The sequence below is a fragment of the Streptomyces sp. NPDC059875 genome (assembly GCF_042731085.1).
GTDB lineage: Bacteria > Actinomycetota > Actinomycetes > Streptomycetales > Streptomycetaceae > Streptomyces.
In genome coordinates, this window is the sequence record NZ_JBHWJZ010000008.1 from 54,782 (window position 1) to 109,224 (window position 54,443).

General features: G+C 71.4%; 54 protein-coding genes, 1 tRNA gene and 2 pseudogenes (2 of these 57 running past the window's edge). 33 read left to right on the top strand and 24 right to left on the bottom strand.

Going from position 1 to position 54,443, the window contains the following annotated elements; all coding sequences use genetic code 11:
• The 3 genes in view from ACFV9D_RS12285 to ACFV9D_RS12295 are tightly spaced (at most 60 nt apart) and all read left to right on the top strand, a layout consistent with a single transcriptional unit that may run on beyond the window.
• Nucleotides 1-369, top strand: the 3' portion of a protein-coding gene (locus tag ACFV9D_RS12285; protein WP_385144456.1) for an FABP family protein. 204 nt of this gene lie to the left of the window's left edge; 369 of the gene's 573 nt are visible here — the last part of the coding sequence; the start codon falls outside the window, past its left edge; its stop codon occupies nt 367-369.
• 60 nt (nt 370-429) lie between these two features.
• A complete protein-coding gene (locus tag ACFV9D_RS12290; RefSeq protein ID WP_385144458.1) occupies nt 430-867 on the top strand; it encodes a Fur family transcriptional regulator in 438 nt (145 codons plus the stop codon).
• Nucleotides 868-876: 9 nt separating this feature from the next.
• Nucleotides 877-1,842, top strand: coding sequence for a YgfZ/GcvT domain-containing protein (locus ACFV9D_RS12295; RefSeq protein WP_385144460.1), 966 nt, complete (start codon nt 877-879; stop codon nt 1,840-1,842).
• Between the two features lie 13 nt (nt 1,843-1,855).
• On the opposite strand, the gene dtd is transcribed toward ACFV9D_RS12295, so the two are convergent.
• On the bottom strand, nt 1,856-2,281 hold the full coding sequence (gene dtd / locus ACFV9D_RS12300) for a D-aminoacyl-tRNA deacylase (protein ID WP_385144462.1): 426 nt from the start codon (nt 2,279-2,281) through the stop codon (nt 1,856-1,858).
• A 126-nt stretch (nt 2,282-2,407) separates the two neighbouring features.
• Between dtd and ACFV9D_RS12305 the strand changes: the two genes are divergently transcribed.
• Both ACFV9D_RS12305 and ACFV9D_RS12310 read left to right on the top strand, forming a co-directional pair.
• Nucleotides 2,408-3,001: an ABC transporter substrate-binding protein gene (locus ACFV9D_RS12305; protein ID WP_385144464.1), complete on the top strand. Its 594-nt coding sequence runs from the start codon at nt 2,408-2,410 to the stop codon at nt 2,999-3,001.
• 91 nt (nt 3,002-3,092) lie between these two features.
• Entirely contained in the window at nt 3,093-4,337 is a 1,245-nt protein-coding gene (locus tag ACFV9D_RS12310) for a GNAT family N-acetyltransferase (protein WP_385144466.1), read from the top strand.
• 36 nt (nt 4,338-4,373) lie between these two features.
• Here ACFV9D_RS12310 and ACFV9D_RS12315 read toward each other — a convergent pair whose 3' ends face one another.
• Both ACFV9D_RS12315 and ACFV9D_RS12320 read right to left on the bottom strand, forming a co-directional pair.
• Complete coding sequence (locus tag ACFV9D_RS12315; protein ID WP_385144468.1) at nt 4,374-5,129, bottom strand: ABC transporter permease; 756 nt, start codon at nt 5,127-5,129, stop codon at nt 4,374-4,376.
• Nucleotides 5,122-6,057, bottom strand: a complete 936-nt coding sequence (locus tag ACFV9D_RS12320) for an ATP-binding cassette domain-containing protein (protein ID WP_385144470.1) — start codon at nt 6,055-6,057, stop codon at nt 5,122-5,124. Before ACFV9D_RS12320 ends, ACFV9D_RS12315 begins: the two co-directional genes overlap by 8 nt.
• A 110-nt stretch (nt 6,058-6,167) precedes the next feature.
• On the opposite strand from ACFV9D_RS12320, the gene ACFV9D_RS12325 reads away from it, so the two are divergent.
• Both ACFV9D_RS12325 and ACFV9D_RS12330 read left to right on the top strand, forming a co-directional pair.
• A complete protein-coding gene (locus ACFV9D_RS12325; RefSeq protein WP_385144472.1) occupies nt 6,168-6,935 on the top strand; it encodes a TetR/AcrR family transcriptional regulator in 768 nt (255 codons plus the stop codon).
• The gene (locus tag ACFV9D_RS12330; protein WP_385144474.1) at nt 6,932-7,537 is read left to right on the top strand and encodes a TetR/AcrR family transcriptional regulator; all 606 of its coding nucleotides are present in this window, start codon (nt 6,932-6,934) and stop codon (nt 7,535-7,537) included. The genes ACFV9D_RS12325 and ACFV9D_RS12330 overlap by 4 nt, the downstream gene beginning before the upstream one ends.
• Here ACFV9D_RS12330 and ACFV9D_RS12335 read toward each other — a convergent pair.
• Together ACFV9D_RS12335 and ACFV9D_RS12340 are read right to left on the bottom strand one after the other, a co-directional pair.
• On the bottom strand, nt 7,534-8,370 hold the full coding sequence (locus tag ACFV9D_RS12335; RefSeq protein WP_385144476.1) for a hypothetical protein: 837 nt from the start codon (nt 8,368-8,370) through the stop codon (nt 7,534-7,536). The genes ACFV9D_RS12330 and ACFV9D_RS12335 overlap by 4 nt on opposite strands.
• 58 nt (nt 8,371-8,428) lie before the next feature.
• Nucleotides 8,429-9,118 (bottom strand): hypothetical protein, encoded by a 690-nt coding sequence (locus ACFV9D_RS12340; protein ID WP_385144478.1) that lies wholly within the window; start codon nt 9,116-9,118, stop codon nt 8,429-8,431.
• Nucleotides 9,119-9,315: 197 nt separating this feature from the next.
• Here ACFV9D_RS12340 and ACFV9D_RS12345 point away from each other — a divergent pair, with 197 nt between their 5' ends.
• Complete coding sequence (locus tag ACFV9D_RS12345) at nt 9,316-11,328, top strand: HelD family protein (protein WP_385144480.1); 2,013 nt, start codon at nt 9,316-9,318, stop codon at nt 11,326-11,328.
• Here ACFV9D_RS12345 and ACFV9D_RS12350 read toward each other — a convergent pair.
• On the bottom strand, nt 11,316-12,185 hold the full coding sequence (locus ACFV9D_RS12350; RefSeq protein ID WP_385144482.1) for a LysR family transcriptional regulator: 870 nt from the start codon (nt 12,183-12,185) through the stop codon (nt 11,316-11,318). The two genes, ACFV9D_RS12345 and ACFV9D_RS12350, sit on opposite strands and share 13 nt — an antisense overlap.
• 72 nt (nt 12,186-12,257) lie before the next feature.
• Between ACFV9D_RS12350 and ACFV9D_RS12355 the strand changes: the two genes are divergently transcribed.
• Nucleotides 12,258-13,211, top strand: a complete 954-nt coding sequence (locus ACFV9D_RS12355) for a DMT family transporter (protein ID WP_385144484.1) — start codon at nt 12,258-12,260, stop codon at nt 13,209-13,211.
• On the opposite strand, the gene ACFV9D_RS12360 is transcribed toward ACFV9D_RS12355, so the two are convergent.
• From ACFV9D_RS12360 to ACFV9D_RS12370, 3 genes are all read right to left on the bottom strand, one after another.
• Entirely contained in the window at nt 13,123-14,535 is a 1,413-nt protein-coding gene (locus ACFV9D_RS12360; RefSeq protein WP_385144915.1) for an MFS transporter, read from the bottom strand. The genes ACFV9D_RS12355 and ACFV9D_RS12360 overlap by 89 nt on opposite strands.
• Nucleotides 14,536-14,698: 163 nt before the next feature.
• Nucleotides 14,699-15,184, bottom strand: coding sequence for a MarR family winged helix-turn-helix transcriptional regulator (locus ACFV9D_RS12365; protein WP_385144486.1), 486 nt, complete (start codon nt 15,182-15,184; stop codon nt 14,699-14,701).
• 38 nt (nt 15,185-15,222) lie between these two features.
• Nucleotides 15,223-15,600: a MerR family transcriptional regulator gene (locus ACFV9D_RS12370; RefSeq protein ID WP_385144917.1), complete on the bottom strand. Its 378-nt coding sequence runs from the start codon at nt 15,598-15,600 to the stop codon at nt 15,223-15,225.
• A gap of 69 nt (nt 15,601-15,669) precedes the next feature.
• Here ACFV9D_RS12370 and ACFV9D_RS12375 point away from each other — a divergent pair, with 69 nt between their 5' ends.
• Complete coding sequence (locus ACFV9D_RS12375) at nt 15,670-16,761, top strand: alkene reductase (protein WP_385144488.1); 1,092 nt, start codon at nt 15,670-15,672, stop codon at nt 16,759-16,761.
• Nucleotides 16,762-16,763: 2 nt separating this feature from the next.
• On the opposite strand, the pseudogene ACFV9D_RS12380 reads toward ACFV9D_RS12375, so the two are convergent.
• Nucleotides 16,764-17,231 (bottom strand): annotated as a pseudogene (locus ACFV9D_RS12380) (isochorismatase family protein); the annotation flags it as partial.
• Nucleotides 17,232-17,498: 267 nt separating this feature from the next.
• Entirely contained in the window at nt 17,499-18,482 is a 984-nt protein-coding gene (locus ACFV9D_RS12385; protein WP_385144489.1) for a GlxA family transcriptional regulator, read from the bottom strand.
• Nucleotides 18,483-18,742: 260 nt separating this feature from the next.
• On the opposite strand from ACFV9D_RS12385, the gene rox reads away from it, so the two are divergent.
• The 8 genes from rox (at nt 18,743) to ACFV9D_RS12425 (ending at nt 24,419) form a co-directional block, all read left to right on the top strand.
• A complete protein-coding gene (gene rox / locus ACFV9D_RS12390; RefSeq protein ID WP_385144491.1) occupies nt 18,743-20,209 on the top strand; it encodes a rifampin monooxygenase in 1,467 nt (488 codons plus the stop codon).
• 116 nt (nt 20,210-20,325) lie between these two features.
• Complete coding sequence (locus tag ACFV9D_RS12395; RefSeq protein WP_385144493.1) at nt 20,326-20,931, top strand: TetR/AcrR family transcriptional regulator; 606 nt, start codon at nt 20,326-20,328, stop codon at nt 20,929-20,931.
• 29 nt (nt 20,932-20,960) lie between these two features.
• Nucleotides 20,961-21,941, top strand: coding sequence for a DMT family transporter (locus tag ACFV9D_RS12400; RefSeq protein WP_385144495.1), 981 nt, complete (start codon nt 20,961-20,963; stop codon nt 21,939-21,941).
• Nucleotides 21,942-22,022: 81 nt separating this feature from the next.
• Complete coding sequence (locus ACFV9D_RS12405; RefSeq protein WP_385144497.1) at nt 22,023-22,601, top strand: RNA polymerase sigma factor; 579 nt, start codon at nt 22,023-22,025, stop codon at nt 22,599-22,601.
• Complete coding sequence (locus ACFV9D_RS12410; RefSeq protein WP_385144499.1) at nt 22,573-22,857, top strand: hypothetical protein; 285 nt, start codon at nt 22,573-22,575, stop codon at nt 22,855-22,857. The genes ACFV9D_RS12405 and ACFV9D_RS12410 overlap by 29 nt, the downstream gene beginning before the upstream one ends.
• A gap of 61 nt (nt 22,858-22,918) precedes the next feature.
• The gene (locus tag ACFV9D_RS12415; protein ID WP_385144501.1) at nt 22,919-23,347 is read left to right on the top strand and encodes a helix-turn-helix domain-containing protein; all 429 of its coding nucleotides are present in this window, start codon (nt 22,919-22,921) and stop codon (nt 23,345-23,347) included.
• Nucleotides 23,348-23,375: 28 nt separating this feature from the next.
• A complete protein-coding gene (locus ACFV9D_RS12420) occupies nt 23,376-23,945 on the top strand; it encodes a hypothetical protein (RefSeq protein ID WP_385144503.1) in 570 nt (189 codons plus the stop codon).
• A 132-nt stretch (nt 23,946-24,077) separates the two neighbouring features.
• Nucleotides 24,078-24,419, top strand: coding sequence for a DUF2516 family protein (locus ACFV9D_RS12425; RefSeq protein ID WP_385144505.1), 342 nt, complete (start codon nt 24,078-24,080; stop codon nt 24,417-24,419).
• Between the two features lie 111 nt (nt 24,420-24,530).
• Here ACFV9D_RS12425 and ACFV9D_RS12430 read toward each other — a convergent pair whose 3' ends face one another.
• The 3 genes from ACFV9D_RS12430 to ACFV9D_RS12440 all read right to left on the bottom strand — a co-directional run bounded on the left by ACFV9D_RS12430 (nt 24,531) and on the right by ACFV9D_RS12440 (nt 28,313).
• On the bottom strand, nt 24,531-25,820 hold the full coding sequence (locus tag ACFV9D_RS12430; protein WP_385144507.1) for a PP2C family protein-serine/threonine phosphatase: 1,290 nt from the start codon (nt 25,818-25,820) through the stop codon (nt 24,531-24,533).
• A gap of 365 nt (nt 25,821-26,185) precedes the next feature.
• Nucleotides 26,186-27,298, bottom strand: coding sequence for an NlpC/P60 family protein (locus tag ACFV9D_RS12435; protein WP_385144509.1), 1,113 nt, complete (start codon nt 27,296-27,298; stop codon nt 26,186-26,188).
• Between the two features lie 208 nt (nt 27,299-27,506).
• Complete coding sequence (locus tag ACFV9D_RS12440) at nt 27,507-28,313, bottom strand: class I SAM-dependent methyltransferase (RefSeq protein ID WP_385144511.1); 807 nt, start codon at nt 28,311-28,313, stop codon at nt 27,507-27,509.
• A 202-nt stretch (nt 28,314-28,515) separates the two neighbouring features.
• Between ACFV9D_RS12440 and mshA the strand changes: the two genes are divergently transcribed.
• The 3 genes from mshA (at nt 28,516) to ACFV9D_RS12455 (ending at nt 32,151) form a co-directional block, all read left to right on the top strand.
• Complete coding sequence (gene mshA / locus ACFV9D_RS12445) at nt 28,516-29,859, top strand: D-inositol-3-phosphate glycosyltransferase (RefSeq protein WP_385144513.1); 1,344 nt, start codon at nt 28,516-28,518, stop codon at nt 29,857-29,859.
• On the top strand, nt 29,852-30,358 hold the full coding sequence (locus ACFV9D_RS12450) for a YbjN domain-containing protein (protein ID WP_385144515.1): 507 nt from the start codon (nt 29,852-29,854) through the stop codon (nt 30,356-30,358). Before mshA ends, ACFV9D_RS12450 begins: the two co-directional genes overlap by 8 nt.
• A gap of 122 nt (nt 30,359-30,480) precedes the next feature.
• On the top strand, nt 30,481-32,151 hold the full coding sequence (locus ACFV9D_RS12455) for a glycosyl hydrolase family 28-related protein (protein WP_385144517.1): 1,671 nt from the start codon (nt 30,481-30,483) through the stop codon (nt 32,149-32,151).
• Here the strand turns inward: ACFV9D_RS12455 and ACFV9D_RS12460 are convergent.
• Nucleotides 32,141-33,466 (bottom strand): MDR family MFS transporter, encoded by a 1,326-nt coding sequence (locus tag ACFV9D_RS12460; protein ID WP_385144519.1) that lies wholly within the window; start codon nt 33,464-33,466, stop codon nt 32,141-32,143. The two genes, ACFV9D_RS12455 and ACFV9D_RS12460, sit on opposite strands and share 11 nt — an antisense overlap.
• 125 nt (nt 33,467-33,591) lie before the next feature.
• On the opposite strand from ACFV9D_RS12460, the gene ACFV9D_RS12465 reads away from it, so the two are divergent.
• Entirely contained in the window at nt 33,592-34,350 is a 759-nt protein-coding gene (locus ACFV9D_RS12465; protein ID WP_385144521.1) for a phosphoglyceromutase, read from the top strand.
• 405 nt (nt 34,351-34,755) lie between these two features.
• Here the strand turns inward: ACFV9D_RS12465 and ACFV9D_RS12470 are convergent, their stop codons facing one another.
• Entirely contained in the window at nt 34,756-35,262 is a 507-nt protein-coding gene (locus tag ACFV9D_RS12470; RefSeq protein ID WP_385144919.1) for a hypothetical protein, read from the bottom strand.
• A gap of 93 nt (nt 35,263-35,355) precedes the next feature.
• Between ACFV9D_RS12470 and ACFV9D_RS12475 the strand changes: the two are divergent.
• Nucleotides 35,356-35,809, top strand: a pseudogene (locus ACFV9D_RS12475) (GNAT family N-acetyltransferase).
• Nucleotides 35,810-35,931: 122 nt separating this feature from the next.
• Here ACFV9D_RS12475 and ACFV9D_RS12480 read toward each other — a convergent pair.
• Both ACFV9D_RS12480 and phoU read right to left on the bottom strand, forming a co-directional pair.
• Entirely contained in the window at nt 35,932-36,087 is a 156-nt protein-coding gene (locus ACFV9D_RS12480) for a hypothetical protein (protein WP_385144523.1), read from the bottom strand.
• Between the two features lie 143 nt (nt 36,088-36,230).
• Nucleotides 36,231-36,911, bottom strand: coding sequence for a phosphate signaling complex protein PhoU (gene phoU / locus ACFV9D_RS12485; protein WP_385144525.1), 681 nt, complete (start codon nt 36,909-36,911; stop codon nt 36,231-36,233).
• 263 nt (nt 36,912-37,174) lie between these two features.
• On the opposite strand from phoU, the gene ACFV9D_RS12490 reads away from it, so the two are divergent.
• Nucleotides 37,175-38,404 (top strand): sensor histidine kinase, encoded by a 1,230-nt coding sequence (locus tag ACFV9D_RS12490; RefSeq protein WP_385144527.1) that lies wholly within the window; start codon nt 37,175-37,177, stop codon nt 38,402-38,404.
• On the top strand, nt 38,401-39,081 hold the full coding sequence (locus tag ACFV9D_RS12495) for a response regulator transcription factor (protein WP_017242433.1): 681 nt from the start codon (nt 38,401-38,403) through the stop codon (nt 39,079-39,081). Before ACFV9D_RS12490 ends, ACFV9D_RS12495 begins: the two co-directional genes overlap by 4 nt.
• A gap of 149 nt (nt 39,082-39,230) precedes the next feature.
• Here the strand turns inward: ACFV9D_RS12495 and ACFV9D_RS12500 are convergent, their stop codons facing one another.
• Nucleotides 39,231-39,887: a DUF461 domain-containing protein gene (locus tag ACFV9D_RS12500; RefSeq protein WP_385144529.1), complete on the bottom strand. Its 657-nt coding sequence runs from the start codon at nt 39,885-39,887 to the stop codon at nt 39,231-39,233.
• 728 nt (nt 39,888-40,615) lie between these two features.
• Between ACFV9D_RS12500 and ACFV9D_RS12505 the strand changes: the two genes are divergently transcribed.
• The 6 genes from ACFV9D_RS12505 (at nt 40,616) to ACFV9D_RS12530 (ending at nt 47,009) form a co-directional block, all read left to right on the top strand.
• Nucleotides 40,616-41,098, top strand: coding sequence for a CarD family transcriptional regulator (locus tag ACFV9D_RS12505; protein WP_003953493.1), 483 nt, complete (start codon nt 40,616-40,618; stop codon nt 41,096-41,098).
• A 388-nt stretch (nt 41,099-41,486) separates the two neighbouring features.
• Complete coding sequence (gene ispD / locus ACFV9D_RS12510; RefSeq protein WP_385144531.1) at nt 41,487-42,236, top strand: 2-C-methyl-D-erythritol 4-phosphate cytidylyltransferase; 750 nt, start codon at nt 41,487-41,489, stop codon at nt 42,234-42,236.
• Entirely contained in the window at nt 42,226-42,720 is a 495-nt protein-coding gene (gene ispF / locus ACFV9D_RS12515) for a 2-C-methyl-D-erythritol 2,4-cyclodiphosphate synthase (RefSeq protein ID WP_385144533.1), read from the top strand. Before ispD ends, ispF begins: the two co-directional genes overlap by 11 nt.
• A gap of 122 nt (nt 42,721-42,842) precedes the next feature.
• A complete protein-coding gene (gene cysS, locus ACFV9D_RS12520) occupies nt 42,843-44,243 on the top strand; it encodes a cysteine--tRNA ligase (protein WP_385144535.1) in 1,401 nt (466 codons plus the stop codon).
• A 99-nt stretch (nt 44,244-44,342) separates the two neighbouring features.
• Nucleotides 44,343-45,302, top strand: coding sequence for a 23S rRNA (guanosine(2251)-2'-O)-methyltransferase RlmB (gene rlmB / locus ACFV9D_RS12525; RefSeq protein WP_385144537.1), 960 nt, complete (start codon nt 44,343-44,345; stop codon nt 45,300-45,302).
• 144 nt (nt 45,303-45,446) lie between these two features.
• Nucleotides 45,447-47,009, top strand: coding sequence for a DoxX family membrane protein (locus ACFV9D_RS12530; RefSeq protein WP_385144539.1), 1,563 nt, complete (start codon nt 45,447-45,449; stop codon nt 47,007-47,009).
• Nucleotides 47,010-47,129: 120 nt separating this feature from the next.
• Here the strand turns inward: ACFV9D_RS12530 and ACFV9D_RS12535 are convergent, their stop codons facing one another.
• The 4 genes from ACFV9D_RS12535 to ACFV9D_RS12550 form a co-directional block, all read right to left on the bottom strand.
• Nucleotides 47,130-47,846 carry an NDP-sugar synthase gene (locus tag ACFV9D_RS12535; protein WP_385144541.1) on the bottom strand — a complete coding sequence of 239 codons (717 nt, stop codon included), beginning with the start codon at nt 47,844-47,846 and terminating at the stop codon, nt 47,130-47,132.
• 50 nt (nt 47,847-47,896) lie between these two features.
• The gene (locus ACFV9D_RS12540) at nt 47,897-48,310 is read right to left on the bottom strand and encodes a hypothetical protein (RefSeq protein WP_385144543.1); all 414 of its coding nucleotides are present in this window, start codon (nt 48,308-48,310) and stop codon (nt 47,897-47,899) included.
• Between the two features lie 200 nt (nt 48,311-48,510).
• Nucleotides 48,511-49,608 carry an ABC transporter ATP-binding protein gene (locus ACFV9D_RS12545; RefSeq protein WP_385144545.1) on the bottom strand — a complete coding sequence of 366 codons (1,098 nt, stop codon included), beginning with the start codon at nt 49,606-49,608 and terminating at the stop codon, nt 48,511-48,513.
• 359 nt (nt 49,609-49,967) lie between these two features.
• The gene (locus tag ACFV9D_RS12550; protein ID WP_385144547.1) at nt 49,968-51,371 is read right to left on the bottom strand and encodes an RNA-guided endonuclease InsQ/TnpB family protein; all 1,404 of its coding nucleotides are present in this window, start codon (nt 51,369-51,371) and stop codon (nt 49,968-49,970) included.
• A 158-nt stretch (nt 51,372-51,529) separates the two neighbouring features.
• On the opposite strand from ACFV9D_RS12550, the gene ACFV9D_RS12555 reads away from it, so the two are divergent.
• Both ACFV9D_RS12555 and ACFV9D_RS12560 read left to right on the top strand, forming a co-directional pair.
• Nucleotides 51,530-51,605 (top strand) — tRNA-Thr (locus ACFV9D_RS12555).
• Nucleotides 51,606-51,697: 92 nt separating this feature from the next.
• Nucleotides 51,698-53,785 carry a restriction endonuclease gene (locus ACFV9D_RS12560; RefSeq protein WP_385144549.1) on the top strand — a complete coding sequence of 696 codons (2,088 nt, stop codon included), beginning with the start codon at nt 51,698-51,700 and terminating at the stop codon, nt 53,783-53,785.
• A 46-nt stretch (nt 53,786-53,831) separates the two neighbouring features.
• Here the strand turns inward: ACFV9D_RS12560 and ACFV9D_RS12565 are convergent, their stop codons facing one another.
• Nucleotides 53,832-54,443: the final stretch of an NAD(P)/FAD-dependent oxidoreductase gene (locus ACFV9D_RS12565; protein WP_385144551.1), read on the bottom strand. Its footprint extends 780 nt past the window's final position; 612 of the gene's 1,392 nt are visible here — the last part of the coding sequence; its start codon lies off the right edge, out of view — the gene reads right to left on this strand; its stop codon occupies nt 53,832-53,834.

Genomic DNA, 54,443 nt, shown 5'->3' on the forward strand with positions numbered 1-54,443 from the left:
CGTCCGCTGGAGAGCGAGAGCGGCTACTGGCGGATCGACAAGGACCGCAAGGTCGAGATCGTCATGGTCCGCGACCAGGGCGTCGCGGAGATCTGGTACGGCGAGCTCGCCGACAAGAAGCCGCAGATCGACGTGGTGACGGACGCGGTCGCGCGCACCGCCACCTCGCGGCCGCACAGCGGCGGCAAGCGGCTCTACGGCTACGTCAAGGGCGACCTGATGTGGGTCGGCGAGAAGGCGACCCCCGAGGTCCCGCTCCGCCCGTACATGTCGGCGCACCTGAAGAAGGTCGTGACGCCGGAGGAGGTCGCGGAGATGGCCCGCGGCCTGGGCGACCTGCCGGACGACGGCATCGCCTTCTTCAAGTAGGACGAAGTAGCGGACGCGAGACACAGCCGTGTGCACCCACGCCCTCCTACACTGGGGGGCGTGGTGAGCACCGACTGGAAGAGCGACCTGCGGCAGCGCGGCTACCGGCTGACGCCCCAGCGCCAGCTTGTCCTGGAGGCCGTGGACACGCTCGAGCACGCGACCCCCGACGACATCCTCGGTGAGGTCCGCAAGACCGCGTCCGGTGTGAACATCTCCACCGTGTACCGGACCCTGGAGCTCCTGGAGGAGCTCGGGCTCGTCTCGCACGCCCATCTGGGGCACGGGGCGCCGACGTACCACCTCGCCGATCGGCACCACCACCTCCACCTGGTCTGCCGGGACTGTACGAACGTCATCGAGGCGGACGTGGACGTGGCCGCCGAGTTCACCGGGAAGCTCCGGGAGACTTTCGGCTTCGAGACGGACATGAAGCATTTCGCGATCTTCGGCCGATGTCAGGACTGCTCGAACAAGGACGCCGGTACGCAGTCGTAGGCTTGCCCCATGAAGAGCCCTCTGCTGTCCCTGCCCGGCGCCGTCCCCGCCGAAGGCCGTGACGAAGGCGTCGCCGCGCACTACGGCGATCTGTTCCGTGAGCAGCGCGCCCTCGCCGCGGGCGACGGTTTCGTCGATCTCTCGCACCGCGGTGTCGTCGCCGTCTCCGGGGACGACCGGTTGAGCTGGCTGCATCTGCTGCTCACCCAGCACGTCAGCGAGCTGCCGGTCGGCCAGGCCACCGAGGCGCTGATCCTCTCCGCCAACGGCCACATCGAGCACGCGCTCTACCTCGTCGACGACGGCGAGACGGTCTGGGCGCACGTCGAGCCCGGCACGCGCGAGGAGCTCATCGCCTATCTGGAGTCGATGAAGTTCTTCTACCGGGTCGAGGTTGCCGACCGTACGGACGACTTCGCCGTCGTCCACCTCCCGGCCGGCTCCATCGCCGAGGTCCCGGCGGGGCTGGTCGTACGGGAGACCCCGCACGGCCGTGATCTGTTCCTGCCCCGCGCCGACCTGGAGGCCTTCGCGGCCTCCCACGGTCCGGCCGCTGGGATCCTCGCGTACGAGGCGCTGCGGATCGAGGCGCACCGGCCGCGGCTCGGCTTCGAGACCGACCACCGGACCATCCCGCACGAGCTGGGCTGGATCGGCAGCGCGGTGCACCTGCAGAAGGGCTGCTACCGGGGGCAGGAGACCGTCGCCCGCGTCCACAACCTGGGGAAGCCGCCGCGGCGGCTCGTCTTCCTGCATCTGGACGGCAGCGAGGTCCATCTGCCGGGCCACGGCACCCCGCTCCGGCTGGCGGCCGACGGCGCCGAGGGCCGGCAGCTCGGCTTCGTCACCACCTCGGCGCGCCACCACGAGCTGGGGCCGATCGCGCTGGCGATGGTGAAGCGGAACGTGCCGGTGGACGCGGAGCTGCTCGCCGGCGACACGGCCGCCGCGCAGGAGACCGTCGTCGAGCCGTAGCCCGGCAGTTCCTTCAGACCTCGATCAGGACCGTGAACGGGCCGTGATTCGTGAGCGAGACGCGCATGTCCGCTCCGAACCGGCCCGTTTCCACGCGTGCGCCCAGGGCGCGCAGCTGCGCCACCACCTCGTCGACGAGGGGTTCGGCGACGGGGCCGGGCGCGGCGGCGTTCCAGGTGGGCCTGCGGCCCTTGCGGGCGTCCCCGTAGAGGGTGAACTGAGAAATCACCAGCAAGGGCGCATTAACGTCCGAACAGGATTTCTCTCCCTCCAGGATCCGGACGGACCACAGCTTTCTGGCGAGCTGGGCCGCCTTCTCGGGCGTGTCCTCGTGGGTGACTCCCACCAGCACACACAGTCCTTCGCCGACGATCTCGCCGACCGTCTCTCCTGCGACGACGACGCTCGCGCCGTCGACTCTCTGCACCACTGCTCGCATACGGACCAACCTACCGACCGACGCATCTGGGGCTGAACGGGTGCAGAGCGCCTGCACGTGCACGTGCGGAGTGGCACCATGCGTGTCAGGCGGTGCGGCTCCGCACCGGTCGAGGGGACGATTCACATGAGTGCACCTGGCGCCGGGCAGACGCCGTCCGGTCCCGTACCGCTGACCCGAGTCGGCGCGGCCGTACGACCACCGCTGCAGCGGACGGCCGCTCCCGCGCTGCCGGAACGGCCACAGCCGGACATCGGCACCCTGCGGCTGCCGGAGCTGCGCGCGCTGCGCCGGGACGCTCAGGGGGACGAGGCCGACCTGAGCTACGTACGGCGGATGCTGCAGGGCCGGATCGACATCCTGCGGGCCGAGCTGGCCCGGCGTACGGATCCGGAGGCGCCGGTCCTGGACCGGCTCTCGGAGATCCTGGCGGACGCGCCGTCGCGGCTGCGGACCTCGGCGCGGCACGTGACGCTGTCGACACCACGGAGCGAGGAGTACCGGCGGCTCGCGACGGAGATGCTCTCCGAGGTCGAGCTGTCGGATCTCGGCGCGCGGACGGACGACGAGCTGCACACGGCGATGGGGCGGCTCGCGGGGTACGAGCAGCAGGTCTCGCGGCAGCGGCAGCATTTGCAGCGGACGGCCGACGACTGCAGCGCGGAGATCGCCCGCCGCTACCGCGAGGGCGAGGCGCAGGTGGACGATCTGCTCCTGTGAGGCGGTGGGACGGCCGGCGGGTACGTCGGCATACGCCCACCGCTGCGAAACTCGGGTGCGGGGTGCGGCGGGCCGGGCATAGCCTCGAAGGATGAGTCTTGAGGTGCGCGCCGTCGTCGAGTCCGAGTACCCCGACTGGCTCCGGGCCTTCAACACCGGTTTCCTCCGGCCGCCCGTCGTGTCGGACGAGGAGGTCGCCGACCGGCTGCCGCACACCGATCTCTCCCGGGTGCTCGGCGTCTTCGACCGGGGCCGGGTCGTCGCCACCTTCCGCTCGTTCACGCAGGAGCTGAGCGCGGTCGGCGGCGGCTCGCTCGTCGCCGACGCCGTCAGCGCCGTCACCGTCTCCGCGAGCCATCGCCGGCAGGGGCTGCTCAGCCGGATGATGGCCCACGATCTCGCCGCCGCGAAGGAGCGGGGCGACGCCGTCGCCACGCTCATCGCCGCCGAGTACCCGATCTACGGCCGGTTCGGCTTCGGCCCCGCGACCTGGACGACCGAGTGGACCGTGGACGTCCGCCGCGCCGGGCTCGACCCGCGGCGGACCGGGCGGCCGGCGGACGGCGGGCGGATCGAGCTCACCGACGCCGAGGAGATCCGCAAGATCGGCCCCGAGCTGCACCGCCGGCTCGCCGCGGTCCGGGCCGGGATCGTCGAGCGGGACACCCGCAGCTGGGACGTCCGCACCGGCCGCGCCTTCACCAGCTCCCCGTGGACCGAGCCGTTCTACGTCGTCTACCGCGACGAGGCGGACCAGCCCCAGGGCTTCGCCGCGTACACCTGCGACGACAAGTGGGAGGACGGCAAGCAGCCGCTGAACACCGCCTCGGTCAGGGACCTGATCGCGGTCACCCCGGCCGCCGAGCGGGCGTTGTGGCTCTTCCTCTGCTCCATCGACTGGATCACCACGGTCAAGTCCGGGAACCGCGCGCCCGACGACCTCCTCCCGCTGTTGCTGCCCGACCCGCGCGCCGCCCGTGTCACCACGCAGGCCGACATGCTCTGGGTCCGGGTCCTGGACGTCGCCAAGGTCCTGGAGGGCCGTACGTACGGAGCCTCCGGCAGTCTCGTGCTCGACCTGCGGGATTCGGCCGGTCTGGCGGGCGGCCGCTACCGGCTCGACGCGTCTCCGGAAGGCGCCGGCTGCTCCCGCACCACCGAGTCCGCCGATCTCGCCTTCGACATTGCCGAGTTGGGCACCCTCTCGCTCGGTGACGAGTCGGTCGTACGGCTTGCCGCGCTCGGCCGGGTCGAGGAGGTCACGCCGGGGGCCGCCGCCCGCGCGGACGCCCTGCTGCGGACCTCCCGCCGGCCCTGGTGCCCGGACATGTTCTGACCGGCGGGACCGGGGGACCGGCGGGACCGGGGGCGCTCATGCGGTGCGGCGCCGGAAGAGCGCTCCGGACGCGGTCATCGCGAGCGCGAGCATGCCCGCGCACCAAGCCAGCGCGATCCACGGGGTGTTGCCGACCGGCTGGTCGAGGAGCAGTCCGCGCAGCGACTCGATGACCGGGGTCACCGGCTGGTGCTCGGCGAAGCCGTGCAGCCAGCCGGGCATGGTCTCGATCGGGACGAACGCGCTGCTCGGGTAGGGCAGGAACATCATGAAGAAGGTGACCCCGCCCGCCGCCTCGGGGGTGCGGGTGAGCAGTCCGACGGCCGCGGACAGCCAGGAGATCGCGGTGATGAACGCGACGAGCAGCCCGATCGCGGCGAGCCAGCCGAGCGGGGTGGCCGAGGGGCGGAAGCCGATGAGGAAGGCGGCGCCGAGGACGAGCGTGGTGGCGAGGAGGTTGCGGGCGATGCTCGCGCCGACATGGCCGGCGAGGATCGGCGTACCGCCGATGTCGAGCGAGCGGAACCGGTCGATGATGCCGCCCTTCATGTCCTCGCTGACGGCGACGGCGGTGCCGGCCGAGCCGAAGCCGGAGCAGAGGATGAGGACGCCGGGGACGACGTACGTGACGTACCGGGTTCCGGTGTCGATGGCTCCGCCGAAGAAGTAGACGAAGACCAGCATCAGCATGATCGGCAGCATCATCGAGGTGATGACGGCGTCGATGTTGCGGCGGCTGATGCGGATGCCGCGGCCGGTCAGGGTGCCGGTCACGGTGAGGGCGTCAGACATGGGCGGGCTCCTTGTCGGTCAGGGCGAGGAAGACGTCGTCGAGCGTCGCGCTGTGGAGGGCGAAGCGGACGATGTCCGTGCGGTCCGGGTCGAGTTCGTCGAGCAGCGCCCGGACGTGGGCGGCGCTGCCGTCGGTGGGGACGCCGAGGGTGAGCGACTCGGGGGAGTGGTGGCCCGCCCGGTCCGCGAGCCGGAGATAGCTCTCGCGGTCGCGCAGGACGAGGTCGAGGCGGTGGCCGGCGACGCGTGACTTGAGCGCGTCGGCGCTGCCCTCGGCGACGATCCGGCCGGCGTCCATGACGGCGATGCGGTCGGCGAGCCGGTCGGCCTCCTCCAGGTACTGGGTCGTGAGGAAGACGGTGGTGCCGCTGTCGGAGAGGTCCCTGACCACCTGCCAGAGCTCTTTGCGGCTGCGCGGGTCGAGGCCGGTGGTCGGTTCGTCGAGGAAGATCACCGCGGTGTCGTCGGCGTCGCGGACGAGACCGGCCGCGAGGTCGAGGCGGCGCCGCATGCCTCCCGAGTACGTCCGGGCGAGGCGCCCGGAGGCGGCGGTGAGGTCGAAGCGCTCCAGGAGTTCCGCGGCGCGCCGGTCGGCGGCCGCGCGGGAGAGGCCCGAGAGGCGGGCCATCATGCGCAGGTTCTCGACGCCGGTCTGGGTCTCGTCGACGGCGGCGAACTGGCCGGTGAGGCTGATGGCGCGGCGCACCCGGGAGCGCTCGGTGACGATGTCGTGCCCGGCCACGCGCGCGTGGCCGGCGTCCGGCGCCGTGAGGGTGGCGAGGATGCGGACGGTGGTGGTCTTGCCGGCGCCGTTGGGGCCGAGGAGGGCGAAGACGGTGCCCTGCTCGACGCGGAGGTCGAGGGAGTCGAGGACGGGGACGGGCCCGTAGGCCTTGCGCAGGCCGGTGGCTTCGATGGCCGGAGACATGGCTGTGCTCCTTGGGAGACTCGTGTCGCTCGTACTGCGTATGCATTACGCGTTACTGTGTAAGGGTTACGCATTACTAGGATGTCGTCAAGCGATGAAGGGCGGCCGAGGTGGCGGACGACAAGGGCGAGGGCGGCGGAGGGTTCCTGCCCGCGAGCATCGAGGCCGCCTGGGGGCTGCGCGAACGCCCCTCCAAGGGGCCCAAGCCCGGACTCACCCTCGACCGGATCGTCACGGCGGCGGTCGGCATCGCCTCGGCGGAGGGGCTCGACGCGGTCTCCATGGGGCGGATCGCCAAGGAACTCGGCGTCTCGACGATGTCCCTCTACCGCTATGTGAGCGCCAAGAGCGAGCTGTACGTCCTCATGCAGGACGAGGCGATGGGTCCGCCCCCCGCCGGACTCGCGTCCGGCACCGACTGGCGCACGGGCGTGGAGGAGTGGGCCTGGGCCGCCCGCGAGGTCTACCACCGCAACCTCTGGATGCTGCGCATCCCGCTCTCCGGCCCGCCCGCCACGCCGAACACGGTCGCCTGGTGGGAGCGGGCGATGGTGGCCCTGGAGGGCACCGGGCTCGACGAGGGCGCCAAGGTCTCGGTGATCATGCTGGTCGGCGGCTTCGTCCGTAACGAGGCGCTGATGATGGCCGACCTCGCCGCCGTCATCAGCGCGAGCGGGCAGGGCCCCGAGGAGGTGCTCGCCCGGTACGGCCACACCCTGCGGCGCCTCGCGGATCCGGACCGCTATCCGGCGGTGGCGCGGATGCTGGACTCGGGCGTGATGGAGGAGCCGGACGAGCCGGACCACGAGTTCCGCTTCGGTCTTGAGCGGGTCCTCGACGGGGTCGCGCTGCTGGTGGAGCGGGAGGGCCGGACGTGAGCGGGCTGCGGGAGCGGAAGAAGGAGCAGACCCGGCAGGCCATCTCGGAGGCCGCCATCGCCCTCTTCCTGGAGAAGGGCTTCGACGCCGTCTCGGTCGCCGAGATCGCGGACGCCGCGGACGTCTCCAAGCCGACGCTCTTCCGGTACTTCCCGGCCAAGGAGGACCTGGCGCTCCACCGCTTCGCGGACCACGAGGACGAGGCCGCGCGGGTGGTCTCCGGCCGCCCGGCCGACGTCTCGCCGCTCGACGCCCTGCGGGCGCACGTCCTCGACGGCCTGGAGCGGCGCGACCCCGTCACCGGGCTCTGCGACCACCCGGCCGTCCTCGCCTTCCAGCGCCTGCTGTACGGCACTCCGGCGCTGGTCGCGCGGATGTACACGTACCAGAGCCGATCGGAGGCGGCCCTCGCGGAGGCCCTGGGGGGTGGCGGCCTGGACGCGCGGCTCGCGGCGGGCCAGATCGTGGCCGTCCTGCGGATCCTGGCCGAGGAGAACGTCCGCCGGATCGCGGCGGGGGAGAGCGCGGACGCGGTGTACGGGGACGCGGTGGAGGCCGCGGAGCTCGCGTTCGAGGGGCTGCGGGACGGGCTGGCGTTCTAGGGGCGCTCGGAGAACTGCAGCACGCCGCCGACCGCGAAGCACAGCGCTCCCGTGAGGGTGCCCCAGTTGGCGATGTCGACGTTCACCAGGGATCCGGTCGCGGGCCGCGTGAAGGCGGCCAGCGCCGACACCATGAAGAGGAACGACCCGAGCTGGTTGATCGCGACGATCCACCACGCGAGGTCGTGCACGCGGAGGCGGGGCCGGCCGTGGCAGACCTCGACCAGCGCGAGGTGCCCCGAGATCAGGAACAGGATGCACCCGACCATGTCGGGGGCCCAGATGAGGCGGTTCACCTGCTGGACGGAGAGTCCCTGCAGCAGCGAGCTCAGCAGGTTGATGCCGAACACGAGCGTGCCGACGAAGAGCAGGAAGGTGCTGAGCCAGTCGATCCTGCCGGGCTCGTAGCTCCACCACCTCCAGCGCCGCGCGGCGAGCCTCCCGGTCTCGCTGTCCCTGTGGGGTGTGTTGACGGTCTGGAGCAGTGAGGCGTACCCGCCGGTGTTGAAGCACAGGCCGCCGGCGAAGTAGATCCAGGCGCTCGTCACGTCGCCCGGACCGAACTGGGCCAACCCGGCCCCGAGGGCGAAGAGTGCGCCGCCGATCGTGAACGCGGCCGCGGCAACGGCGTTCAGCCTGCGCATCCGGCCGACCGAGACGCTGTCCGCCCTTCGGGATCGAGGCTCCGCCTCGCCCTCGGCGCGTACGGTCAGCAGGCCACGCTTGCGCGCCAGGCGCGACTCCCAGACAGCCGTGCCCCCGTCCACGAGTCGCCAGGTGAGCCGGGTCGTGAACGGTCCCGCCCCTTCGGAGTGCTCCTTCGTCCCGACCACTCGCCGACTGTATCCCTCCTGTGGTGAAACAACCCTTTATCGACAGCTATGTCCTCCGCTAGGCGAGCACGTTGACGGCGCGGGCGACCACGAGGCCGAGGATGAGCAGGGAGACGAGGGACTGGACCGCCATGGCGATCTTGGCCCAGGGTGCCAGCGGCATGACGTCGGTGGGACTGAAGGCGGTGGCGTTGGTGAGGCCGAGGTAGAAGTAGTCGACGAAGCGGGGACGCCAGTCGGGGGCGGCGAGTTCGGGGTTCATCTGCTGGGGGAAGGCGAGCGCGGGGGTGGCGGGCATGTGGTGGGCGCGGGCGGCCGCTCCGCCGCAGTCGAGTTCGAAGTACAGCAGCGAGAAGGTGAGGACGGTCCCCGCCCAGACGGTGCCGCCGGTCTGCAGCAGGCTCGCTGCAGAGGCGGTCTCCTTCCCGCCGTGGACGATGTCGTCGATCAGCTGGACGGTCGACCAGACGGTGCTCAGCGCCAGGACGCCGACGAGGGCGATCGACACGGCGCGCATGGCGGCGGAGCGGCGGTCGATCCGGCCCGGGTCGCTCGCGATCAGCGTCAGCAGGAGCAGGCCTTCGATGGACGGCAGCACCCATTTCGGTGCCAGGCGCAGGTCGTCGGGGAGCAGCAGCGTCAGCGCCATGGCGGCGAGGACGGCCGTGGCCATCGGCCAGCGGGCCTCGCCGAGGGGTGCGTTCCCCTGCGGCGGCCCGGACGGGCGGGGAGCGGCGTCTCGGCTCACGTCGGTTGCCCCCTGTCGGTGTCGCGGGCCGGTCGGCGGGCCTGCCCCCGCGGTCCACTCCACTACGCCGCGCGGGGGCGCGCACCGCCCGGGACCCGTCCGGGTCATCGGATCGACCGATCGACCGACGCTCGGGCAACCATGAGGCTACCAAGTAAAAAATGTTACTCGGTAACGCTTTCCTCTATCCTGGCCTCATGACGGCACTCGACCCTGATCTCTCCTCCGACCTCGACCTCGAACTCCTCCGCGAGCGGGCCCACCACGACGCCTGCCGCGCCGCCCTCGACCGGATGGCCGAGGACGTGGCCGAACAAGTCGTCATCGGCGAGAACGTCGCCGCCTCCGGCGCCGACGCCGAGGTGCTCGGCTACCACCTGCGCACCCGCGCCAAGGAGTTCGGCGAGCAGCCGCCCGGCCCGCTCTTCTTCGGCCGCCTCGACCGCGAGGACGGCCAGACCCACCACATCGGCCGCCGCCGGATCGCCGAACACCCGGCCGCCCCGCCCCTCGTCGTCGACTGGCGCGCCCCCGTCTCCCGCGCCTACTACCAGGCCGGCGCCAACGACCCGCAGGGCGTGGTCCGGCGGCGCCGGTTCGGCTGGGCCCCGTACAGCAAGGGCGACACCGCAGACCTCACCGGCCTGGAGGACGAGCGGCTCACCGCCGGGGAGGAGGCGGCCAGCGCGATCGTCGCCGGGGAGATCGAGCGCCCGCGCGTGGGCCCGATGCGGGACATCGCCGCCACCATCCAGCCCGAACAGGACGACCTCGTACGCTCCGGGCCCGCCACCTCCGTGTGCGTGCAGGGCGCCCCCGGCACCGGCAAGACCGCCGTGGGCCTGCACCGGGCCGCGTACCTCCTCTACACCCACCCGCAGCGCGTCCGCCGCTCCGGCCTCCTCGTCCTCGGCCCCAACCGCACCTTCCTCTCGTACATCTCCGAGGTCCTTCCCGCGCTCGGCGAGACAGGGATCCGCCAGTCCACCCTCGACGAGGAGATCGCCCTCCACGAGGTGCGCGCGGTGGACGGCGAGGCGGCGGCGCGGATCAAGCACGACGTACGGATGGCCGAGGTGCTGCGGCGGGCGCTGTACGCGCGCGTGGCCCTGCCGGAGGGGGAGTTGGCCGTCGCCGACGGCTCGCTCCGGCTGCGGCTCCCGCCGGAGCGGCTCGCCGAGATCGTCGCGGCCGTACAGGAGGAGGCGCCGCCCTACGCCACCGGCCGCGAACGCGTCCGCGCCCGGGTCGTCCGGGAGCTCCAACTCCGCGCGGAGCGGCGGGCCGGGCCCCTGGGCAACGCCTGGGTGCGCAGGATCGAACGGGCGCGACCGGTCTCGGCGTTCGTGGACGCCTGCTGGCCGCGGACGACACCCGAGGAGGTGCTCGCCGCCGTGCTCACCGACCCGTGCGACCCGCTGCTCGGCGCCGAGGAGCGGACGGCGATCCGGTGGGCGAAGCCGCCGCGCTCCTTCCGCTCGGCGAAGTGGAGCGCCGCCGACCTCGTCCTGCTGGACGAGCTGGCCGGGCTGATCGAACGCCCCGAGGGCTACGGCCATGTCGTCGTCGACGAGGCCCAGGACCTGTCACCGATGCAGTGCCGGGCCATCGCCCGCCGGGTCGGCTTCGGCGCGCTGACCGTGCTCGGCGACCTGGCCCAGGGGACCACTCCGTGGGCGGCGCGCGACTGGCGCGAGCAACTGGCCCATCTGGGCAAGCCGGAGGCGGAGATCGTGCCGCTGACCATCGGCTACCGGGTCCCGGCGGCGATCGTGGACCTCGCCAACCGGCTGCTGCCGGAGCTGGGGACGGACGTGCCGGCGGGGATCTCGCTGCGCAAGGACGGGGAGGTGACGGTCGGCCGGGTCGCGGACGTGGTGGACGGCGTCGTCGGGGCGGTCCGGGCGGCGCTGACGAAGGAGGGCTCGGTGGGCGTGATCGCGGCGGAGGGACACGTCGGCCGGCTGGAGCGGGCGTTGGCCGGGTACGGGGGAGAGCGGTTGGCTGTCCTTCCGGCGACGACGGCCAAGGGCCTGGAGTACGACCACGTCGTCGTCGCCGAGCCCGCCGCGATCGTGGCGGCCGAGGCACGCGGACTGCACCGGCTGTACGTCGTCCTCACCCGGGCCGTCTCCCGGCTGGACATCGTCCACAGCGAGCCGCTGCCCGACTGCCTTGCAGGCGCTCGGAACTCCGGTCAGGCCTCCTGAAGCGCCGTCAGGAGACCCCGTACGGCAGGCAGGTCCAGCGAGGACTCCCGTACCGCCGCGTGGATCGAGCGGACCGGCTCCGGTCCGCGGACCTTGCGGACGACCACGTTCGGGTGCCGGCTGCCCAGGCCCGTCAAGGGGATCAGGCTGATGCCGAGTCCGGCCGCGACGAAGCCCTGGGCGGTGGCGTACTCCTCGCACTCCACCGCGATGTCCGGCGTGAACCCGGCCGCCGCGCACGCCTCCAGGACGGCGTCGAGGCACGGCCCGGGGCGCTCGCTGCCGACCCAGGGCTCGTCGGCGAGCTCGCCGAGGTCGACGATCCGGCGGTCGGCGAGCCGGTGGCCCTTGGGGAGGACGGCGCGGTACGGGTCGTCGAGGAGGGGGACGAGGCGGAGCCCGTCGGCGGTCGGCGTTCCCCGGGGCCGGACCACGAGCGTGAGGTCCGCCTCCTCGTCGGGCCTCGCGCCCTCGGCGATCCTCAAGTCCACCCGTACGCCGGGGTGTTCGGCGCGGAACCGAGCCAGGGCGGGGGCGACGAGATCGGCGCCCGCGGTGGCGAAGTAGCGGACGGCCACCTGCCCGGTGCGCCCGGCCCGCAGATCGGCGAGGGCGGTCTCCGCCTCGGCGACCTGGCGGCCGATGACGGCGGCGTGCTCGGTGAGCAGCCTCCCGGCGGCGGTGGGCCGGACGCCCCGGCCGAAGCGTTCGAGCAGGGCGATGCCGGCCTCCTTCTCCAGGACGGCGATCTGCTGGCTCACGGCGGAGGGGGTGTAGCCCAGGTTCGCGGCGGCGGCGGTGACGGAGCCGCTGGTGACGACGGCCCGGAGCATCTGCATGCGTCTGACGTCCAGCATGTAGCACAGCTTAACGCTGGATGCATGATCCTTCGCTTGTTCTGTCGAGTCCGGGCGAGGACCGTGGAGGCCATGACATCGGCTTCGGCTTCGGCTTCCGCGATCTCGGCGATACGGATGGGTGTGCTGGCCCTGCTCTGGGGCTCCGGCTTCCTGTGGATCAAACTGGCCCTCGACCACGGCCTCGCCCCGGGGTGGATCACCTTCGTACGGTGTCTGCTCGGCGCGGGCGTCCTGCTCGTGCTCGCGTGCGCGGCCGGGCAGCGGCTCCCCCGGGACCGGGCGACCTGGGGGCGGCTGGCCGTCGCGGCCTTCTTCTGCAACGCCCTGCCGTTCCTTCTCTTCAGCGTGGGCGAGCAGACCGTGGACAGCGGGGTCGCGGGCGTCCTGAACGCCACCACACCGCTCTGGTCCCTGCTCATCGGCCTGGGGCTCGGTACGGAGCGCCCGCTGTCGGCGGCCCGGCTCGGCGGTCTGGTCCTCGGCTTCGCCGGCGTCCTGCTGATCTTCGCCCCGTGGAGCGGGGGCGGCCTGATGAGCTCGGGTGCCCTCGCCCTGCTCGCGGCGTCGGCGAGTTACGCGGTGGCCTTCGCGTACATGGCCCGCCGGCTGACGGGCCGGGGAACCGCGCCGCTTGCGCTCTCCGCCGCGCAGCTGCTCGCGGCGACGGTCCTGAGCATGCCGGCCCTGGCCTCCGGCGGCGACGCCCGGCCGATGTGGACGGGGGTGCTCGCGGTCGTCGTCCTCGGAATCTTCGCGACCGGACTCACCTTCCACCTCAACTACCGGATGATCGCGGACGAGGGCCCGACGAGCGCGGCGACCGTCGGCTATCTGCTGCCGGTGGTGTCGGTGACGCTCGGGGCCCTCGTGCTCGACGAGCCGCTGACGGTACGGGTCGTGGCCGGGATGGCGGTCGTGCTGGCCGGAGTGGCCCTCACGCGGCGGGGGTCGCGACCCGGTTCCGCGGCTTCTGCTCGTGCTGTGCCTGCTGCTTCGGCTCCTTCGGCTGCCTCAGGACGGTGAAGGCGACCGCGAAGGCGGCGAGGAGGAGGCCGGCTCCGACGCCGAAGGCCAGGTGGTAGCCGCTGGTCAGGGCTTCGGCGGCGGGGCGGCCCGCCTCGGTGAGGGACTCGGTGCGGGAGGCGGCCAGGGTGGAGAGGACCGCGATGCCGAGGGCCATGCCGATCTGCTGGGTGGTGTTGAACAGACCGGAGGCGAGGCCCGCGTCCTCCTCCTTCGCGCCGGACATGCCGAGCGAGGTGAGGGCGGGGAGCGCGAGGCCGAAGCCGGCGGCCAGCAGCATCACGGGCAGCAGGTCCGTGACGTACGAGGCGTGCACGGGCACGCGGGTCAGCAGTCCGAGGACGCCGACGAGGAGGACGAGGCCGGTGAGCAGGACAGTGCGCTCGCCGAAGCGGGCGATCAGGCGGGCCGAGACGCCCAGGGACACCACGCCGATGACGGCCGCGGCCGGCAGCATCGCGAGACCGGTCTCGGCGGCGCCGTAACCGAGGACCTTCTGCAGGTAGAGCGCGACCAGGATCTGGAAGGAGAAGAGCGCGGCGACCATCAGCAGCTGGACCAGATTGGCGCCGGAGACGCTGCGCGAGCGGAGGATCCGCAGCGGCATGAGGGGGTTCGCGGCCTTGGCCTGGCGGACGACGAAGCCGGCGAGGAGCGCGAGCGAGAGTGCGCCCAGGCCGAGGGTGTGGGCCGAAGTGGCGCCGTACTCCTCGATCTTGACGACCGCGTAGATGCCGAGCATCAGTCCGGCGGTGACGAGCAGCGCGCCGAGGACGTCCGCGCCGCCTCCGGCCTTCAGCCCGAGGCCGCGGTCACCGGGCAGGGCGGGGAGGGCGACGAGGAGCGCCGCGATGCCGATCGGGAGGTTGATGAAGAAGATCCAGTTCCAGGTCAGCGCGTCGGTGAGGACGCCGCCGAGGACCTGCCCGATCGAGGCGCCGGCCGCGCCGGTGAAGCTGAACACGGCGATGGCCTTGGCCCGTTCGCGCGGTGCGGTGAAGAGCGTGACGAGGATGCCGAGGCTGACGGCGGAGGCCATCGCGCTGCCGACGCCCTGGAGGAAGCGGGCCGCGATCAGGACGCCGGGTGAAGTGGCGACGCCGGCGAGGAGCGAGGCGGCGGTGAACAGTCCCGTACCCGCGAGGAACATCCTTTTGCGGCCGATCAGGTCGCCGAGGCGGCCGGCGAGGAGGAGCAGCGAGCCGAAGGCGATGAGGTACGCGTTGACGACCCAGCTGAGTCCGGCCGGGGTGAAGCCGAGGTCGCTCTGGATGGCCGGCATGGCGACGGTCACGATGCTGCCGTCGAGGATCGTCATGAGCATCCCGGTGGCCAGGACGCCGAGGGCGAGCGAGCGGGAGCGGGAGGTCGTTTCAGTGGCAGGCACGGCGGTCTCTCCTGTCGTTGGAGGCAACAAGAAAGACCGTAGCAGATAGTTTTGTTGCAGACTATCTTTTACGGATCGAGGTCGGTGGGATCGTCGGCCGCTACCCCTTCTGACGCGCCCGCCGGGCCGGCCTCGCGCTCTCTACCGGCGTCTCCAGATGCCCCGTGACCAGGCGGTTCAGTGCCCGCAGCAGCACCTCGCGCTCGTCGCCGGGAAGGGAGGCGAGGGCGCTCTCGTGCACCCGGTCGACGATCTTCTGGCTCTCCGCGGCGACCTTCGCCCCCTCCTCGGTCACCGCGATGATCCGCGCCCGCCGGTCGGCGCTGGACGGCCGGCGCTCGGCGAGCCCGGCCTTCTCCAGGGCGTCGACGGTCACCACCATGGTCGTCTTGTCCATGTCCCCGATCTCGGCGAGCTGCGCCTGGGTGCGCTCCTCCTCGAGGGCGTGCACGAGGACGCAGTGCATCCGCGGGGTGAGCCCGATCTCCCCTAGCTCCGCGCTCATCTGCGTGCGCAGGACGTGACTGGTGTGGTCCAGAAGGAAGGACAGGTCCGGTTCGGTGCGCGTGGGTGCCATGGCGGTCATGTCTGCCAGGGTAGCGAAGGCCGATCCGTCGCGGATTATCAGGAAGCGGACGATGTGGCGCGCTCGGCGGCCGCGTCGATGACCTCGTCCAGGACCTCACGGGAGCGGACCAGGTCGCCGATCATCCCGTCGATCCGCTCCCGTTCCGCGGCGAGCTCGGCGATCAGCTGCGAGTCGGCGATCGCGGACGGGCCGCCGTCCGTGTCGCGCATACAGGGGAGGAGTCGGGCGATCTTCTTGCTGTGCAGGCCGGCGGCGTACAGCGCCTGGATGCGGATGACACGGTCGACCGCCCAGTCGCCGTAGCTGCGGTGGCCGCCGGGCGTGCGCTCGGCGGCGAGCAGGCCCTGCATCTCGTAGTAGCGCAACGAACGCTCGCTCACGCCGGTCCGCGCCGCCAGTTCGCCGATCCGCATTCCCATTCCTCTTCCTTCCACCGCTCCCGACTTGAATCTGACACCGATGGCAACTTTTACGGTACCGGCATGACGCACACGACCACCGAAACAGTCCGCGACTCCCGCCTCTTCGAGCCCACCCGCCTCGGCGAACTGACCCTCCCCAACCGCCTGGTGATGGCGCCCATGACCCGCAACCGCGCGGGCGCGGACGGCGTCCCGCGGGAGATCATGGCCACCTACTACGCCCAGCGCGCCTCCGCGGGCCTGATCATCGCCGAGGCGTCCACCCCGAACGCCGTGGGCCTCACGTACCCGAACATCCCCGCGATCTACGACCCCGCGCATGTGGCCGGCTGGCGGCGGGTGACCGACGCGGTACGGGACGCGGGCGGGCGCATGTTCCTGCAGCTCCAGCACGGTGGCCGGATCGGGCACCCCGACAACAGCGGGCTGACCCCGCTCGCGCCCTCGCCGGTCCCGCTCCCGGACACGGTCCACACGCCGAGCGGTCATCAGGAGGCCGTCGTGCCACGGGAGATGACGGTCGACGAGATCCGTTCGACGGTCGCCGACTTCGCCGCGGCCGCGCGCAGCGCCGTCGCGGCGGGCTTCGCCGGAGTCGAGGTCCACTCGGCGAACGGTTACCTCCTCCACCAGTTCCTGGCGAAGGGCACCAACCACCGCACGGACGCGTACGGAGGCTCCGTGGCCGGGCGGATCCGCTTCACGGTCGAGGTCGTCCGTGCCGTGGCCGAGGCCATCGGTCCGGAGCGGGTCGGCGTACGGATTTCGCCCGGACTGACCGTCAACGGCATCGAGGAGGGGGACACCGAGGCGATCTACCCGGCCCTCGTCGGCGCCCTGGCCGGGCTGGGCCTCGCCTATCTGCACGTCGTGTACGCCGACCCCGACAGCCCGCTCTTCCAGGACATCCGCAAGACCTGGCAGGGCACGCTCGTCGCCAACCCGAGGCTCTCGCGCGAGGAGGTCACCGAAGGCGGCGGCCGGAGCGAGGGCGAACGGCTGCTCGCGGCGGGGGCCGACCTGATCGCCCTCGGCCGGCCGTTCCTGGCCAACCCCGACCTCGTCACCCGCCTGCGGACCGGGGCCCCGCTGAACCCGATCCGCGATCAGTACCTGATGTTCACGGGCGAGGAGACGGGCTACACCGACTAAGGGCGGGTGGCGGTCGCCTCGGCGACGACGGTGGGCCGGTAGCCGAGGTTGAAGGCGCCCTGGGCGGTGAAGGTGACGCACATGTGGGTCATGAACCCGGCGAGGACCAGGTCGGGTCCGGCGCCCAGGTCGCGGAGCGTCTTCTCCAGGTCGGTGGCGTGGAAGGCGTTGGGGACCTGCTTGACCGCGACGGCTTCCCCCTCGGCGGGGGCGACTTCGGGGCTGATGGCGCCGAGCTCGGAGGTGACGTCGTAACCGGCGTCCATGACGTGGACGACCGGCGTGCCGGCCGCGCGGGCGGCGGCGAGCAGCCGGGCCCCGGCGGCCAGGGCGGGCTCGGCGCCGTCGAGGGCCATGACTCCGGTGCGGTAGGTGTTCTGGAAATCGATCAGGATCAGGGTCGTCTCGCCGAGGCGGGGCGGCGTGTTGTCGAGGCCGACGATGCTGCGCAGGGTGGCGGAGGCGTTCATGGAGGAAGGTTCCTTTCGGGACGGAAACGGGTTGGCTCGGGAGGGGGACGGGCGTGGCCCGGGAGGGGAACGGGCTGGCTCGGGAGGGGAACGGACTGGCTCGGGACGGAAACGGGCGTGGCTCGGGAGGGCAGCGGGCTGGCTCGGGACGGAAACGGGCGTGGCTCGGGAGGGGAACGGGCTGGCTCGGGACGGAAACGGGCAAGGCTCGGGGGAAAACGGGCATGGCGAGGCCGCGGGCGTGGCGCTCGCGGGTGTGGGCCGGGTTCAGGAAGCGGTGCGGAAGCGGCGGCGATAGGACGCCGGCGTGGTGCTGATCTGCTTACGGAAGGCGCGGTGCAGCGTTTCCACCGAGCCCATCCCGACCGCCGACGCGATCTGCTCGAGCGGCTGGTCCGTGGTCTCCAGCAGGCGGCGCGCCGCCTCGACCCGGGCCGCCTCCACGTAGGAGGCCGGGCTGGTGCCGGTCTCCTGGCGGAAGACCCGGGCGAAGTGACGCTCGCTCAGGCACATGCGCCCGGCGAGCGCGGGCGCCGACAGATCGCCGTCGAGGTGCTCGGTGATGAAGACCCGCAGCTCGTCGATGTCCCTGCGGGCCGCCGCGGGCCGGCTGAGCGGCACGCTGAACTGGCTCTGGCCGCCCTGCCGTCGGAGGTACATCACCAGCTGCCGGGCCACGGCCAGCGCCGGCTCCTCGCCGTGGTCCTCGGCCACCAGGGCGAGCGCGAGGTCCATGCAGGTGCTGATGCCCGCCCCGGTCCACACCCGGCCGGAGCGGACGAAGATCGGATCGGCGTCGACCCTCACCCGCGGGTGCTCCGCGGCGAGTTGCGCCGCGGTCGACCAGTGCGTGGTCGCCCGCCGCCCGTCGAGCAGCCCGGCGGCGGCGAGCAGGTGCGCGCCCACGCACACCGAGGCGATGCGCCGGGCGTGCGGAGCGGTGGCCTTCACCCACTCCACGACGGTGTCGTCGACCCGGGCGACCGGCCCGTCCGGGCTCAGATCCACGGCGCCGGGGACGAGCAGGGTGTCCACCGCGCCCCCCACCTCGGCGAACGCCAGATCCGGCACGAGCCGTACCCCGGCCGAGGTGACGACGGGCTCCGGGCCGGGCCCGGCCAGCCGCACCTCGTAGCCGGCCCGGCCCCCGGTCTCCCGGTTGGCCAGCGCGAAGACCTCGGCCGGGCCGGTGACGTCGAGCAGGTCGACATCCGGGAAGACCGCGATGACGACACGGTGCGCAGAGGACATGCGTCCATCGTCGCGACGGCGCCCGATGACCGCAATGACGGCTCTCTGTCACATCCGGCCATCGACTGGCGCGGAAAAAAGGAAAGGCAAGGAGGTCACTCACTCCTTGCCACTCTCAACATATAGCGCACCCGGGGCCTTGCGGCAAGGCCCCGGTCGTGGTGCAAAATCATCGACCTGAGCCAGTACCTGGGGAAATCAGAGTTCTGCGAAGTACGTGCGCATATGGCGCCGTTCCATATCGTCAAACGGGGGTTCTCATGATGGACGTCATCGTGGTCGGCGGCGGACCGACCGGCCTGATGCTCGCCGCCGAGCTGCGGCTGCACGGGGTGCGGACGCTCGTGCTGGAGAAGGAGGCGGAGCCGACCGCGTACGTCCGTGCGCTCGGCCTGCACGCGCGCAGCGTCGAGGTGATGGACCAGCGCGGTCTGCTGGAGCGGTTCCTCGCGCACGGCAAGCAGTTCCGGGTCGGCGGCTTCTTCGCCGGCCTCGGCACGTCGTGGCCCGACGGTCTGGACACCGCCCATTCGTACGTCCTCGGCATCCCGCAGACCGTCACCGATCGTCTGCTGGCCGAGCACGCCGTCGAGGTCGGCGTCGAGATCCGGCGCGGCTGCGAAGTGGTCGGGCTGAGCCAGGACGAGGACGGGGTGACCGTCGAGCTCGCCGATGGGGGTACCCCCGCCAGTGGGGGCGTAGCCGGCGGGGGAGGCACGCGGCTGCGTGCGCGCTACCTCGTCGGCTGCGACGGCGGCCGCAGCACGGTGCGCAAGCTGCTCGGCGTCGGCTTCCCCGGAGAGCCCGCCACGGTGGAGACGCTGCTGGGCGAGATGCAGTTGACCGCGGATCCGGAGACGCTGGCCGCCGTGATGGCCGAAGTCCGCAAGACCCAGCTCCGGTTCGGCGCCATGCCCCTCGGCGACGGTTTCCACCGCGTCATCGTGCCCGGCGAAGGGCTGTCCGAGGACCGTGCGGCGCCGACCCTGGAGGAGTTCAGGAAGCAGCTGCGGGCGGTCGCCGGCACCGACTTCGGCGCGCACTCCCCGCGCTGGCTCTCCCGCTTCGGCGACGGCACCCGGCTGGCCGAGCGCTACCGGACCGGCCGGGTCCTGCTCGCCGGCGACGCGGCACACATCCACCCGCCGACCGGCGGGCAGGGGCTCAACCTCGGTATCCAGGACGCGTTCAACCTCGGCTGGAAGCTGGCCGCCGCGGTCGACGGCTGGGCGCCGGAAGGCCTTCTCGACAGCTACCACACCGAGCGGCACCCCGTGGCCGCCGAGGTGCTGGACAACACCCGCGCACAGATGGCCCTGATGTCCACCGAGCCGGGCGCCCAGGCGGTGCGCCGACTGCTGTCGGAGCTGGTGGAGTTCGAGAACGTGAACCAGTACCTGATCGAGAAGATCACCGCGATCGGGGTTCGCTACGACTTCGGCGAGGGCCACGAACTGCTCGGACGGCGGCTGCGGGACGTGAAGCTGAAGCAGGGACGCCTCTACGAGCTGATGCACGGCGGCCGCGGACTGCTGCTCGACCAGATCGGCCGGCTCTCGGTGGAGGGCTGGGCGGACCGGGTCGACCACGTCGTCGACGTCAGCGAGGAACTGGACGCCCCCGCCGTGCTGCTGCGTCCGGACGGCCACGTGGCATGGGTCGGTGACGATCAGCAGGATCTGCTGAGCAACCTGCCCACGTGGTTCGGCGCTCGGAAACTCCCGTAAGAGGCCACCGGAGTTTTCCGCGGCCGTCGTCGGACGGGATCGTCCGGGGTCCGTCTTCCCTGTGACCCCGCTGCTCCCGTACGCTAGGTAGACCTACCTACCTAGTTTGGGCTGTGATGAGCGAGACGGGCATGAGTACGGCGGGGAGCGGACGGCGGCGTCCGGCGCGGGAGCGGCTGCTGGCGGCGGCGGCTCGGCGCTTCTACGCCGATGGTGTGGCGGCGACCGGCATCGACACGATCACCGCCGAAGCCGGCGTGGCGAAGATGAGCCTCTACAACAACTTCTCCTCCAAGGCCGACCTGGTCAGGGCCTATCTCGACGCCCGGCACGAAGAGTGGCTCGGCCTCTACCGCGTGCGGCTGGAGCGGGCCCGGGGGCCGCGCGACGGCGTTCTGGCGGTGTTCGACGCCTACGCCGACCACGCGGCGTTCGCCTACGAGCACGGCTTCCGCGGCTGCGGCCTGCTCAACGCCGCCGCCGAGCTCCCTGCCGGGGACGAGGGCCGGGCCGTGGTGCGCGCCCACAAGGAGGAGGTCGAGCGCCTGATCGCCGGCCACCTGGAGGAGCTGCTGCCCGAGCGCACCGACGAGGCGCGCGCGACGGCCGAGCACCTCGCCTTCCTCCTGGAGGGCGCGATGGCGCGCGCCGGCCTCGAGGGCGACGGTGATCGGCTCCGGCGCGCCCGCTCCATGGCGGTGGCCCTGCTGGGCCGGTTGTGAAGCGGTCCGCGGGGACAGGGGCACTGTGCGTGCTCGCGGCCTCCGTCCTGTGGGGGACCACGGGCACGGCCGCCACGTTCGCCCCGGGCGTGGGCCCGCTCGCCATCGGCGCCGTCGCCATGGGCCTGGGCGGGCTCCTCCAAGCCCTCGTCGCCGCACCGCGGATCGCCCGCCACGCACCCCGCCTGCGCGATCAGCGTGGCACGGTACTTCTCGGCGCCGTCTCGGTGGCGGTCTACCCCCTGGCGTTCTACAGCTCCATGCACCTGGCCGGAGTCGCCGTGGGCACCGTGGTGTCGATCGGCACCGCCCCGCTCGCCTCGGCCCTGATCGAACGCGTCGTGGACGGCCGCCGGCTCACGCGCCGCTGGACACTCGCGGCCGCGCTCGGCCTGCTCGGCACCGTCCTGCTGTGCGTCGCCGAGGCCGCCCACGCCGCCGACGGCACGGGACGGGCATCCGTGACTGCCACGCTGCTCGGCGTGGGCCTCGGCCTCGTCGCCGCCGCGACCTACGCCCTCTACTCCTGGGCGGCGCACCGGCTCATCACCCGCCGGATCCCCTCCCGCGCGGCGATGGGCGCCGTCTTCGGGCTCGGCGGACTGCTCCTCGTACCCGTCCTGCTGGCCACCGGCGCCCCGCTCGTCGACTCCTGGCCCCATGCCGCGGTCGGCGCCTACATGGCGCTGGTCCCCATGTTCGCGGGCTACGTCCTGTTCGGCCGGGGACTCGCCCACGTGCCCGCGAGCACGGCCACCACGCTGTCCCTGCTCGAACCGGCCGTCGCGGCCGTCCTCGCCGTCCTCGTCGTCGGCGAGCGCCTCCCCGCCGCCGGCTGGACCGGCATCGCCCTCGTCATCGCCTGCCTCGCCGTCCTCACCACCCCGGCACCCGCCGCTGCCGCACGGCCCGGTCGACTTTCCCGGGCGCAGGCCGAATCCTTTCGGCGGACCCCCGCCTCCTATACATGTGCCGACAAACGTCGGGACGGGATCAGGAGGTCTTCATGATCATCGGTATCGCCATCGCCGCCGGAGCCGTGCTGCTCTGCACGTGCAGCTACGTCGTCATGCGCAAGCGAAAGCAAGCCCGTGGCTGACTCGTCCTGGCCCGGTGTACAGCTGATCGTCGCCGCCCAGCGCGGCGACGTCGACTCGATCACCGCGTTGGTGTCGGGCTCGCACCCGAACGTTCAGCGGTTCGCCCGCTCGCTCTGCGCCACTCCTGAGGACGCCGAGGACGCGGCACAGGAAGCCTTGATCATCCTCTACCGCAAGATCGGGATGCTCCGGGCGTCCGGCGCGCTGGCGTCGTGGATGTTCCGCATCGTCCGCAACGAGTGCCTGCGGCGCGCGCGGACGCTGCGGACCCACGCACCCCTGCCGGACGCCGCCGTGCGCTCGGCCGAGGAAGTGGTCCTGGAGCGCATCGAGGCGGGCAAGGTGGCGGCCGCCATCGCCGCTCTGCCGGCCGAGCAGCGGCGCGTGCTGATCATGCGGGACATCCAGGGCTACAGCGGACGCATGGTCGCCGAGGCGCTCGGCCTCAGTACCGCCGCGATGAAATCGCGTCTGCACCGCGCCCGCACCGCTGTTCAGCGGTCCCTCCGTGCCACACCCACGCCTGCGCCTGGAGACACCCATGACGACAACGAAAGCCGACGGCCCTGACTTCGCGAGTTCCTCCCTGCCCCGCCACCTGGTCCGGGGAGTGATCGGCTTCGGCGGCCTGATCGGCTCGGTCGCGCTCATCCCGCTCGTCGGCCCGATCAGCCTGCTGCTCCTGCCGGTCGGCGTACTGGCACTGCGCGGCTGCCCGATGTGCTGGACCATCGGCCTGATCCAGACCCTCTCGCGGGGTCGCCTGCAGCGCACCTGCGAGGACGGCCAGTGCAAGCTGGAGCACGCGAGGACGGCCGATCGGTGAGGCGCGACACTATTGCAAGCATGTGCTTGCAATAGTTAGCGGGTGATGGCATCGTCGGGGCATGGCATCACTCAACGTCGGCAATCTTGGCGAGTACCTCCGCGAGCAGCGGCGCACCGCGCAGCTCTCGCTGCGGCAGCTCGCGGAGGCCGCCGGGGTGTCCAATCCGTATCTGAGTCAGATCGAGCGGGGGCTTCGCAAGCCCAGCGCCGAGGTGTTGCAGCAGGTCGCCAAGGCGCTGCGGATCTCCGCCGAGACTCTCTACGTGCGGGCCGGAATTCTCGACGAGAAGGAGCGGGAGGAGCTGGAGACGCGCGCCGTCATCCTCGCCGATCCCTCGATCAACGAGCGGCAGAAGCAGGTACTGCTCCAGATCTACGACTCCTTCCGCAAGGAGAACGCCGCCGAGAACGCCGCCGGGGCCGTCGACAAGCCCGTTTCCGTCGACGGTGACGACGCTGCTCCCGATGCCGAACGAACCGCGAGCTAGTACGTACACATCCGGGAGGACCACACCCATGGCCATCATCGAAGAACTGCGTACCCCCCTCTACTTCGCCGCCGGCACCGCCGACCTGGCCGTCCAGCAGGCCAAGAAGGTCCCCGGCCTGATCGAGCAGATCGCCGCCGAGGCGCCCGCGCGGATCGACGCCGTGCGCAAGACCGACCCCAAGGTCGTGCAGGAGAAGGTGTCCGACCGGGCCAAGGAGGCCCAGGCCACCGTGCAGTCGAAGCTCGCCGAGGTCGTCGGCAGCCTCGACACGGACCTGAAGAAGCTCGGCGAGACCGCCCAGGACCTGGCCCTGCGGAGCGTCGGCGTCGCCGCCGAGTACGCGGTCAAGGCGCGCGAGAAGTACGAGGAGGTCGCCGCGCACGGCGAGGAGGCCGTCAAGGCGTGGCGCGGTGAGGTGGCCGAGGAGATCACCGAGATCGCCGTCGTCGTCGAGCCCGAGCCGGAGGCCAAGGCCAAGGCCGAGCCCGCGGCGGACGCCACGGCCGAGGAGCCCGCGGCGAAGAAGGCTCCCGCCGCTCGCAAGCCCGCCGCCCGCAAGGCCCCCGCCAAGAAGGTCGCCGCCACCGAGAAGTAAGGCGGGGCCGAGAAGTAGGGCGGGGTCGAGACGTAAGGCGGGGCCAGGCGGGGCACCAATCAGGGTGCCCGGGGCGTTGTACCGGGTACCTTGGCCGCGAGGCGCTCCACCCACTCACGAGGCGGTTCACACATGTTGCGCGCGGGATTCGACTCCATCATCTGGCTGGTGATCGGCCTGGTCTTCATCGGCATGGCCGTCGCCGCGCTCGTCTTCGCGGTCATGGCGCGCGAGGACGCCTACCGCGCGGCCGACAAGCAGACCAAGAAGTTCTGGCTGATCATCCTGAGCATCAACCTCGTCCTGAACCTGCTGCTCCCGATGCTCTTCCTGCAGATCGCCGGACTCATCGCGGCCATCGTCTTCATGGTCGACGTCCGGCCCGCGCTCAAGCAGGTCTCCGGTGGGGGCGGCGGTCGTCGCGGCGGCTCCAGCAGCGACGGGCCGTACGGTCCGTACAACGGCGGACGGTAGAGCTACGCGACCGACGGCAGGACCGACAGGTTCGACGACACAACCGGCAGGACCGACGGTTCCGCGACAGGACCGTTTCAGGACGCGCGAGCGGACCCAAGGGGCCCGGGGCTAGCCCCGGGCCCTTTCCAGTGCCAGGACCGCAACGTCGTCCGTCAGCTCCCCGCCGTTCAGCGACCGCACCTCCGTCACCGCAGCCTCCAGGAGCTCCTCGCCCCGCAGGCCCTCCGCCAGCTGCCGGTTGATCATCTCGACCATTCCGTCCTGGCCGAGCCGCGGCGAACCCGGGCCCGCCGAGCGGCCCTCGATCAGCCCGTCCGTGTACATCAGCAGGCTCCACGCCCCGCCCAGCTCCACCTGGCGGCGCGGCCAGCGGGCGCGCGGCAGCAGGCCGAGGGCCGGGCCGCCGTCCTCGTACGGCAGCAGCCGCGCGGCGCGGCCGCGGCGGGCGATCAGCGGGGAGGGGTGTCCGGCCAGGCACAGGCCGGCCCGGCGCCCGTCCGGGGCGATGTCGACCGTGCAGAGCGTCGCGAAGATCTCCTCGCTCTCCCGCTCGTGCTCCAGGACCTGCTGCATCGTGGAGAGCAGCTCGTCCCCGCACAGGCCGGCGAAGGTCAGCGCGCGCCACGCGATGCGCAGCTCCACGCCGAGCGCCGCCTCGTCCGGGCCGTGCCCGCAGACGTCGCCGATCATGGCGTGGACCGTGCCGTCGGGCGTCCGGACGGTGTCGTAGAAGTCCCCGCCGAGCAGGGCCCGCGAGCGGCCGGGCCGGTAGCGGGAGGCGAAGCGCAGGTCGGAGCCCTGGAGGAGGGGGGTGGGCAGGAGTCCGCGTTCCAGCCGGGCGTTCTCCTGGGCCCGCAGCCGCGACTCGGTCAGCTTCACCTGCACCGCGTCGGCCCGCTTGCGCTCGACCGCGTACCGGATCGCCCGGCTCAGCAGCCTTCCGTCGAGCTCCTCGCGGAAGAGGTGGTCCTGGGCCCCGACCCGTACGGCCTCCGCCGCCAGCTCCGCGTCGGCCGAGGCCGCGAGCGCCAGGACGGCGTGGCGCGGGGCGAGCCGCAGGACGTGCCGCAGGGGCGCGAGGGGGTCGTCGCCGGCGGCCCGGGGGCCGGGCAGGGCGAGGTCGACCAGGACGCAGTGCACGTCGTCGGTGAGCAGCCGCTCCGCCTCCGTGAGGTTCCGGGCGGTGCGGATACGGACGCGGGTCCCGTCGGCGTCGAGCATTTCGGGTACGGCGAGGGCACCCGCCGGGTCGTCCTCGACGACCAGGAGGGTGAGATCGGTGCCTGTGGCAGCGGTGACGGCAGTCGCGGTCGTCGTGGCGGTCGCAGTGGCCCCAGCGGTGACAGCGCCTGGCGCCGCAGCAGAGTCGTTTCTCTGTCGCGGTACGGGTACGGGCATCGGTCTTGGTTTCCTTCCCTCCCCCCGAGGGCGCGGCAGGGCGACGAACGACGTCCCGCCTGACCGGGACCATAGCGGTACCCCGCCGGGCAACGGAATGGTGATCACGGTACGAGCGCAGAGGAGCCGTTGGCATATGCCGCGCATGGGGAGGTTGTTGCCCTTGAGGTCATGACGAACATCACGCCCCTGGAGGTGCGGAACGTCTCACTCCGCGCGGTGACGCTCCGGCCGGATCTCCATCCGGGCCGTCTCGCCCGCGACGCGGCCTCGATCCGGGCCGTCTCGCCCCGGTGTCGGCCTCGATCCGGGCCGTCTCGCCCCGGTGTCGGCCTCGATCCGGGCCGTCTCGCCCGGGGCCGGGCTCACTCCGGGCGGACGACTCCCAGGATCTCCATCGAGCCGGCCCCCGCGAGCGTCACGTCCCGCCCCGGCCTCGGCGCGTGCACGATCGCGCCGTTCCCGACGTACATCCCGATATGACTCGCGTCCTTGTAGTAGACGATCAGGTCGCCGGGCCGCATGTCCTTGATGTCCACGCGCGGCAGCAGCCGCCACTGCTCCTGCGAGGTACGCGGAATGGGCTGGCCGGCCGCCCCCCAGGCCCGCTGGGTCAGCCCCGAGCAGTCGAACGAGTCCGGGCCTTCGGCGCCCCAGACGTACGGCTTGCCGATCTGCGCCGTGGCGAACTCCACCGCCCGCTTGCCCTGCGGGGTCGCCTTTCCGGCCAGGCCCTTGAGGACACCGGTGTTCAGCCAGGCGGTCTGCGCCTTGTACTGCTCCTGCTCCTCGAGCCGCAGCAGCCGCTCCCGTTCCTCGGCCGCCAGCTCGGATTCGAGCTTCTTGGCCGCGGCGATCTTGTCGTTGATGTCCTTCTTCGCCTCGGCCTGCTTGACGCGGTTGGCCTCCAGCTTGGTCCAGTTGGTGCCCGCGTCCTTGGCGTAGACCGTCAACTGCGCCTGGGTCCGGTTCATTTCGGCGAGCAGGTCCGTGGTGGCCTTCTGGCCCTGCTGGAGCCGTCCGGCGGTGTCGAGGAAGAGCTGCGGGTCGTCGGTGAGGACGAACTGGGCGCCGTCGGGCAGCCCGCCGTTGCGGTACTGGGCCCGGGCCGCCGCGCCCGCCTGCGCCTTGAGCGAGTCGATCTTCTCGCGGCCGGCCACGATCATCTTGGCCAGCTCGACGATCTCCGCGGACTGCTCCTTCGCCTTCTCCTCGGCGAGGTTGTACGCGTCGGTGGCGGCGGCGGCCTGTCGGTACAGGCCGTCGATCTCCTTGCGTACCTCTTCGAGGGTCTTCTTCGGCGGGGCGGGCGGCAGCGGCGGCAGCGGCGCCGCGGGCGTTGCCGGCGCCGCGGGCGACGAGGGCGCCAAGGGCGACTTGGGCGCGGCGGCGGCCTGGAGGGTCAGCGCGGGTGAGGCCAGCACCGTCAGGGCACAGGCCACGGTGATCGCGGCGGTGGCGCAGCGGCGTCGGTTCACAAGCTCCCCCTCGGACGGCCCTGATGTTCCTGTATCTGATTTACCGTCAGTAACTTCGCATTGACCTTGGCGATAGTGCCACGCGAAACCTGAAAGCAACAGGGGATACCAGGGCTTGTCGGGTCGGTACCCCTCACAGGGGACGAAAGATCAGGGAGTCGCGTTCCCGACCTACCGTGAATTCACCGACAGTTGGCTCCCGGGGTGGTCAGCGGGGCGCCAGGGCCTCCCAGCGCACCGTCACCTCGCCCTGCCGCCACCGCCGGTGCCCGTCCGTCAGGGGCCAGTCCGCCGCCAGCGCGCGTACGGCCCGGATCCAGCGCTGCCGCGCACCGAGCGAGGCGTACGGAGCGGCCGCCGCCCACGCCCGGTCGAAGTCGCGGAGGAACGCGTGGACCGGTTCGCCCGGCACGTTGCGGTGGATCAGCGCCTTCGGCAGCCGCTCCGCGAGGTCGGAAGGGCGCTCCAGCGAGCCGAGCCGGGTGGCGAAGGTCACCGTGCGCGGCCCCGACCTGTCGAGCGCCACCCACACATGGCGCCGCCCGATCTCGTCGCAGGTCCCCTCGACCAGCAGACCGCCCGGGGCGAGCCGTTCGCACAGCCGCGCCCACACCGCGGCGACCTCGCCCTCGTCGTACTGGCGCAGCACGTTCGCGGCCCGGATCAGCGCGACCGCGCCCGGCACCGGGACCTCGAAGCCGCCGTGCCGGAAGGTGAGGCCCTCGCGCTCGTACGGCTTGGCGGCGGCGACCCGGGCCGGCTCGATCTCGATGCCGACGACCTCGGTGCGCGGGTCGGCGGTGCGCAGGCGGGTGAGCAGTTCGACGGCGGTCCAGGGGGCGGCCCCGTAGCCCAGGTCGACGGCGACGGGCGGCTCGGCCGACCGGCGCAGGGCGGGTCCGTGGACGGCGGCGATCCAGCGGTCCATGCGGCGCAGCCGGTTGGGGTTGGTGGTCCCGCGGGTCGCCGTGCCGACGGGGCGGGTCGGGGCGGGGTTGGTGGTGCGCGGGGCCATGGAACGAGGGTACGGGCCGTACTCCACCCCGCGTGTACTGGGCAATGAATTGGCAAAACGGAAATGGATGCTGCCGTTCCGGTGTTGTGCGGCGTGGAGGGCACCCCACGCCGTCCTTTCAGCCCTGCCCGCAGTACCCCGCAGTACCCGCCTCGCCCGCGCAGTACCCGCTTCGCCCCCACTCAGCGGAAGGACCGTCGACGTGAGCCAGTACGTGTCCCGGCTCGCCGGCTCCCTGGTGACGCCGCCCAGGCTCCGGCTCCCCGGACGCCACCGGACCCCGCGCCGGGTGGCCATGCTCAGCGTCCACACCTCGCCCCTCCACCAGCCGGGCACCGGCGACGCCGGCGGCATGAACGTCTACATCGTGGAGCTCGCCAAGCGACTGGCCGCGATCAACATCGAGGTCGAGATCTTCACCCGGGCCACCACCGGCGGTCTCGCCCCGGTCGTCGAGCTCGCGCCGGGCGTTCTCGTACGGCATGTGGACGCCGGCCCCTACGAGGGCCTGGCCAAGGAGGAGCTGCCGGCCCAGCTCTGCGCCTTCACGCACGGTGTGATGCAGGCCTGGGCGGGCCACCGTCCCGGCCACTACGACCTGGTCCACTCCCACTACTGGCTCTCCGGCCACGTCGGCTGGCTCGCCGCCGAGCGGTGGGGCGTCCCGCTCGTCCACGCCATGCACACCATGGCCAAGGTCAAGAATGCGGCGCTCGCGGAGGGCGACACCCCCGAGCCCGCGGCGCGGGTGATCGGCGAGACGCAGATCGTCCGCGCCGCCGACCGGCTGATCGCCAACACCGCCGAGGAGGCCGACGAGCTCGTCCGCTTCTACGAGGCGGAGCCCGGCAAGGTCGCCGTCGTCCACCCCGGGGTCAACCTCGACCACTTCCGCCCGGCCGACGGCCGAGCCGCCGCGCGGGCCCGCCTCGGGCTGCCGGCCGACGCCTTCATCCCGGTCTTCGCGGGCCGCATCCAGCCGCTGAAGGCCCCGGACATCCTGCTGCGGGCCGCGGCCCGGCTCCTGGACGAAGACCCGTCGCTGCGCTCGCGCATGCTCGTGCCGATCGTCGGCGGGCCGAGCGGCAGCGGCCTGGCCAAGCCCGAGGGGCTCCAGAAGCTCGCGGCCCGGCTGGGCATCGCGGACGTCGTCCGCTTCCACCCGCCGGTCGGCCAGGACCGCCTCGCGGACTGGTTCCGGGCGGCGAGCGTGCTGGTCATGCCCTCGTACAGCGAGTCCTTCGGGCTCGTCGCCATCGAGGCGCAGGCGGCCGGCACCCCGGTCGTCGCGGCCGCGGTCGGCGGGCTTCCGGTCGCGGTACGGGACGACGTCACCGGGTTCCTGGTCCAGGGGCACGACCCGGCCGACTACGCCCGCGCCCTCGGGCGTTTCGTGGCCGACCCGGCGCTGTCCGCCCGTATGGGCGCCGCGGCGGCCCGGCATGCGGAGTCCTTCGGCTGGGACACGGCGGCCTCCGGCACGGCGGACGTGTACACGGCGGCGATGCACGATCACCGCCGTCGCGTACGCTCGCACCATGGCTGAGGACGTACGGGACCGGGCGCAGGTCCACCGGGTCATCGAGGACACCTTCAAGGACGCCGAACTGGAGTGGGAGTCCCCCGAGCCGGGTTCCTACGTGGTGAAACTCCCGGGCACCCGCAAGCTCTTCACGACGCTCTCGCTCAAGGTCGGCCGTCACTCCCTTTCGTTGAACGCCTTCGTCATCCGCCACCCCGACGAGAACGAGTCAGGCGTCCATCGCTGGCTCCTCGAGCGCAATCTCAAGCTGTACGGCGTGAGTTACGCGGTCGACGGCCTCGGCGACATCTATCTGGCCGGCAAGCTGCCGCTGGCCGCCGTCACCCCGGAGGAGCTGGACCGGCTCCTCGGCTCGGTCCTCGAAGCGGCGGACGGTTCCTTCAACACCCTGCTGGAGCTGGGCTTCGCGAGCGCGATCCGGCGCGAGTACGAGTGGCGGGTCTCGCGCGGCGAGTCGACCCGGAACCTCGACGCGTTCACGCATCTGACCCAGAAGTCGTAGACGCGCGGGCCTCCTTCCCCTCTCCTGCGCGACCCCTTCCGTACCTGCCGTGGCCGTGCCATGCTCGCCGCCAACGCAGATCTGAACATGGTTCACAACCATGAATGTGGGAGGGCGGGCTCATGGGAATCAGCAGGAGACGGTTCGTGGGCGGCGCGGTGGCCGTCGGGGTGGCCGCGACGACGACGGGCTTCACCCCGTCACTCCCCACCGCGTCACTCCCCACCGCGTCACGCCCCACCCGCCTCTGGCAGGAGTACGAGGACGCCCCGTACACCCACCCCCAGATCCCCTACGTGGGCCGCGCCGGCGCCCGCCGGGGCGCGACCCGGCTGGGCCGGCCGCCGGTCGTGGCCGACGTCCTCTCCTACGGGGCCGCCCCCGATGGCTCGGCCGATTCGGCGGCCGCCATCAACCGGGCCCTCGCCGAGGCGGGGGAGCGCGGTGGCGGCACGGTGCTCGTCCCGCCCGGCACGTACCGCATCGACGACTTCCTCCACATCGGCCACAGCGATGTCGTCCTGCGCGGCGCGGGCTCGGGGCGCACCAAGCTGCTCGCCACGAAGCACCTCACCGAGCTGATCGGCCCGTACGGTTCGCGCTACGGCGGCGACAAGTCCGCCTGGTCCTGGGCCGGCGGCCTCATCTGGCTCGCCCCGCACGCCCGGCACGCCTCCCTCGTCGCCGCCGTCCGCGCCCGCGCCTGGCCCTTCGAGGGCTGGACCGGCAACAAGCGCGACGAGTGGGAGACCCTGACCGCCGTCCGCCCGGCCCGGCGCGGCGACTGGTCGGTGACGGTCGACGACCCGTCAGCCGTGCGCCGGGGGCAGCTGGTTCTGCTCCGTCTCGCCGACGACGCCGAGCACACGCTCCTGGAGCACATGGCGGGCGACGGCTCGGGTCCGGAGGCGTACCACTGGGACGACAAGACCAAGCTGACGTCGTACGTCCCGTACGAGTGGCCGGTCCGGGTGGTGTCCGTGCACGGCCGGAAGGTGACGTTCGAGCGTCCCCTCCCGCTGGACGTCCGCCCCGAGTGGGACCCGCGCCTGACCACGCTCGCCGCACCGCTCACGGGATCGGGCGTCGAGGGCCTCACCCTCGAAGCGGTCGAGACACCCCAGTCCGTCCATCTCCTCGACAAGGGCTACAACGGCGTCACCTTCCAGTGCGCGTACGACTGCTGGGCCGAGGACGTCGTCGTACGCCATGTCGACAACGGCTTCGGTCTCGTCGCCGCCTCCGCCTGCACTCTGAGGCGCACCCGGGTCGAGGGACGGGGCGCGCACCACCCGTACTTCTGTCGCGAGGGCGCGCACGACAACCTCATCGAGGACTTCCGCATCGCGGCCCGTACCGTCCCCGCCCCGGCGGGCACGCAGCTCCACGGCATCAACGTGGAGGGGCTCTCCAGCTACAACGTCTGGTCCCGCGGGGTCATGGAGATGGGGACCTTCGACACCCACCGGGGGATGCCGTTCGCCAACGTACGGACGGAGATCACGGTCGAGAACAACGGCCGGCACGGCGGCGACGCCTCGGCCGGGCCGCTGTACGGCGCCCGCTTCACCCACTGGAACGTGACGGTGACGAACGGCCGGGCCGGCCTCGTCAAGATCGACACGATCGCCCCGTACAGCGCGACGGTCGGCATCAGCGAGGTCAGCGAGTTCGACCAGATCGACGTGCCGGACTTCGCGGGGGAGCTCCACGCGCGCGTGGAGGCGTACGGGACTCCGGGGGCGGTCCGCCCCCGGAACCTGTACGAGGCGCAGCGCCTGCTCAGGCGCTGACGGAGGGCGTGGGGTCCTCGGCGGAGTCCTGGGGGCCGTCGGCCTTCACCGGCGCGGGCGCGGGCGTCGGCTCGTCACCGGTGCTGTCGACCTCGCCGGCGTCCTCGGTGAGGGCCTTGCGCAGCCGGGTGGTGTAGCCGACGGCGGCGAGGGAGCCGATGACCGCGCAGGCCAGCCACAGGACGTCCGGGCCGGGCCCGTCCACGACCCAGCCGGCCAGGATCGGGGCGACGAAGCCGGCCACCGCCCAGGACATGCCCATCACGCCCTGGTAGCGGCCGCGGGCGTGCTCGGGGGCGAGCTTGGCGGTGGCCGCGGCGTTGGTGGGGACGTGGACCATCTCGCCGATGGTCCACACGACGACGGTGGCGGCGAAGGCGACGGACGACCCGGCGATGGCCGTCGCTCCCGTGCCGAAGGCGAAGAGTAGCGAGGAGACGGTGAGGAGCATGGCCGGCGAGCGCTTGTCGGTCACCTTGTTGACCAGGAGCTGGAAGCCGACGATCACGACGCCGTTGACGGCGATGACCGCGCCGTAGGAGGCGGGGGAGAGGCCCTGCTCCGCCATGGAGAGCGGCAGACCGATCCAGGGGGCGGTGAAGACGAGGCAGACGAGGAGGTTGAGGAGGACCAGGGTGCGGAAGGGGGCGTCGCGCAGCACGGTCAGCACACTCAGGCGCTGTTCCTCGACGACCTTGCCGGAGGTGTCCCGCTTGGCCTCGGGGCGGGTCTCGGGCAGCCGGAGGAAGACGATCAGGGCGCACAGGACGGTGGCGACGGCGTCGACGACGAACAGCGTGCGGTAGCCGAGGAAGATCGCGGCGCCGCCGCCGAGGGCGGCGATCGCGAAGCCGAGGTTGAGGGCCCAGTAGTTGAGCGCGTACGCCCGGCGCAGGTCGTTCTCGGGGACCATGTCGGCGATGGTGGCGTTGATGGACGGCCGCACGCCCTGCATGGCGACGCCCATGAGCAGGACGACGACGGCGATGCCCCAGGCGCTGGTGACGAAGGCGAGGGCGCCGGCGCAGGCGGCCCCCGCCAGGTGCATGGTCACCATGGTGGGCCGCCGCCCCCACCGGTCGGTGAGGGTGCCGCCGAGGGGTGATCCGGCGACGCCGCCGAGACCGTGGAGGGCGACGACGAGCCCGGCGAACCAGGCCGAGTGTCCGAGCTCCTGGGTCAGGTACAGCGAGAGGAAGGTGAGGACGAAGGCGCCGGTGCGGTTGACCAGGGTGGAGAGCCACAGCCACCAGAAACCGCCGGGGAGCCCGGAGACGGTCGCGCGCGCTGATCGTCTGAGCGAGTCGATGGACATGTGTGGCCGGCCCCCTGCGTACGTAAGTCCCTCTAACGGCCCTCGTAACTTACGCATCTCTCATCCTGGACGCCAGCGAATTGACGGGGAGCGTCAAGCGTCGGGCGTCGATTAGGCTCGGACGCATGGCCGACGCACCGTACAAGCTGATCCTCCTCCGCCACGGCGAGAGCGAGTGGAACGCGAAGAACCTGTTCACCGGCTGGGTGGACGTCAACCTCACCGAGAAGGGCGAGAAGGAGGCGGTCCGCGGCGGTGAGCTGCTGAAGGACGCCGGCCTGCTGCCCGACGTACTGCACACCTCCCTCCAGAAGCGCGCCATCCGCACGGCGCAGCTGGCGCTGGAGTCCGCCGACCGCCACTGGATCCCGGTCCACCGCTCCTGGCGCCTGAACGAGCGCCACTACGGTGCGCTCCAGGGCAAGGACAAGGCGCAGACGCTCGCGGAGTTCGGCGAGGAGCAGTTCATGCTCTGGCGCCGCTCGTACGACACCCCGCCGCCGGCGCTCGAGGACGGCACGGAGTTCTCCCAGTCGGCCGACCCGCGCTACGCGACGATCCCCCCGGAGCTCCGCCCCCGCACGGAGTGCCTGAAGGACGTCGTCGACCGCATGCTGCCGTACTGGTACGACGGCATCGTCCCGGACCTCCTGGACGGCCACACGGTCCTGATCGCGGCCCACGGCAACAGCCTGCGCGCCCTGGTCAAGCACCTGGACGGCATCTCGGACGAGGACATCGCGGGCCTGAACATCCCGACGGGCATCCCGCTGGCGTACGAGCTCGACGAGAACTTCAAGCCCATCAAGCCGGGCGGCACGTACCTGGACCCGGAGGCCGCGGCGGCGGCGATCGAGGCCGTGAAGAACCAGGGCAAGAAGTAAATTCCTGACCTCTTGAGAAGCCCCCCGCCCTGCCGGTTCCCGGCGGAGCGGGGGGCTTCTTCATGCCGGGGGCCGTGTGTTGTCGGGTACGGCGCCTGCGCCGTGAGGGGGCGCCGTCGGGCGTGAGGGCTGGTGGAGGGGGCGAGTGTCCTGTCAGGATCGAGGCGTGAACGAGCCTTCGATTCCCCCGAGATTGAGCCGAGCTCTCGACTGGGCAGCGCTTCCCGTCTCCGTCCTCCTTCTCACCGGCGGCATCGAGGACTACCGCGCCGGCGGTCCGTCGGCTGGCCGATCGGTGGAGCGCTGCTGGTTCTGTCCAGTCTCTGGGTGATCTATCGCGGGATGCCCCACCGGACCGCGCGCCGCGCGTCCAGGAAGTGATCGGCCGTCACACGGGCGGCGTCGTCAGAAGTTGTCGCAGACCGTTCTGCGGAACTTCTCCATCGAGGAGACGGTCACCACGTCGCCGATCTCGTACCGCACCTGGCCCGGGGTCAGGTCCGTGAGGTCCGCTGTGGTGAAGGAGACCGACGCGGAGGACCAGGAGCTGTCGGTCGTCCAGCCGTACATGCGGTAGGTCCGCGCCGGGTCCAGCGTGCCCAGGGGCTTCTCGACGGTCCAGCCGTCGGCGGCGGCGTCGGTGTCCGTGGCCAGGGGCCAGGTGGTGAAGCCGGTGAGGGCCTCGGTCCGCCGCCAGCGGCCGGCGGTGTCCTGTGTCTTCGGATCGTCGTCCTCGGGGTGGAGGCTCGCGCCGTCGATGTGGTCGTGGCACATGAGGATCACACCGAGCGGCTGCCCGTCCGCCGTCACCGAGATGCCGGTCGCCCCGGCGGAGGGAACGGTGCAGCCGGCGACGGCGGGGATCGCCGCGAGGGCGGCGGTGATCGCGAGCAGGCGACCGGTCCATGTCATCACGGACGCATTCTGTGGCCCACGCCGCAGCCGCGGCCAGAAGATCGGAAAAATTCGCGGGCGCTGATCGTCGACGGTCAGTAGCCTCCGCGCATGCCCACCGCGCTCCGCCTGGAGAAGATCACCCCCGACAACGTCGACGACGCGCTCGCCCTGCGCGTCCACCCCCACCAGGAGAAGAACGTCGCGCCCGTCGCGACCTCCCTGGCGGAGGCGTACGCCTTCGGTGATTCCGCCTGGCCCCGGCTGATCTTCGACGGGGACGAGCTCGTGGGCTTCCTGATGGCCTTCCTCGACATCCAGTGGGCCCCCAAGAAGGACCCCGACGACCTCTGGCGGCTCAACATCGCCGCCGATCGCCAGGGCAAGGGGTACGGGCGCTTCGCCGTCGAGGCCGTCCGCGAGGAGATACGGCGGCGCGGCGAGCCAGATGTACGTGTCCTGGGAGCCGGGCGAGGACGGGCCGGGGGAGTTCTATCTCAAGCAGGGGTTCCGTACGACGGGGGAGGCGAGTGGCGGCCAGACCGTCGGCGTCCTCGACGTGTGACGCCCCCGCCCCGTGCGAAGTACGACCCCCGCGCCCGTACGACGCGTGTCCCCAGCCCACACCATCCCTCTACGGCGAAGCCCCGCCCGGATGACCGGGCGGGGCCTGTTCGTCGCACGCGCCTAACCGGAGCAGCCCCCGCACTGGCACGGACCGCCGGACTGGCAGCCGCAGCCGCAGCCCGAGCCGCACCCGCAGGCGCCGAGGACGGGCAGGAAGACCGCGTCGCGCGGCGCCTCCTGCAAGGGCTGGGGGTCGGTGGTGGCGGAATCGGCCATGGGGGTCCCTCCTCGAAGGCGTAGGTCGCCTTCTCCCCATTGCATGCCCACCCCACCGGGCGCATCAACGGCGCACAGGAGTGCGAGCGCCGCCCCCGCGGGGCTGCACGCCCCGCCGTCGCACGCCCGCCGCCCGCCTGGGGCTACGCGCCCTCGACCGGAGAGTCCGCCTGCTGCAGCTCGTCCGCGTGCTCGCCCGTCACCAGGTACACCACGCGCTTCGCCACCGACACCGCATGGTCGGCGAACCGCTCGTAGTACCGGCCGAGCAGCGTCACGTCGACGGCCGTCTCGATGCCGTGCTTCCAGCGGTCGTCCATCAGGTGCTGGAACAGCGTCCGGTGCAGCAGGTCCATCTCGTCGTCGTCCTGCTCCAGCTGGAGCGCCAGGTCGACGTCCTTCGTGATGATGACCTCCGCCGCCTTCGCCATCAGGCGCTGCGCCAGCTGCCCCATCTCCAGGATCGTCGCGTGCAGGTCACGCGGCACCGCCGTGGCCGGGAACCGCAGCCGCGCCAGCTTCGCCACGTGCTGCGCCAGGTCGCCCGACCGCTCCAGGTCCGCGCTCATCCGCAGCGAGGTCACCACGATCCGCAGGTCCGTCGCCACCGGCTGCTGCCGCGCGAGCAGCGCTATCGCCCGGGCCTCCAGGTCGTGCTGCAGATCGTCGACCTTCTGGTCAGCCGCGATCACGCTCTCCGCGAGCTTCAGATCGGCGTCGAGCATCGCCGTCGTGGCGCGCCCGATCGCCGACCCGACAAGGCGGGCCATCTCGACCAGGCCCTCGCCGATCGAGTCAAGTTCCTCGTGGTACGCGTCCCGCATCGATGTCCCTCTCTCACAGATGTCCGGGGTCCCAGTGGGGCTCGGACCCCCACGCTCCCACGTTCGGGCCCCTACGCGTCGGGCTCCTCCACCCCAAGTGAATGAGCCCTTTCACCCCGGTGAACTCTGGGCGACCTGCGCCGCTGTTCCGCTCGGTCCAAATGAACCACCACGGTCCCCACGGTGAACTCTGGGCGACGACTGTTCGAGCAGCCACTCGGACGGCTGGGAGAGAGTCTGCCGACCCGCATAACCTTGAGGACATGGACGTGAACGCGGCGGTCGCCGCATTGGCCGCGATCGCCGGGGTGTGCACCGGCGTGATCGCCATGCTGGCGTTCCGCTGGAGCGAGCGCGACCAGGCGCGGCCCACCCGGACCTCCCTGCACACCGATGCCGTGCTCCCGCCCGGCGTCGACACCGTGCTGTCCGTGCTGCGCTCCTCCGCGGTCGTCCTCGACGAGAGCGACTCCGTGGTCAAGGCCAGCTCGGCGGCGTACGCCCTCGGCCTGGTCCGCGGCGGAAAGCTGGCCGTCGAGCCCATGCTCAACATGGCCCGCGACACCCGCCGTGACGGAGAGATACGACAGGTCGAGCTCGACCTGCCCCGGCGCGGCACCGGACGCGGCGAGGCCCTCGCCGTCTCCGCCCGCGTGGCACCGCTCGGCTCCCGCTTGGTGCTGCTCCTGGTCGAGGACCTCACCGAGGCCCGCCGTATCGAAGCGGTACGGCGCGACTTCGTCGCCAACGTGAGTCACGAGCTCAAGACTCCTACAGGTGCGCTCTCGCTGCTCTCCGAGGCCGTCATGGACGCCTCGGACGACCCCGAGGCGGTCACCCGCTTCGCCGGCCGCATGCAGATAGAGGCGACCCGGCTCACCAATCTCGTACAGGAACTCATCGACCTCTCGCGGGTGCAGAACGACGACCCGCTGGAGGACTCCGAGCCCGTACGGGTGGACGAACTGGTCGCCGAGGCCATCGACCGCTCCCGGCACACCGCCTCGACGAAGCAGATCACCATGGTCTCCGGCGGGGTGTCCGACCTGTTCGTCTGGGGCAGCCGCGGCCAGCTCGCCGCCGCTCTCGGCAACCTCGTCGAGAACGCCGTCAACTACTCACCAGCCCGTACGCGGGTGGGCATCGCCGCCCGCCGCGTGGCCGCGCCCGGCGGCGACCTCATCGAGATAGCGGTCACCGACCAGGGCATCGGCATCCCGGACAAGGACAAGGAGCGCATCTTCGAGCGCTTCTACCGCGTCGACCCGGCCCGCTCCCGCGCCACCGGAGGCACGGGGCTCGGCCTGGCCATCGTCAAGCACGTGGCCGCCTCGCACGGCGGGGAGGTCACGGTCTGGTCCACCGAAGGCCAGGGCTCCACGTTCACCCTGCGGCTGCCCGAGGCGGGCGCCGTACGGGACCGCCGCCCGCCCGCCTCCCCCACCCCCGATCTCATGACCGAACCGCTCCCTGCCCCGGAGGTCCTTCCGTGACCCGAGTGCTCGTCGTCGAGGATGAGGAATCCTTCAGCGACGCCCTGTCCTACATGCTCCGCAAGGAAGGCTTCGAGGTCGCGGTCGCCGCGACCGGGCCCGACGGCCTCGACGAGTTCGAGCGCAATGGAGCGGATCTCGTCCTCCTCGACCTGATGCTGCCGGGCCTGCCCGGCACCGAGGTGTGCCGCCAGCTGCGCGGCCGCTCGAACGTCCCGGTGATCATGGTGACCGCCAAGGACAGCGAGATCGACAAGGTCGTCGGCCTGGAAATAGGAGCCGACGACTACGTGACGAAGCCCTTCTCCTCGCGGGAGCTGGTCGCCCGCATCCGCGCGGTCCTGCGCCGCCGCGGAGAGCCGGAGGAGGTCACCCCCGCGGCCCTGGAGGCCGGCCCGGTCCGTATGGACGTGGACCGCCACGTCGTCACGGTCTCCGGCGGCAAGGTCGACCTCCCGCTGAAGGAGTTCGACCTCCTGGAGATGCTGCTGCGGAACGCGGGCCGCGTCCTGACCCGTATGCAGCTGATCGACCGGGTCTGGGGCGCGGACTACGTCGGCGACACCAAGACCCTCGACGTCCACGTGAAGCGCCTCCGGGCGAAGATCGAGCCCGACCCGGGTGCGCCGCGCTACCTGGTGACGGTGCGCGGCCTGGGCTACAAGTTCGAGCCGTAGACCGAAGCCGTAGGCCCGAGCCGTGGGCCGCAGTCGTAGGCCGGAGTCGTAGAGCCGAGCACCCGAGCCGTGGGCCGTGGGCCGGACGCGTACGAAAGGGCGCCCCGCCGGAGTGATCCGGTGGGGCGCCCCTTTCGCGTACGGGTGCGTCAGTGGCCGGCCGAGTGGCTGGCATCGCCCGACGGGGTGGCGGTGCCCGACGGGGTGGCCGTGGAGCCGCCCTCGGCGCCGTGGCCCGCCTCGCCGGTCGGCGTCGCCGTGCCCGTCGGCGTGGCGGCCGGGGGCTTCGGGATCTCGGTGGGGCCGTACTCCTTGAAGTAGCTGGTCGCCGGGACGACGAACGCCTGCAGGCTCACGTCGCCGGTCTGGCTCAGCTTGAAGACGACCTTCTGGACGTTGCCGTCCTTCACGGCCTCGTGGCCGTTCTCGATCGTGGCGGAGGCGTTGCCCTCGCCACCGATGACGACCGAGCCGCCCGCGGGGACGGTGATCGGGCCCGTGCCCTCGGCGGCCTTGAGCTTCACCGGCGAGGAGGAGCCCTCCAGGGTGATCGAGTCGAGCGTCTGGGGCGCGCGGCCGTTGTTGAAGACCGTCGCCGAGACGACGGCCGGGCCTGCGGCACCGGCGGTCGGCTGGGTGATCACGAGCGCGTTCTGGATCTTGACATCGTCCACGGTGACGGCGGCGTTGTCCGGCCGCACGCCGAGCGTCTGCGCGTCGTTGCCCGCGCCACAGGCGGACAGCGAGGCGATCGAGAACACGATGGCGGTGGCGGCGAGAGCGCCGCGTCGAAGGCTGCGGCTCACGGCGGCGGCAACTCCTAGGACGTACGGACGGGCTAAGGGCGGCCGGCTGGGGGTCGAGCTGAGGACCAACCGGCTAAGGGCGAGCTAAAGGTGCGTCAGCGCGCTTAGGTTACCGAGCCGCACCTGCCGTCCCGCACCCGACCCGCCCCTTCGCGCGGCCGGGCCCTCTCCGGACCTTCCTCAGGCCCTCCCCGGACCCCCTTCGGATGCTCCCCGGAACCCCTCCGGGTCCTTCTCGCACCCTCCCTCGCGCTCTCCCCTCCGACCTCCTCGCACCCTCCCCGCGTCCGCCGTGATGGCCGGATCACGCCCCATTGGCTCGCCGTTCACATAACAGCCTTGATCAATTCGGGGGCCGTCCGTGCATTCCTCCGCCCGCTCCGGGGAAAAACCCGCTCGGCCCCTCGGGTGATCAATTCGGGATTCGCCCCCGGAAGCATCCGTACGGGTGGCCGATCCTCGAACGGAGTACGTGAAGATGCTCGACCCGAACCGGGCAAAACGGGACATCGCTCCCCCTTCGCGGCGCTCCGGACGGGTGTAACGTGCGTGTTTCTCTCCGTCCGTGCAGCCGCTCCGACCTGCGAATACCGCCTTCCGCAAGCCCTCCGCAGCACGTTCGCGTTGCTGTTGTCAAGCCCCGAGATATGCCCTGACCTGCGAAAACGCCATTCAGAAGAAGCCGTATCCGTGTTACCCTGGATAGCCACGGAAGGGGTACCTGTCACATGACGTTCAAGGTTGGCGACACCGTGGTCTATCCCCATCACGGGGCCGCGCTGATCGAGGCCATCGAAACTCGCCAGATCAAAGGCGTGGACAAGACCTACTTGGTGCTCAAGGTCGCCCAGGGCGACCTGACGGTTCGTGTGCCGGCGGACAATGCGGAGTTCGTCGGTGTTCGCGATGTGGTTGGTCAGGACGGGCTGGACCGGGTCTTCGAGGTGCTGCGTGCGCCGTACGCCGAAGAGCCGACGAACTGGTCCCGGCGCTACAAGGCAAATCTCGAGAAGCTCGCCTCCGGCGATGTCATCAAGGTCGCCGAAGTAGTCCGTGACCTGTGGCGCCGGGAGCGCGAGCGCGGACTTTCCGCAGGTGAGAAGCGGATGCTCGCCAAGGCTCGGCAGATTCTGGTGAGCGAGCTGGCCCTCGCGGAGAACACGAACGAGGACAAGGCCGAGGCTCTCCTCGACGAAGTCCTCGCGTCCTGAATGAAGCGATGCCGCGGTGCCCGCTGACGTGCTGTGAACCTCACAGCGCTGTCGCCGGGCGCTGCGGCATGTTCGCGTCCGTGCGACTCATCCACCGCGTCGAGATCCGCGGCATCGAGATCCACCGCGTCGAGTTCCACCACGTAGAGATCCGCCGGATCGACCTTCGCCGCATCGGCGATCCGTCGCCGGACGTCCGCCGTCTCGCGGCCGGCCGTCCACGGCGCTGCTACACCCGCCCCCCTCGCGTCCTCACGTGCCACATCCCCTGTGCCGCGCGATACGCCCCGACCGTCGTCACGGAAAGGGCCCGGTCAAGGCGTCGCGTCCAGCACGGTGAGGCCATACCCATGTCGGCCGAGCAAACAAACCTGCCGGAGTGCAACCGATGACAGACGAAACGCGTCCCGCGCGCACCGCCGCTGTGATCCCCGCGGCGGGCCGGGGCGTACGACTCGGCCCGGGCGCCCCCAAGGCGCTCCGCGCGCTGAACGGGACCCCCATGCTCATCCACGCCGTCCGGGCGATGGCCGCCTCCCGCGCCGTCTCGCTCGTCGTCGTGGTCGCCCCCTCCGACGGCGCCGCCGAGGTCAAGAACCTCCTCGACGCCCACGCGCTGCCCGAGCGCACCGACTACGTGGTCGTCCCCGGCGGGGACACCCGCCAGGAGTCCGTACGCCTCGGCCTCGACGCGCTGCCCGAAGGCGTCACCACCGTCCTCGTGCACGACGCCGCCCGCCCCCTCGTCCCCGTCGACACCGTCGACGCCGTCATCGAGGCGGTCCGGGACGGCGCCGTCGCCGTCGTCCCCGCCCTCCCGGTCGCCGACACCGTCAAGGAGGTCGAGCCCGCGGAGAAGAAGGGCGACCCCGAGAGCGTCGTCGCCACGCCCGAGCGCTCCCGGCTGCGCGCCGTCCAGACCCCGCAGGGCTTCGACTACGAGACCCTCGTCAACGCGCACGCGACCGTCGCCCTCACCGGCGACGGCGCCACCGACGACGCCGGCATGGTCGAACGGCTCGGCGCGCCCGTCGTGGTCGTACCCGGCCACGAGGAGGCGTTCAAGGTGACCCGTCCGCTCGATCTCGTACTGGCCGAGGCCGTACTCGCCCGCAGGAGGGCCAACGATGGCTTCTGAGCTCCCCCTGATCCCCCGTACTGGCATCGGCACCGACGTGCACGCCTTCGAGAAGGGTCGCGAGCTCTGGTGCGCGGGCCTCCTCTGGGAGGGCGAGGAGTACGGGCTCGCCGGGCACTCCGACGGCGACGTCGCCGCCCACGCCGCCTGCGACGCGCTCTTCTCCGCCGCCGGCATCGGCGACCTCGGCGCCCACTTCGGCACCTCCCGCCCCGAGTGGTCCGGCGCGTCCGGCGTCACGCTCCTCACCGAGGCCGCCCGCATCGTCCGCGCCGAGGGCTACGAGATCGGCAACGTCGCCGTCCAGGTCATCGGCGTCCGCCCGAAGGTCGGCAAGCGCCGCGACGAAGCCCAGAAGGCGCTGAGCGCCGCGGTCGGCGCGCCCGTCTCCGTCTCCGGCACCACGACCGACGGCCTCGGCCTCACCGGTCGCGCGGAGGGCCTCGCGGCGATCGCGACCGCGCTGGTGTACCGCACGGCCTGACGCCGCCCGCGTCCCCCGGATCCCGTCCGGGGGACGCCCGGTCCCGGCGCAACACGCCCACGAACGTGACGCGTCCCCGAATCGTGCGCGGGGCACTACCACACGCCCACTACCCTGGAGTGGTGACTATTCGCCTGTACGACACCAGCGCCCGGCAGATCCGTGACTTCATCCCGCTCACACCGGGCGCCGTCTCGATCTACCTCTGTGGCGCCACCGTCCAGGCGGCCCCGCACATCGGCCACATCCGTTCGGGGCTGAACTTCGACATCATGCGCCGCTGGTTCGACTACCGCGGCTACGACGTCACGTTCATCCGCAACGTCACCGACATCGACGACAAGATCATCGCCAAGGGCGCCGACCAGGGCCGCCCCTGGTGGTCCATCGGCTACGAGAACGAGCGCGCCTTCAACTCCGGCTACGACGCGCTCGGTTGCCTCCCGCCCACCTACGAGCCCCGCGCCACCGGCCACGTCACCGAGATGGTCGAGATGATGCGCGGCCTCATCGAGCGCGGACACGCCTACGAGGCCGACGGCAGCGTCTACTTCGACGTCCGCTCCTTCCCGGGCTATCTGCAGCTGTCGAACCAGGACATCGACGACCTGCGCCAGCCCAGCGAGGAAGGCATCACCGGCAAGCGCGACCCGCGCGACTTCGCCATGTGGAAGGCCACCAAGCCCGGCGAGCCCGACTGGGAGACCCCGTGGGGCCGCGGCCGGCCCGGCTGGCACCTGGAGTGCTCGGCCATGGCCCACAAGTACCTCGGCTCCGCCTTCGACATCCACGGCGGCGGCCTCGACCTGATCTTCCCCCACCACGAGAACGAGATCGCCCAGGCCCAGGCCTACGGCGACGACTTCGCCTCGTACTGGGTGCACAACGCCTGGGTCACCATGAGCGGCGAGAAGATGTCCAAGTCGCTCGGCAACTCGGTGCTCGTCTCCGAGATGGTCAAGAACTGGCGCCCCATCGTCCTGCGCTACTACCTGGGCACCCCGCACTACCGCTCGATGATCGAGTACAGCGAGGAGTCCCTGCGCGAGGCCGAGTCCGCGTTCGCGCGCATCGAGGGCTTCGTCCAGCGCGTCACCGAGAAGGCCGGCAAGAACGTCCCGCCCGCCTCCGAGGTGCCGCCCGCCTTCGCCGAGGCGATGGACGACGACCTGGGCGTCCCGCAGGCGCTCGCGATCATCCACACCACCGTCCGCCAGGGCAACAGCGCGCTCGCGGCCGACGACAAGGACGAGGCCATCGCCCGCCTCGGCGAGGTCCGGGCCATGCTCGGCGTCCTCGGCCTCGATCCCCTCGACCCGCACTGGGCCGAGGAGACCGACCGCGGCGAGGAGCTCCACGGCGTCGTCGACACCCTCGTACGGCTCGTGCTCCAGCAGCGCGAATCGGCCCGCGAGCGCAAGGACTGGGCCACCGCGGACGCGATCCGCGACCAGCTGAGCCAGTCCGGCCTCGCCATCGAGGACAGCCCCGACGGCCCCCGCTGGACACTGGGCAACCGCTGATGATGTGCCGCTCGGGGAGCCGGGCGGCACACTTCACTTACAGACCTATGTACGCAGCTGCCACGTAGCGGCGTACGCAACACCGAGGATTAGGTAGTCATGGCCGGGAACAGCCAGCGCAGGAACCGCCGCACGTCCAACAAGAAGGGCGCGACGGTCGGCAGCGGTGGCCAGCGGCGCAAGGGCCTCGAGGGCAAGGGCCCCACGCCGCCCGCCTCCGCCCGCAAGGGTCACAAGAAGAACCGCATCGCCAACGCGCAGGCCAAGCACGCCGCCGCCCGCCGCCCCGCCCCGCGCCGCGGCGGCCCCAAGGGCACCTCGGAGATGGTCGTCGGCCGCAACCCGGTCTTCGAGGCGCTGCGCGACGGCGTCCCCGCGACCACGCTCTACGTCCAGCAGTTCATCGACAACGACGAGCGCGTCCGCGACGTCCTCAAGCTCGCCGGCGACCGGGGCAACATCAACCTGATGGAGGCCCCGCGCCAGGAGCTCGACCGGATGACGAACGGCCTGAACCACCAGGGCCTCGTCCTCCAGGTCCCGCCGTACGAGTACGCACACCCCGAGGACCTCACCGCGGCCGCCTACGACGCCCACGAGGACCCGCTGATCGTCGCCCTCGACGGCGTGACCGACCCCCGCAACCTCGGCGCGATCGTCCGCTCCGTCTCCGCCTTCGGCGGTCACGGCGTCGTCGTCCCCGAGCGCCGCGCGGCCGGCATGACCGCCGGCGCCTGGAAGTCCTCGGCCGGCACCGCCGCCCGCACCCCGGTCTCCCGCGTCACCAACCTGACCCGGGCCCTGGAGGGCTTCCAGAAGGAGGGCCTCACCGTCGTCGGCCTCGCCGCCGACGGCGAGCACACGGTCGAGGACCTGGAGGCGCTCGACGGCCCCGTCGTCATCGTCATCGGCAGCGAGGGCAAGGGCCTCGGCCGCCTCGTCGGCGAGACCTGCGACTACCGCGTCCGCATCTCGATGCCCGGTGGCGCCGAGTCGCTGAACGCCGGTGTCGCCGCGGGCATCGTCCTCTACGAGGTCGCCCGCCGACGCTCCAACTGACCACCCACAGCGGTACACCGGGACGGGCCCACCTCGCTGAGCTGGGCCCTTTCCCGTACCCCCGCGCGCCAGTGGCGATCTTGACGGGTCTCGGACATTCCGGGACCGTCAAGGCAGTGTCCTAAACCCGCGTCACTCGGTTAGATGAGTGTGGACACCAGAACGCCCCGGCCGGGGTTCGACGATCAGCCCGCGCTGAGCATGGTCAAAGTGGATTCCGACCCCGCGCAGGTCATCGTGAACCACGCCAGCTTCCGTGTGCGGCTCGCGCCGGCCCAACAGCCGAAGTTCGCCGCCGCCTCCCGGCTCTCCGCCCTGGGGACACCGGCGGATACGTCCGCGGGCCGCCGCCGCCCCGTCGTCTGGACCGGAAAGTCCGCGCCCGGCGCCACGGGACTGCTCCAGGCCGTCCGCGAGTCCTCCGTCTCGACGCTGGAACCGCTGGACGCAGGGATCACCCAGGCCATCCCGCGCATCGACGACACCATGGAAAGCCCGGTCGTCACCGCCGACGCGCCCCCGCTGCTGCCGCCCATGCGGCGCGCCGAAGGCGCCTACGACGGTCCGTACGACGGCGGGCCGTACGGCGGCGGCCGGCACGGCGGCCCGTACGAGGCGACCCGCGGCGACGAGCCCGGGCCCCGCCAGGACGGGGACGACGAGTACCGCGACCGGCCGCACCGCCACGGCGCGGACCCCGTCCGGCACGCCTACTACCCCGGGCGCCGGATGAACCTCGGCGTCGTCCTCCTCCCGCTCCGCGTCTTCCTCGGCTTCATCTCCATCTACGCCGGCATGGGCAAGCTCTGCGACCCCGTCTACTTCGACGGCGGCGAACGCGGCTCCATGGTCAAGTGGCTCAACTCGCTGAACCCCTGGGCCCTCGCCGAACCCCTCCGCGACTTCGCCCTCCAGCACCCCGTCGGCGCCGGCCTGACCGTCGCCTTCCTCCAGGTCGTCGTCGGCGTCCTCACCGTCCTCGGACTCTGGCAGCGGGTCGCCGCCGTCATCGGCGCCCTGCTCTCCGCCGCCCTGATCCTGACCGTCAGCTGGAAGTCCGTCCCGGTCTACGACTCCGCCGACATCATCTTCCTCGCCGCCTGGTCCCCGCTGATCATCGCCGGCGCCCCCGTCTACTCGATCGACGGCCGCCTCGCCGGCGAAGCCTGGCGCACCCTCGGACCCCGCTCCGAACTGTGGGAGCTGCGCCGCCGCGTCCTGCGCCGCGGCGCCCTCGTCGCCTCCGTCGTCGTCGGCCTCACGCTGCTCATCGGCTCGATGCTCGGCGGCGCCGTACGGTCCGCCGAGATGGTCACCGTGCCCGGCCCCAACGACGACCCGATCAACCACCTGCCCGGCCGCACCCTCCCGCAGGAGCCCGGCGAGCGCAGCCCCTCCCAGTCCGCCTCCACCCGGCCCAAGCCGTCCGCGACGGCCGGCGCGAGCGGCGAGCGCGAGGACGACAAGACGGCCGAGCCGAGCGAGACCGTACGGGAGACCGGCCGGATCTCGGAGAGCCGCCCGACGGCCACCCGCGGCACGGACAGCTCCCCGACCCAGTCGCGGCCCGCGGCCCCGCCGTCCAGCAGCTCCGGGCCGACCAGCTCGGGCGGTACGAGCAACGGCGGCGGGACCGGGACCAGCGACCCCACGAGCGGCGCGACCTCCGGCGGCAACCGGAACCCGATCGGCGGCCTGCTGGGCTGAGGTACCGGGTCCGTACGGAGAAGGGCGGCACCACTTCAGAGTGGTGCCGCCCTTCTCGTACGTACGGAGCGCTGCCTTCTCGTACGTGCGAAGCGCTGCTCTTGTACGTACGAAGCGCTGTCAGACCCCCTGAGAGGCCAGCTCCTTCGCCGCCTCGGTCAGGTCCTTCGCGGTGTCGATCGCCCGCCAGTAGGCCCCCTGGGGCAGCGGGAAGCCCGCCAGGCGGCGCTCGCGCGCCAGCCGGGGGAACGTGGTGCGCTCGTGGTCGCCCCGGTCCGGAAGCAACTCCGTGAACTCCGCGGAGAACACGTACACGCCCGCGTTGATGAGGAACGGCGACGGCGGCGACTCGATGAAGTCGGTGATGTGCCCGAAGGTGTCCGTCTCCACCGCGCCCCACGGGATCCGGGGGCGGGCGAGGGCGAGCGTGGCGGTGGCGTCCCGCTCCGCGTGGAACTCGGCCATCTCGCGCAGGGAGAAACGGGTCCAGATGTCGCCGTTCGTGGCGTACCAGGGCTGCCCGGGCTCAGGCAGATGCGCGGCGGCGTACTTGAGACCGCCGCCGCGGCCCAGCGGCTCCGACTCGACGACGGTCGTCACACGGAGCGGCAGATCGGCGCCCTCCAGCCACTCCTGGAGCACCTCGGCGAGATGGCCGCAGGACACGACGGCATCCGTCACGCCCTCGGCGGCGAGCCAGGACAGCTGATGGCCGATGATCGGGGTCCCGGTGCCCGGGATCTCGACCATCGGCTTGGGGCGGTCGTCGGTGTACGGGCGCAGGCGCGAGCCCTGGCCGCCCGCCAGGACCACGGCCTGCGTCGGAGAGGTATCCATACCGGGAACGATATGCGCACCTCGCGAGGGAGCCGTTCAGGGTCGCGGCGTCAGCTCGCGTACATCACGCCGGTCGCGAAGGAGGTGTCGCAGACCGGGCGGGAGTAGGACTGGGCGCGGGTGGGGCCGTAGTGCCGCACGGCCGCCTTGCCGAGGGCGCGGGCGATGGACATGCAGTGCTTGGCGAGCGACGGGCTGTTCTCGACCTCGCGCTGGAGGTGCGTCAACGCGGTGCCGGGGTCCTTCTCCTGAAGCTCTGCGAGCAGGCGGTCGCGCAGAATATCCTGCGGAGCACGGGACTTGGCGGGGACGGAGACGTCCTCCGAGGACGCGGTGAGCATCTGGGTCCCGGAGGCCTGACCGGCCCACGGAACGGCGGACACCGCGAGCGTCCCGGAGAGCACCAGGACGACGGGCAGGACGAGAGCGAGAGAGCGGCCGATTCGGCGGGCAGTGTGCGTCACGCAGGCGAGCGTAGCGGCCGGTAGTGATATGGCGACATTTAGTCACTCTCGCGGGGGATGGTTCGAAGCGGCTTTTCGAATCCCGTGTTGACGAAGGTGTCCGAAGTGACGGTTGTGCCGGGGTATTTGTCGACAAGGGCGAACGGCCCCGCATCTGCAACAGATGCGGGGCCGTTCAGCGGCTGCTCGGGGGCGCAGGGTCAGTCGGAGAGACGCTCACCCGTCGAGGTGGAGAAGACGTGCAGCTCGTCCGGGCGCGGCACGACGTGCAGCGTGGAGCCCTTCTCCGGCACGGCACGGCCACCGACACGGACGACCAGGTCCTTGTCCTCGGAGCCGACACGCGCGGAACCGTAGACGTAACCGTCGGCGCCGAGCTCCTCGACGACGTTCACGGAGACGGCCAGGCCCTCCTTGCTGGTGGCACCCGAGACGTCGAAGTGCTCGGGGCGGATGCCGACCGTGACGGTCGTGTCGCCCTTGGCGGAGGCGGCGGAGAGCGCGTCACGGGAGACCGGGACGACGCTGTTGCCGAACTTCACACCGCCCTCGGTGATCGGCACCTCGATCAGGTTCATGGCCGGGGAGCCGATGAAGCCGGCGACGAAGAGGTTGGCGGGACGGTCGTACATGTTCCGCGGCGAGTCGACCTGCTGGAGCAGACCGTCCTTCAGCACGGCCACGCGGTCGCCCATGGTGAGGGCCTCGACCTGGTCGTGGGTGACGTACACCGTGGTGATGCCGAGCCGGCGCTGGAGCGACGCGATCTGCGTACGGGTCGACACACGGAGCTTGGCGTCGAGGTTCGACAGCGGCTCGTCCATGAGGAACACCTGCGGCTCACGCACGATCGCGCGCCCCATGGCGACACGCTGCCGCTGACCACCGGAGAGCGCCTTCGGCTTGCGGTCCAGGTACGGCGTGAGGTCGAGGATCTTCGCGGCCTCTTCGACCTTGGCGCGGATCTCGCTCTTGTTGACGCCGGCGATCTTGAGCGCGAAGCCCATGTTGTCGGCGACGGTCATGTGCGGGTACAGCGCGTAGTTCTGGAACACCATCGCGATGTCCCGGTCCTTCGGCGGCAGGTGCGTGACGTCGCGGTCACCGATACGGATGGAGCCGCCGTTGACGTCCTCCAGACCGGCGAGCATGCGCAGGGAGGTCGACTTGCCGCAGCCGGAGGGCCCGACGAGGACGAGGAACTCGCCGTCCTCGATCTCGATCTCGAGCTGGTCGACGGCGGGCTTGTCGGAACCCGGGTAGAGCCGGGTCGCCTTGTCGAACGTGACAGAAGCCATGGTGATGTGTCCCTTCACCGGCAGGAACGTGCCGGACGATCCGTTGTAAAGGAAGGATGGGTCTAGTCCACCGGAGTGAACTGTCCGTGACGCTACCTTGGCGATGTCCGATCTGTCAGCAGTCGGAGGCGGAGAGATTTTCGAGGGGGCGGCTCGACGGAGGCAGAGCACCCCACTTGTGACCTGGCGTCTCTGCGAGGTAGAGCGCGTGATTTTTGGCCCTGCCACGCACGTGACGCTTCCTGCTTCAACACCCATTGCCGATCCGGTGCGACCCTGGGGGCTGTACCGGGCCGGTCTCACACGGGCTCCACGGGCATTCCGGCCGACGGCCCGTCGGTCCGTACCGCACTTTCGTCCTACGCGGCCGGGACAGCGTCCGGCAGCTCCGATGCCCGGATCACCGAAGGCGCTGACCTGCCCGGTGGCAAGGCAGCCGCCACCAGCCAGTACAGCCGCATCCCCTCGTCCCGGAGGTTCACGGCCGCGTTCTTGTCCCTCCCGTGCATGACACCGCACTCACCGCAGACCCACTCCCGGACCGACACGTCCAGTCGAGGCCCCTTCGTGTGACAGGCCGAGCAGCGGCGTGTCGACGGGAAGAAGCGATCCACGATCACCAGCGTCCGGCCGTACCACTTGCACTTGTAGCGCAGCTGCCGCAGCAGCTCACCCCAGGCCGCATCTCTGATCGTCTGATTCAACTTCGCCTTCCGGCGACGGCCCTTCCCGACGGCCGGACGCATGAGATCGGCGATGGGCAGGTCCTCCACCACGAGCACTTGGTTCTCGCGCACGAGGCGGGTGGTGAACTGATCCAGCAGGTCCCTGCGGACATCGCCGATGAGTGAGTACAGGCGCGCGATGCGCTCCCTGGCCTTCCCCCGGTTCTTCGACCCCCTCTTCTTTCGATGCAGCGCCCGCTGGCGGCGGGCCAGCTCCTCCCCGTACTTCTTCAACAGACGTGGATGCTCAAGTACCGAACCGTCGTCCAAGGTCACCAGTGCCGCCAGGCCCAGATCCAGCCCCACCGCCTTCGGCTCGCACCCACCAGGCAGGAACGCCGGCCGCAGAGGCTCGATCCGCTCCTCGACCAACACCGAGAGGAAGAAACGCCCGGCGCGATCCCGCGTCACGTTCAACCGCACCGGTACCTGACCCGTGGGCAACGGGCGCGACCAGCGGATGTCGAGCGGCGATGACTGCTTCGCCAGCGTCACCAGACCCGTACCCGGTCGCTCCGGATCTTCCACCCACCGAAAACCGGTCCGCACGTACGTCGCCGAATCCCGTGACCGACCCTTCTTCTTACGCTTCGGGTACTTCGCCATCTGCTTGAAGAACCGCGAGAACGCCCCGTCCAGATGCCGCAGCGCCTGCTGCAACACCGTCGACGACACCTCCCGCAGCCACTCCCTCCCGTCCTCCCGTTTCCAGCCCGTCAACGCCCGGCAGGTCTCCGCGAACCCCACCGACACGCGGTGCTGCTCCCAGGCGCCCGACCGCAAGGCCAGGCCCTCGTTGTAGACCCACCTGCAGGCACCGAAGGTCTGGAGCAGCTGCTCGGCCTGGTTGGGGGTGGGGTAGAAGCGGTAGCGGTAGACACGCTGCTGTGTCCCGGGCTCCTTGGCCCGGCGCTGCATCGGCACCGCCGCGCGAGCCTGATGCTTGCGTCGGTCGCCAATACCCAGCGCTTCCCGCTTCACGCGCTTGGCCTCGGCGCCGACGACACGTACCGCCGTCTCCTCCGGTGCCTCCGTCATAGCCCCTCCCGCCCTGCTGTCCGATAGTCGGAACGGCACTCCAGTCCGATCAACGAACGTCTGGTCGGGTGGTTACGGCGGTCGTGAAGTTCTTGGCTGGCAGTTCGCGGTGCTGTGTAGAGTGGGGGAGCCCCTCGCGCGCGGGCGAAGCGCGCGATGCCGCCTTAGCTCAGTTGGCAGAGCCACTGCCTTGTAATCAGTAGGTCGCCGGTTCGATTCCGGCAGGCGGCTCCAGCAATCTCGTGTCCCGGACCACTCAGGTCCGGGACACTTGTGCGTTACGGGGGCATATCTGGCTGGGGTGTTTCTGGGGAGGGGTGCGGCCGATGAGTCGGCGTTCCAGTGGGTTGATCGGGGCCTGGGCAGAGGCGCAGCGGTTGGCGCAGCGGGAGCGGGAGGGGCAGCTTCAGGCGGTTGTGCGGCAGCAGCGGGACGCGGAGCGGGCGCAGCGGGCGCATGAGCGTGATGTGGCGCGGATGCAGCGGGAGCAGCGGGTCGCGTATCGGCAGCATCGTGATGCGGATGCGTTGCGGCGGACGCGGGAGCTGGACGAGCGGGTCGAGGTGTTGTCGGGGCTGTTGGCTCGGGGGTGTCGGGCTGCGGCGTTCAGTGTGGAGTCGATGCGGCGGCCGGAGGAGATCGAGCCGTTCGCGCCGGGGGCGCTTGCTCAGCCGGTGGTGATGCCGGACCAGCGGAACTATCAGGCGCAGGGTGGCTGGACGGCGTCGGGGCGGGCGCAGGCGGAGCAGGAGGCGCGGGCGCGGTTCGAGCGGGATTGGTACGCGGCGCAGGCGGCGGAGGGGCAGCGGCAGCAGCAGTTGGCGGCGTATCGGCGACAGTACGACGAGTGGGCTGCGGGGCGGCTGGCGGAGATCCGGGATCACAACAGCGGGATCGCGGGGATGGTGGAGTCGCTGCGGGCAGGGGACCCGGAGACCGTGGTCGAGTTCTTCTCGGCGGTGTTGTATGCGGCGGCGGCTTGGCCGGAGGGGTTTCCGCGGCAGGTGTCCGCTGCGTACGACCGTGCGGCTCGGGGGCTGGTGCTGGACTGGGAACTGCCGGGATACGACGTGGTGCCGGAGGCCAAGGGCATCAAGTATCTGCCCAGCACGGACCAGGAGAAGGAGGTCCCGCGGCCGGTGACGCAGCGGCGGGCGTTGTATCGGGATGTGGTGGCGCAGAGTGTGCTGCTCGCGGTGCGTGAGCTGTTTGCCGCCGACCGGTTCGGGGTCCTGGATGGTGTGGCGCTGAACGGGGTCGTGGATGGGGTGGATCCGGCGACGGGGTTGGCTGCGCGTGTCTGTGTGGCTTCGGTGATGGTGGAGCGTGCTGTTTTCGACGGGCTCAATCTTGAGTTGGTCAGTGCGGTGGATTGCCTGACGGGGGCGCTGGCCGGTCGGTTGTCGGCGAAGCCCGATGAGCGGGTGGCCGTGCAGCCTCTCCTGGTGCCGGAGCAGGTGGGCTCGGGGGTGGTCTCGCACGGGGAAGGTGAGGAGCCTGATCTGTTGGCGATGGATCCGATCGCGTTTGAGGGACTGGTGGCCGAGTTGTTTCGGGCCCGGGGGCTGCAGGCGGTGACGACGCGGCGGTCCAACGATGGCGGTGTGGATGTGGAGGCGCTGGATCCGGATCCGATCAGTGGTGGGTCGATCATCGTGCAGGCGAAGCGGTATCGGAACACGGTGCCGCCGAGTGCGGTGCGTGATCTGTACGGGACGGTTCAGGGGGCCGGTGCGAACAAGGGGGTGCTGGTGACGACGTCGGGGTTCGGTCCGGGGTCTGTCACCTTCGCCAATGGGAAGCCGCTGACTCTGATCTCGGGAGTGGAGCTGGTGGATTTGCTCCATCAGCATGGATTGCGCGGGCGGCTGGGTTCTGGGGAGCCGGTTGCAGTGCCGGTGGCGCCGGAGTCTTCGCCCGAGGCGGCCGAGGACTTCAATGTGCTGGGGATGGTGTGGTCCGGTTCGGTGGCGCTGGATGTGTGTGCGCTGGTGTGTGAGGGGAGTCGGGTGCTGGGGGATGAGTACTTCGTCTTCTTCAACAACCGGGTGACGCCCGATGGCTCGGTGGCGATGGTGGCGGCGCCGTCGGGGGACAAGGCGGCGCTACGGGTGGGGTTTGACGCGTTGCCCGAGCGCGCGGACCGGCTGGTTCTGGTGGCGGCGATCGATCCTGAGGTGAATCCGGAGGCGGATCTGGCGGGGTTCGTCGATGCGGGGGTGAGGCTGCGCGACGATTCGGGGGTGGAGCTGGATCGGTTGGAGGTGTCGGAGGGCCGCGTGGGGGAGACGGCGCTGGTGTTGGGTTCGTTTCGGCGGAGGGCGGGGGGCGACTGGGATTTCGTGCTGGGCGGGAAGGGTTACCGGGGCGGGCTCGAGGAGCTGGTGGGGGACTTCGGTATCGAGGTGGAGTGAGGGTGCGGCCCGGGTCGGTTCGACCGGCCCGGGCCTTCGTTCGGCGTCAGCGGCCGGAGAGGCGGTCGGCCAGTTGGGCGATGCGGGACGTTGTCGCTGTGTGGGTGGTGGATTCCTGGCGGTCGGCCGTGCGGTAGGCGGCGTACATCGTCTGGACGCCGAGCCAGCGCAGGGGTTCCGGTTCCCATTTGCGGACCTTGTGGTTGACCCAGGGGAGTGTGGTCAGGTCCGTGGGGCCGGACTGGCCGGAGTCCTGTTGGATCAGGTCGCGCAGGGTGCGGGCGGCGAGGTTGGTGGTGGTGACGCCTGAGCCGACGTAGCCGCCGGCCCAGCCGAGGCCGGTGGAGCGGTCGAGGGTGACGGTGGCGCACCAGTCGCGGGGGACGCCGAGGACGCCGGACCAGGCGTGGGCGATGCCGAGGCCGGCGAGGGAGGGGAAGAAGCGGATGAGGATCTCGCGGAGGGCCTCGATGGTCTGGGGTTGGGTGCGGCCGTCGTTGTCGGTCTTGGAGCCGTAGCGGTAGGGGACGCCGCGGCCGCCGAGGGCGATGCGGCCGTCGGCGGTGCGCTGGGCGTACATGTAGGCGTGGGCCATGTCGCCGAGGGTTTCGAGGCCGTTCCAGCCGATGGATTCCCATTGGGCGTCGGTGAGGGGCTC

What these genes read in the sequence shown, in the direction of transcription:
- ACFV9D_RS12295 (WP_385144460.1), top strand. Translation starts at nt 877, where the DNA reads ATGAAGAGCCCTCTGCTGTCCCTGCCCGGCGCCGTCCCCGCCGAAGGC.
- dtd (WP_385144462.1), bottom strand. Translation starts at nt 2,281, where the DNA reads ATGCGAGCAGTGGTGCAGAGAGTCGACGGCGCGAGCGTCGTCGTCGCA.
- ACFV9D_RS12305 (WP_385144464.1), top strand. Translation starts at nt 2,408, where the DNA reads ATGAGTGCACCTGGCGCCGGGCAGACGCCGTCCGGTCCCGTACCGCTG.
- ACFV9D_RS12310 (WP_385144466.1), top strand. Translation starts at nt 3,093, where the DNA reads ATGAGTCTTGAGGTGCGCGCCGTCGTCGAGTCCGAGTACCCCGACTGG.
- ACFV9D_RS12315 (WP_385144468.1), bottom strand. Translation starts at nt 5,129, where the DNA reads ATGTCTGACGCCCTCACCGTGACCGGCACCCTGACCGGCCGCGGCATC.
- ACFV9D_RS12320 (WP_385144470.1), bottom strand. Translation starts at nt 6,057, where the DNA reads ATGTCTCCGGCCATCGAAGCCACCGGCCTGCGCAAGGCCTACGGGCCC.
- ACFV9D_RS12345 (WP_385144480.1), top strand. Translation starts at nt 9,316, where the DNA reads ATGACGGCACTCGACCCTGATCTCTCCTCCGACCTCGACCTCGAACTC.
- ACFV9D_RS12350 (WP_385144482.1), bottom strand. Translation starts at nt 12,185, where the DNA reads ATGCTGGACGTCAGACGCATGCAGATGCTCCGGGCCGTCGTCACCAGC.
- ACFV9D_RS12355 (WP_385144484.1), top strand. Translation starts at nt 12,258, where the DNA reads ATGACATCGGCTTCGGCTTCGGCTTCCGCGATCTCGGCGATACGGATG.
- ACFV9D_RS12360 (WP_385144915.1), bottom strand. Translation starts at nt 14,535, where the DNA reads ATGCTCATGACGATCCTCGACGGCAGCATCGTGACCGTCGCCATGCCG.
- ACFV9D_RS12365 (WP_385144486.1), bottom strand. Translation starts at nt 15,184, where the DNA reads ATGACCGCCATGGCACCCACGCGCACCGAACCGGACCTGTCCTTCCTT.
- ACFV9D_RS12370 (WP_385144917.1), bottom strand. Translation starts at nt 15,600, where the DNA reads ATGCGGATCGGCGAACTGGCGGCGCGGACCGGCGTGAGCGAGCGTTCG.
- ACFV9D_RS12375 (WP_385144488.1), top strand. Translation starts at nt 15,670, where the DNA reads ATGACGCACACGACCACCGAAACAGTCCGCGACTCCCGCCTCTTCGAG.
- ACFV9D_RS12385 (WP_385144489.1), bottom strand. Translation starts at nt 18,482, where the DNA reads ATGTCCTCTGCGCACCGTGTCGTCATCGCGGTCTTCCCGGATGTCGAC.
- rox (WP_385144491.1), top strand. Translation starts at nt 18,743, where the DNA reads ATGATGGACGTCATCGTGGTCGGCGGCGGACCGACCGGCCTGATGCTC.
- ACFV9D_RS12395 (WP_385144493.1), top strand. Translation starts at nt 20,326, where the DNA reads ATGAGCGAGACGGGCATGAGTACGGCGGGGAGCGGACGGCGGCGTCCG.
- ACFV9D_RS12410 (WP_385144499.1), top strand. Translation starts at nt 22,573, where the DNA reads ATGACGACAACGAAAGCCGACGGCCCTGACTTCGCGAGTTCCTCCCTG.
- ACFV9D_RS12415 (WP_385144501.1), top strand. Translation starts at nt 22,919, where the DNA reads ATGGCATCACTCAACGTCGGCAATCTTGGCGAGTACCTCCGCGAGCAG.
- ACFV9D_RS12420 (WP_385144503.1), top strand. Translation starts at nt 23,376, where the DNA reads ATGGCCATCATCGAAGAACTGCGTACCCCCCTCTACTTCGCCGCCGGC.
- ACFV9D_RS12425 (WP_385144505.1), top strand. Translation starts at nt 24,078, where the DNA reads ATGTTGCGCGCGGGATTCGACTCCATCATCTGGCTGGTGATCGGCCTG.
- ACFV9D_RS12430 (WP_385144507.1), bottom strand. Translation starts at nt 25,820, where the DNA reads ATGCCCGTACCCGTACCGCGACAGAGAAACGACTCTGCTGCGGCGCCA.
- ACFV9D_RS12440 (WP_385144511.1), bottom strand. Translation starts at nt 28,313, where the DNA reads ATGGCCCCGCGCACCACCAACCCCGCCCCGACCCGCCCCGTCGGCACG.
- ACFV9D_RS12450 (WP_385144515.1), top strand. Translation starts at nt 29,852, where the DNA reads ATGGCTGAGGACGTACGGGACCGGGCGCAGGTCCACCGGGTCATCGAG.
- ACFV9D_RS12455 (WP_385144517.1), top strand. Translation starts at nt 30,481, where the DNA reads ATGGGAATCAGCAGGAGACGGTTCGTGGGCGGCGCGGTGGCCGTCGGG.
- ACFV9D_RS12460 (WP_385144519.1), bottom strand. Translation starts at nt 33,466, where the DNA reads ATGTCCATCGACTCGCTCAGACGATCAGCGCGCGCGACCGTCTCCGGG.
- ACFV9D_RS12465 (WP_385144521.1), top strand. Translation starts at nt 33,592, where the DNA reads ATGGCCGACGCACCGTACAAGCTGATCCTCCTCCGCCACGGCGAGAGC.
- ACFV9D_RS12470 (WP_385144919.1), bottom strand. Translation starts at nt 35,262, where the DNA reads ATGACATGGACCGGTCGCCTGCTCGCGATCACCGCCGCCCTCGCGGCG.
- ACFV9D_RS12480 (WP_385144523.1), bottom strand. Translation starts at nt 36,087, where the DNA reads ATGGCCGATTCCGCCACCACCGACCCCCAGCCCTTGCAGGAGGCGCCG.
- phoU (WP_385144525.1), bottom strand. Translation starts at nt 36,911, where the DNA reads ATGCGGGACGCGTACCACGAGGAACTTGACTCGATCGGCGAGGGCCTG.
- ACFV9D_RS12490 (WP_385144527.1), top strand. Translation starts at nt 37,175, where the DNA reads ATGGACGTGAACGCGGCGGTCGCCGCATTGGCCGCGATCGCCGGGGTG.
- ACFV9D_RS12505 (WP_003953493.1), top strand. Translation starts at nt 40,616, where the DNA reads ATGACGTTCAAGGTTGGCGACACCGTGGTCTATCCCCATCACGGGGCC.
- ispD (WP_385144531.1), top strand. Translation starts at nt 41,487, where the DNA reads ATGACAGACGAAACGCGTCCCGCGCGCACCGCCGCTGTGATCCCCGCG.
- ispF (WP_385144533.1), top strand. Translation starts at nt 42,226, where the DNA reads ATGGCTTCTGAGCTCCCCCTGATCCCCCGTACTGGCATCGGCACCGAC.
- rlmB (WP_385144537.1), top strand. Translation starts at nt 44,343, where the DNA reads ATGGCCGGGAACAGCCAGCGCAGGAACCGCCGCACGTCCAACAAGAAG.
- ACFV9D_RS12530 (WP_385144539.1), top strand. Translation starts at nt 45,447, where the DNA reads ATGAGTGTGGACACCAGAACGCCCCGGCCGGGGTTCGACGATCAGCCC.
- ACFV9D_RS12535 (WP_385144541.1), bottom strand. Translation starts at nt 47,846, where the DNA reads ATGGATACCTCTCCGACGCAGGCCGTGGTCCTGGCGGGCGGCCAGGGC.
- ACFV9D_RS12545 (WP_385144545.1), bottom strand. Translation starts at nt 49,608, where the DNA reads ATGGCTTCTGTCACGTTCGACAAGGCGACCCGGCTCTACCCGGGTTCC.
- ACFV9D_RS12550 (WP_385144547.1), bottom strand. Translation starts at nt 51,371, where the DNA reads ATGACGGAGGCACCGGAGGAGACGGCGGTACGTGTCGTCGGCGCCGAG.
- ACFV9D_RS12560 (WP_385144549.1), top strand. Translation starts at nt 51,698, where the DNA reads ATGAGTCGGCGTTCCAGTGGGTTGATCGGGGCCTGGGCAGAGGCGCAG.